This window comes from Pseudomonas profundi, assembly GCF_008638305.1.
Lineage (GTDB): Bacteria > Pseudomonadota > Gammaproteobacteria > Pseudomonadales > Pseudomonadaceae > Halopseudomonas > Halopseudomonas profundi.
In genome coordinates, this window is record NZ_VTPZ01000010.1 from 1 (window position 1) to 57,193 (window position 57,193).

54 protein-coding genes, 2 tRNA genes and 1 pseudogene (1 of these 57 cut by a window edge) are annotated in these 57,193 nt (G+C 58.9%); 19 read left to right on the top strand and 38 right to left on the bottom strand.

Annotated elements, in window-relative coordinates:
* Positions 1 to 67: 67 nt before the first annotated feature.
* The 4 genes from pssA to FZE95_RS13530 all read right to left on the bottom strand — a co-directional run bounded on the left by pssA (position 68) and on the right by FZE95_RS13530 (position 4,331).
* Positions 68 to 916, bottom strand: coding sequence for a CDP-diacylglycerol--serine O-phosphatidyltransferase (pssA, locus tag FZE95_RS13515; RefSeq protein WP_150301399.1), 849 nt, complete (start codon positions 914 to 916; stop codon positions 68 to 70).
* Between the two features lie 122 nt (positions 917 to 1,038).
* A complete protein-coding gene (ilvC, locus tag FZE95_RS13520; RefSeq protein ID WP_150301400.1) occupies positions 1,039 to 2,055 on the bottom strand; it encodes a ketol-acid reductoisomerase in 1,017 nt (338 codons plus the stop codon).
* 58 nt (positions 2,056 to 2,113) lie between these two features.
* Complete coding sequence (gene ilvN, locus FZE95_RS13525) at positions 2,114 to 2,605, bottom strand: acetolactate synthase small subunit (RefSeq protein WP_150301401.1); 492 nt, start codon at positions 2,603 to 2,605, stop codon at positions 2,114 to 2,116.
* Position 2,606: 1 nt separating this feature from the next.
* Positions 2,607 to 4,331 (bottom strand): acetolactate synthase 3 large subunit, encoded by a 1,725-nt coding sequence (locus FZE95_RS13530; RefSeq protein WP_150301402.1) that lies wholly within the window; start codon positions 4,329 to 4,331, stop codon positions 2,607 to 2,609.
* Between the two features lie 411 nt (positions 4,332 to 4,742).
* On the opposite strand from FZE95_RS13530, the gene FZE95_RS13535 reads away from it, so the two are divergent.
* Positions 4,743 to 5,171, top strand: coding sequence for a DUF4124 domain-containing protein (locus FZE95_RS13535; protein WP_150301403.1), 429 nt, complete (start codon positions 4,743 to 4,745; stop codon positions 5,169 to 5,171).
* Here the strand turns inward: FZE95_RS13535 and FZE95_RS13540 are convergent, their stop codons facing one another.
* Genes FZE95_RS13540 through mrcB form a run of 3 tightly spaced genes read right to left on the bottom strand, consistent with a single transcriptional unit; the run spans position 5,172 to position 8,540 of the window.
* Positions 5,172 to 5,501, bottom strand: coding sequence for a YqcC family protein (locus FZE95_RS13540; RefSeq protein WP_150301538.1), 330 nt, complete (start codon positions 5,499 to 5,501; stop codon positions 5,172 to 5,174).
* Entirely contained in the window at positions 5,501 to 6,196 is a 696-nt protein-coding gene (locus tag FZE95_RS13545; RefSeq protein ID WP_150301404.1) for a tetratricopeptide repeat protein, read from the bottom strand. The genes FZE95_RS13540 and FZE95_RS13545 overlap by 1 nt, the downstream gene beginning before the upstream one ends.
* A 16-nt stretch (positions 6,197 to 6,212) precedes the next feature.
* Positions 6,213 to 8,540, bottom strand: a complete 2,328-nt coding sequence (gene mrcB / locus FZE95_RS13550) for a penicillin-binding protein 1B (protein ID WP_150301405.1) — start codon at positions 8,538 to 8,540, stop codon at positions 6,213 to 6,215.
* Positions 8,541 to 8,663: 123 nt separating this feature from the next.
* Between mrcB and FZE95_RS13555 the strand changes: the two genes are divergently transcribed.
* From FZE95_RS13555 to FZE95_RS13565, 3 genes are all read left to right on the top strand, one after another.
* Positions 8,664 to 10,211 (top strand): bifunctional aminoglycoside phosphotransferase/ATP-binding protein, encoded by a 1,548-nt coding sequence (locus tag FZE95_RS13555; RefSeq protein ID WP_150301406.1) that lies wholly within the window; start codon positions 8,664 to 8,666, stop codon positions 10,209 to 10,211.
* A gap of 194 nt (positions 10,212 to 10,405) precedes the next feature.
* A complete protein-coding gene (locus tag FZE95_RS13560) occupies positions 10,406 to 10,672 on the top strand; it encodes a TfoX/Sxy family protein (protein ID WP_150301407.1) in 267 nt (88 codons plus the stop codon).
* Positions 10,673 to 10,830: 158 nt separating this feature from the next.
* On the top strand, positions 10,831 to 11,622 hold the full coding sequence (locus tag FZE95_RS13565) for a cyclic nucleotide-binding domain-containing protein (protein WP_150301408.1): 792 nt from the start codon (positions 10,831 to 10,833) through the stop codon (positions 11,620 to 11,622).
* A gap of 166 nt (positions 11,623 to 11,788) precedes the next feature.
* On the opposite strand, the gene FZE95_RS13570 is transcribed toward FZE95_RS13565, so the two are convergent.
* From FZE95_RS13570 to FZE95_RS13580, 3 genes are read right to left on the bottom strand one after another with little or no spacing between them, the layout of a single operon-like run.
* Positions 11,789 to 12,619: a ChaN family lipoprotein gene (locus tag FZE95_RS13570; RefSeq protein WP_223825068.1), complete on the bottom strand. Its 831-nt coding sequence runs from the start codon at positions 12,617 to 12,619 to the stop codon at positions 11,789 to 11,791.
* 37 nt (positions 12,620 to 12,656) lie between these two features.
* Positions 12,657 to 13,418 (bottom strand): heme ABC transporter ATP-binding protein, encoded by a 762-nt coding sequence (locus FZE95_RS13575; RefSeq protein WP_150301410.1) that lies wholly within the window; start codon positions 13,416 to 13,418, stop codon positions 12,657 to 12,659.
* Positions 13,418 to 14,479: a FecCD family ABC transporter permease gene (locus FZE95_RS13580; protein WP_397387134.1), complete on the bottom strand. Its 1,062-nt coding sequence runs from the start codon at positions 14,477 to 14,479 to the stop codon at positions 13,418 to 13,420. The genes FZE95_RS13575 and FZE95_RS13580 overlap by 1 nt, the downstream gene beginning before the upstream one ends.
* 103 nt (positions 14,480 to 14,582) lie before the next feature.
* On the opposite strand from FZE95_RS13580, the pseudogene FZE95_RS13585 reads away from it, so the two are divergent.
* Positions 14,583 to 14,918, top strand: a pseudogene (locus tag FZE95_RS13585) (Rieske (2Fe-2S) protein); the annotation flags it as partial.
* Between the two features lie 266 nt (positions 14,919 to 15,184).
* Here FZE95_RS13585 and sfsA read toward each other — a convergent pair.
* Positions 15,185 to 15,886, bottom strand: a complete 702-nt coding sequence (gene sfsA / locus FZE95_RS13590) for a DNA/RNA nuclease SfsA (RefSeq protein ID WP_150301541.1) — start codon at positions 15,884 to 15,886, stop codon at positions 15,185 to 15,187.
* Complete coding sequence (locus FZE95_RS13595) at positions 15,886 to 17,067, bottom strand: pyridoxal phosphate-dependent aminotransferase (RefSeq protein WP_150301542.1); 1,182 nt, start codon at positions 17,065 to 17,067, stop codon at positions 15,886 to 15,888. Before FZE95_RS13595 ends, sfsA begins: the two co-directional genes overlap by 1 nt.
* A gap of 217 nt (positions 17,068 to 17,284) precedes the next feature.
* Between FZE95_RS13595 and dksA the strand changes: the two genes are divergently transcribed.
* The 11 genes from dksA (at position 17,285) to FZE95_RS13650 (ending at position 31,284) form a co-directional block, all read left to right on the top strand.
* Positions 17,285 to 17,725 carry an RNA polymerase-binding protein DksA gene (dksA, locus tag FZE95_RS13600; protein ID WP_150301411.1) on the top strand — a complete coding sequence of 147 codons (441 nt, stop codon included), beginning with the start codon at positions 17,285 to 17,287 and terminating at the stop codon, positions 17,723 to 17,725.
* Between the two features lie 78 nt (positions 17,726 to 17,803).
* The gene (gene gluQRS / locus FZE95_RS13605; RefSeq protein ID WP_150301412.1) at positions 17,804 to 18,700 is read left to right on the top strand and encodes a tRNA glutamyl-Q(34) synthetase GluQRS; all 897 of its coding nucleotides are present in this window, start codon (positions 17,804 to 17,806) and stop codon (positions 18,698 to 18,700) included.
* A 55-nt stretch (positions 18,701 to 18,755) separates the two neighbouring features.
* Entirely contained in the window at positions 18,756 to 18,932 is a 177-nt protein-coding gene (locus tag FZE95_RS13610; protein ID WP_150301413.1) for a hypothetical protein, read from the top strand.
* Positions 18,922 to 21,864, top strand: a complete 2,943-nt coding sequence (locus FZE95_RS13615) for a sensor histidine kinase (protein ID WP_150301414.1) — start codon at positions 18,922 to 18,924, stop codon at positions 21,862 to 21,864. Before FZE95_RS13610 ends, FZE95_RS13615 begins: the two co-directional genes overlap by 11 nt.
* Positions 21,865 to 21,895: 31 nt before the next feature.
* A complete protein-coding gene (locus tag FZE95_RS13620; RefSeq protein ID WP_150301415.1) occupies positions 21,896 to 23,311 on the top strand; it encodes a sigma-54-dependent transcriptional regulator in 1,416 nt (471 codons plus the stop codon).
* A gap of 822 nt (positions 23,312 to 24,133) precedes the next feature.
* Positions 24,134 to 25,513 (top strand): polynucleotide adenylyltransferase PcnB, encoded by a 1,380-nt coding sequence (gene pcnB / locus FZE95_RS13625; RefSeq protein ID WP_150301416.1) that lies wholly within the window; start codon positions 24,134 to 24,136, stop codon positions 25,511 to 25,513.
* Positions 25,514 to 25,516: 3 nt separating this feature from the next.
* Positions 25,517 to 26,023, top strand: a complete 507-nt coding sequence (gene folK / locus FZE95_RS13630; RefSeq protein WP_150301417.1) for a 2-amino-4-hydroxy-6-hydroxymethyldihydropteridine diphosphokinase — start codon at positions 25,517 to 25,519, stop codon at positions 26,021 to 26,023.
* Positions 26,024 to 26,182: 159 nt separating this feature from the next.
* Positions 26,183 to 26,977: a 3-methyl-2-oxobutanoate hydroxymethyltransferase gene (gene panB / locus FZE95_RS13635; protein ID WP_150301418.1), complete on the top strand. Its 795-nt coding sequence runs from the start codon at positions 26,183 to 26,185 to the stop codon at positions 26,975 to 26,977.
* Between the two features lie 4 nt (positions 26,978 to 26,981).
* Entirely contained in the window at positions 26,982 to 27,833 is an 852-nt protein-coding gene (panC, locus tag FZE95_RS13640; RefSeq protein WP_150301419.1) for a pantoate--beta-alanine ligase, read from the top strand.
* A gap of 239 nt (positions 27,834 to 28,072) precedes the next feature.
* Positions 28,073 to 30,016 carry an acetate--CoA ligase gene (gene acs, locus FZE95_RS13645; RefSeq protein WP_150301420.1) on the top strand — a complete coding sequence of 648 codons (1,944 nt, stop codon included), beginning with the start codon at positions 28,073 to 28,075 and terminating at the stop codon, positions 30,014 to 30,016.
* Positions 30,017 to 30,102: 86 nt separating this feature from the next.
* Entirely contained in the window at positions 30,103 to 31,284 is a 1,182-nt protein-coding gene (locus tag FZE95_RS13650; RefSeq protein WP_150301421.1) for an acetyl-CoA C-acetyltransferase, read from the top strand.
* A gap of 62 nt (positions 31,285 to 31,346) precedes the next feature.
* Here FZE95_RS13650 and FZE95_RS13655 read toward each other — a convergent pair whose 3' ends face one another.
* The 9 genes from FZE95_RS13655 to FZE95_RS13695 all read right to left on the bottom strand — a co-directional run bounded on the left by FZE95_RS13655 (position 31,347) and on the right by FZE95_RS13695 (position 39,404).
* Positions 31,347 to 31,751 (bottom strand): DUF2784 domain-containing protein, encoded by a 405-nt coding sequence (locus FZE95_RS13655; protein ID WP_150301422.1) that lies wholly within the window; start codon positions 31,749 to 31,751, stop codon positions 31,347 to 31,349.
* A 12-nt stretch (positions 31,752 to 31,763) separates the two neighbouring features.
* Entirely contained in the window at positions 31,764 to 32,174 is a 411-nt protein-coding gene (locus FZE95_RS13660; RefSeq protein WP_150301423.1) for a lysozyme inhibitor LprI family protein, read from the bottom strand.
* A 164-nt stretch (positions 32,175 to 32,338) separates the two neighbouring features.
* Complete coding sequence (locus tag FZE95_RS13665) at positions 32,339 to 32,710, bottom strand: DUF1622 domain-containing protein (RefSeq protein ID WP_150301424.1); 372 nt, start codon at positions 32,708 to 32,710, stop codon at positions 32,339 to 32,341.
* Positions 32,711 to 32,740: 30 nt separating this feature from the next.
* Positions 32,741 to 35,218: an NAD-dependent epimerase/dehydratase family protein gene (locus FZE95_RS13670; RefSeq protein ID WP_150301425.1), complete on the bottom strand. Its 2,478-nt coding sequence runs from the start codon at positions 35,216 to 35,218 to the stop codon at positions 32,741 to 32,743.
* A gap of 126 nt (positions 35,219 to 35,344) precedes the next feature.
* Positions 35,345 to 36,259, bottom strand: coding sequence for a methyltransferase (locus FZE95_RS13675; protein WP_223825074.1), 915 nt, complete (start codon positions 36,257 to 36,259; stop codon positions 35,345 to 35,347).
* Positions 36,260 to 36,351: 92 nt separating this feature from the next.
* Positions 36,352 to 37,782, bottom strand: coding sequence for an iron-containing redox enzyme family protein (locus FZE95_RS13680; RefSeq protein WP_150301427.1), 1,431 nt, complete (start codon positions 37,780 to 37,782; stop codon positions 36,352 to 36,354).
* Between the two features lie 116 nt (positions 37,783 to 37,898).
* A complete protein-coding gene (locus FZE95_RS13685) occupies positions 37,899 to 38,420 on the bottom strand; it encodes a DUF421 domain-containing protein (protein ID WP_150301428.1) in 522 nt (173 codons plus the stop codon).
* A 153-nt stretch (positions 38,421 to 38,573) separates the two neighbouring features.
* Complete coding sequence (thpR, locus tag FZE95_RS13690) at positions 38,574 to 39,110, bottom strand: RNA 2',3'-cyclic phosphodiesterase (protein WP_150301429.1); 537 nt, start codon at positions 39,108 to 39,110, stop codon at positions 38,574 to 38,576.
* A gap of 33 nt (positions 39,111 to 39,143) precedes the next feature.
* The gene (locus tag FZE95_RS13695) at positions 39,144 to 39,404 is read right to left on the bottom strand and encodes a hypothetical protein (protein WP_150301430.1); all 261 of its coding nucleotides are present in this window, start codon (positions 39,402 to 39,404) and stop codon (positions 39,144 to 39,146) included.
* A gap of 172 nt (positions 39,405 to 39,576) precedes the next feature.
* Here FZE95_RS13695 and FZE95_RS13700 point away from each other — a divergent pair, with 172 nt between their 5' ends.
* Together FZE95_RS13700 and FZE95_RS13705 are read left to right on the top strand one after the other, a co-directional pair.
* Entirely contained in the window at positions 39,577 to 40,167 is a 591-nt protein-coding gene (locus FZE95_RS13700) for a hypothetical protein (protein WP_150301431.1), read from the top strand.
* Positions 40,168 to 40,211: 44 nt separating this feature from the next.
* Complete coding sequence (locus FZE95_RS13705; RefSeq protein WP_150301432.1) at positions 40,212 to 40,907, top strand: pseudouridine synthase; 696 nt, start codon at positions 40,212 to 40,214, stop codon at positions 40,905 to 40,907.
* Here FZE95_RS13705 and FZE95_RS13710 read toward each other — a convergent pair.
* From FZE95_RS13710 to rlmE, 17 genes are all read right to left on the bottom strand, one after another.
* Entirely contained in the window at positions 40,893 to 41,255 is a 363-nt protein-coding gene (locus FZE95_RS13710) for a hypothetical protein (protein WP_150301433.1), read from the bottom strand. The two genes, FZE95_RS13705 and FZE95_RS13710, sit on opposite strands and share 15 nt — an antisense overlap.
* Positions 41,252 to 41,581, bottom strand: coding sequence for a hypothetical protein (locus FZE95_RS13715; RefSeq protein WP_150301434.1), 330 nt, complete (start codon positions 41,579 to 41,581; stop codon positions 41,252 to 41,254). The genes FZE95_RS13710 and FZE95_RS13715 overlap by 4 nt, the downstream gene beginning before the upstream one ends.
* 145 nt (positions 41,582 to 41,726) lie before the next feature.
* On the bottom strand, positions 41,727 to 43,835 hold the full coding sequence (gene pnp, locus FZE95_RS13720; protein ID WP_150301435.1) for a polyribonucleotide nucleotidyltransferase: 2,109 nt from the start codon (positions 43,833 to 43,835) through the stop codon (positions 41,727 to 41,729).
* A gap of 88 nt (positions 43,836 to 43,923) precedes the next feature.
* Positions 43,924 to 44,193 (bottom strand): 30S ribosomal protein S15, encoded by a 270-nt coding sequence (rpsO, locus tag FZE95_RS13725; RefSeq protein ID WP_150301436.1) that lies wholly within the window; start codon positions 44,191 to 44,193, stop codon positions 43,924 to 43,926.
* A gap of 148 nt (positions 44,194 to 44,341) precedes the next feature.
* Positions 44,342 to 45,262 (bottom strand): tRNA pseudouridine(55) synthase TruB, encoded by a 921-nt coding sequence (gene truB / locus FZE95_RS13730; RefSeq protein WP_150301437.1) that lies wholly within the window; start codon positions 45,260 to 45,262, stop codon positions 44,342 to 44,344.
* A 3-nt stretch (positions 45,263 to 45,265) separates the two neighbouring features.
* The gene (rbfA, locus tag FZE95_RS13735) at positions 45,266 to 45,652 is read right to left on the bottom strand and encodes a 30S ribosome-binding factor RbfA (RefSeq protein WP_150301438.1); all 387 of its coding nucleotides are present in this window, start codon (positions 45,650 to 45,652) and stop codon (positions 45,266 to 45,268) included.
* A gap of 181 nt (positions 45,653 to 45,833) precedes the next feature.
* Positions 45,834 to 48,347 (bottom strand): translation initiation factor IF-2, encoded by a 2,514-nt coding sequence (gene infB, locus FZE95_RS13740; RefSeq protein WP_150301439.1) that lies wholly within the window; start codon positions 48,345 to 48,347, stop codon positions 45,834 to 45,836.
* Between the two features lie 61 nt (positions 48,348 to 48,408).
* Positions 48,409 to 49,890, bottom strand: coding sequence for a transcription termination factor NusA (gene nusA, locus FZE95_RS13745; RefSeq protein ID WP_150301440.1), 1,482 nt, complete (start codon positions 49,888 to 49,890; stop codon positions 48,409 to 48,411).
* Between the two features lie 52 nt (positions 49,891 to 49,942).
* Positions 49,943 to 50,398, bottom strand: a complete 456-nt coding sequence (gene rimP / locus FZE95_RS13750) for a ribosome maturation factor RimP (protein ID WP_150301441.1) — start codon at positions 50,396 to 50,398, stop codon at positions 49,943 to 49,945.
* A gap of 118 nt (positions 50,399 to 50,516) precedes the next feature.
* Positions 50,517 to 50,593: transfer RNA gene (locus FZE95_RS13755), tRNA-Met, on the bottom strand.
* Positions 50,594 to 50,695: 102 nt separating this feature from the next.
* Positions 50,696 to 50,780, bottom strand: a tRNA-Leu gene (locus FZE95_RS13760).
* 12 nt (positions 50,781 to 50,792) lie between these two features.
* Positions 50,793 to 51,173: a preprotein translocase subunit SecG gene (gene secG, locus FZE95_RS13765; protein ID WP_150301442.1), complete on the bottom strand. Its 381-nt coding sequence runs from the start codon at positions 51,171 to 51,173 to the stop codon at positions 50,793 to 50,795.
* A complete protein-coding gene (gene tpiA, locus FZE95_RS13770; RefSeq protein WP_150301443.1) occupies positions 51,173 to 51,931 on the bottom strand; it encodes a triose-phosphate isomerase in 759 nt (252 codons plus the stop codon). The genes secG and tpiA overlap by 1 nt, the downstream gene beginning before the upstream one ends.
* 69 nt (positions 51,932 to 52,000) lie before the next feature.
* Entirely contained in the window at positions 52,001 to 53,347 is a 1,347-nt protein-coding gene (gene glmM / locus FZE95_RS13775; protein WP_150301444.1) for a phosphoglucosamine mutase, read from the bottom strand.
* A gap of 38 nt (positions 53,348 to 53,385) precedes the next feature.
* Positions 53,386 to 54,234, bottom strand: a complete 849-nt coding sequence (folP, locus tag FZE95_RS13780) for a dihydropteroate synthase (RefSeq protein WP_150301445.1) — start codon at positions 54,232 to 54,234, stop codon at positions 53,386 to 53,388.
* 7 nt (positions 54,235 to 54,241) lie between these two features.
* On the bottom strand, positions 54,242 to 56,191 hold the full coding sequence (gene ftsH, locus FZE95_RS13785; protein WP_150301543.1) for an ATP-dependent zinc metalloprotease FtsH: 1,950 nt from the start codon (positions 56,189 to 56,191) through the stop codon (positions 54,242 to 54,244).
* A gap of 135 nt (positions 56,192 to 56,326) precedes the next feature.
* Positions 56,327 to 56,956, bottom strand: coding sequence for a 23S rRNA (uridine(2552)-2'-O)-methyltransferase RlmE (rlmE, locus tag FZE95_RS13790; protein WP_150301446.1), 630 nt, complete (start codon positions 56,954 to 56,956; stop codon positions 56,327 to 56,329).
* A 227-nt stretch (positions 56,957 to 57,183) separates the two neighbouring features.
* Here rlmE and yhbY point away from each other — a divergent pair, with 227 nt between their 5' ends.
* Positions 57,184 to 57,193, top strand: the 5' end (the start) of a protein-coding gene (yhbY, locus tag FZE95_RS13795) for a ribosome assembly RNA-binding protein YhbY (protein WP_150301544.1). The gene runs 305 nt beyond the window's last position; 10 of the gene's 315 nt are visible here — the first part of the coding sequence; its start codon is at positions 57,184 to 57,186; the stop codon falls past the right edge of the window.

Below are 57,193 nucleotides of genomic sequence, written 5' to 3' on the forward strand. Positions count from 1 at the left end.
GTAGCGCCATGACTTGAGAGAGGCGCATTATAGGCGCTTGAGATTGAGCGTCAACAATTTTCTCAGACTATGATTCGCCCGACTCCGACTTTGCACCTGAACCGCCCTGTTTACGCAGCCTCCACAACATGAAAATCGGACCGGATATGGTATAAGCGATGAAGATCAGCCATAGGATGCGTGACGGATCAGTCGATACCACTGCAAAGCCGAGCACGACCAGCAGAATAACGAAAAATGGCACTCGCCCCTTCAGATCCAGATCCTTGAAACTGTGATATTTGATATTGCTGACCATCAACACACCAGCCAGCGCGGTAATCAACCCCACCAACAAGGCGATATCACCACCATCGACGCCGAAGTCACTCAGCGCCCACACCATACCCGCAACGAGACCCGCCGCGGATGGGCTCGCCAGCCCGGTAAAGTAGCGCTTGTCTTCATCGCCAATATGGGTGTTGAAACGCGCCAAACGCAGCGCCGCTCCAGCAACGTAGATGAATGCGAAAACCCAACCCGCCTTGCCCAGATCAGCCAACGCCCAGGTGAATGCAACGAGCCCGGGCGCTACGCCGAACGCGACCATGTCGGACAGCGAATCAAACTCGGCGCCAAATGCGCTCTGGGTGTTAGTCATACGCGCCACGCGGCCATCCAGTCCGTCCAGCACCATCGCTACAAAGATAGCAATCGAGGCGTTGGCAAAGTTGCCATCCATTGCACTGATGATGGCGTAAAAGCCGGAAAACAGAGCTGCCGTAGTAAACAGGTTCGGCAGAAGATAGATCCCACGATGGCGGATTTTCTTACCATCAGGCCCGTGCTCTTCTTCGACATGCTCATCGATAGGTAAAAGCAGGCTCGGTATCTCTTCATCGCCGTGCTTCTTGTCGTGTTCTAGATTGTCGCTCATGTGGTTACCTTACAACGGTGCCGGAAATGACAGTGTGGCAACTCACCCTGTAAATGGCTACAGGACAGGCATAAAAAAACGCGGCCATGGCCGCGTTTCTCTTGTGCAATAAAACAGAACGATTAGTTCTTGTCTTTATCGACAATCTTGTTGGCAGAGATCCACGGCATCATGCCGCGCAGTTTTTCGCCCACTTGCTCGATCGGGTGTGCCGCGTTGTTACGACGGGCAGCAGTCATCGAAGGATAGTTGTGAGCGCCCTCAGCGATGAACATCTTCGCGTACTCACCGCTCTGAATGCGCTTGAGTGCATTGCGCATCGCTTCACGGGATTCGGCGTTGATCACCTCAGGGCCGGTCACATACTCACCGTACTCGGCGTTATTGGAGATCGAGTAGTTCATGTTGGCGATGCCGCCTTCGTACATCAGGTCGACGATCAGCTTCAGCTCGTGCAGACACTCGAAATAAGCCATTTCTGGCTCGTAACCGGCTTCGACCAGCGTCTCGAAGCCAGCCTTGACCAGCTCGACCGCGCCACCACAAAGGACAGCCTGCTCGCCGAACAGATCGGTTTCAGTCTCGTCCTTGAAAGTCGTCTCGATGATACCGGTACGGCCACCACCAATCCCGCTTGCATAGGACAGGGCCAGGTTCTTGGCGTTGCCGGAAGCGTCCTGGAAGATCGCGATCAGGTCGGGAATACCGCCGCCCTTGGTGAATTCAGTGCGCACTGTGTGGCCCGGAGCCTTGGGTGCAACCATGATCACGTCGAGATCCTTGCGCGGAACGATCTGGTTGTAATGGATCGCGAAACCGTGGGCGAAGGCCAGAGTAGCGCCCTGCTGCAGGTTCGGCTCGATTACTTCCTTGTACAGCTGCGATTGGAACTCGTCAGGCGTCAGGATCATTACCACATCGGCAGCAGCAACTGCGGCCGGCACGTCAGTGACCTTAAGACCATGCGCTTCGGCCTTGGCTACGCTGGAAGACCCGGCGCGCAGACCGACAGTGACGTCTACGCCAGAATCTTTCAGGTTGCACGCGTGGGCGTGTCCCTGTGAACCGTAGCCGATAACGGCAACTTTCTTGCCCTGGATTAGGCTCAGATCACAATCTTTATCATAAAAAACGTGCATGTAATTCCCCTGTTACTGTGCGGACCCAGCCGGGTCCTGCTGACAAATTTCAGAAACCCTAGATACTCAGGACCTTCTCACCACGGGCAATACCAGATACCCCGGTACGCACTACCTCGATAACCGCCGTCGGACCGACCGCTTCGATAAAGCTGTCCAGCTTATCGGAGGTGCCTGCCAGCTGCACGGTATAAACGCTGCTGGTGACGTCAACAATCTGGCCGCGGAAGATATCGGTTGTGCGCTTGACCTCGGCGCGCTGTGCGCCGGTAGCCTTGATCTTGACGAGCATCAGCTCACGCTCGATGTGCGCGCCCTCGGACAAATTGACCAGTTTCACCACCTCGATCAGCTTGTTCAGATTCTTGGTGATCTGCTCGATGACCTCATCATGGCCGACGGTAGTCAGGGTCAGACGAGACAATGTCGGATCTTCAGTTGGCGCAACGGTGAGCGTTTCGATGTTGTAGTTGCGCTGCGAAAACAGGCCAACCACACGAGACAGCGCACCAGGTTCGTTTTCCAGAAGTACGGAAATGATGTGTCTCATGTCAGGTGCGCTCCGTCTTGCTCAACCACATATCACGCATCGATCCATCCTTGATGTGCATTGGATAGACGTGCTCGCTGTCGTCTACGCGAATATCCATGAAGACCAGACGCTTGCGGTTGGCGAACGCTTCCTCCATGGCCGGCTTCAACTCTTCCGGTTTATCCACGCGCATGCCGACGTGCCCATAGGATTCAGCCAGCTTGATGAAATCTGGCAGCGACTCCATATAGGAATGCGAGTAGCGGCTGTTGTACTGCATGTCCTGCCACTGCCGAACCATACCCAGGGCGCGGTTGTTCAGGGTAATGATCTTGACCGGCAGATCATATTGCAAACAGGTCGACAGCTCCTGGATGTTCATCTGGATGCTGCCCTCACCGGTCACACAGGCAACCTGCGCGTCAGGATAATGCAGTTGAACGCCCATGGCCGCCGGCAACCCGAAGCCCATGGTTCCGAGCCCGCCGGAGTTTATCCAGCGATTAGGCTTGTTGAACGGGTAGTACTGCGCAGCAAACATCTGATGCTGACCAACATCGGAGGAAACGTAGGCATCACCCTCGGTGACTTCCCAAAGCGTTTCGACAACCGACTGCGGCTTGATAATAGAGCCGTCACCCTTGTCATACGGGAACAGGCCACGGCTGCCACGCCATTCATCAACCTGCTTCCACCAGCTGGCCATTGCTTCCCTGGTTGGACGCAGATTGAACTCGCGCGTGGTTGCCAGCATTTCATTCAGAACGCCATCAACCGGCCCGACAATCGGAATATCCGCATGAATCGTCTTGGAGATGGATGCCGGATCGATATCCACGTGAATGATCTTGGCGTTCGGGCAGAACTTGTTGGCGCCGTTGATAACCCGGTCATCAAAGCGGGCGCCGACACACATCACCACGTCGGCATGATGCATCGCGACGTTGGCAACGTAGCTGCCGTGCATACCCAACATACCCAAGAACTGCCGATCGCTGCCGGGGTAGGCGCCTAGCCCCATCAAGGTATTGGTAACCGGAACATTCAGCTCGCGGGCCAGCTCGGTCAGTTGCGCCGAGGCACCGCCTAGGATCACGCCACCACCAGAGTAAATGATGGGACGCTTGGCTTCGGCAAGCATATCGAGCGCCTTGCGGATCTGGCCGGAGTGACCGCGGACCGCAGGGTTGTAAGACCGCAGTTTGACCTTCTTCGGATAGCTGTATTCGAACTTCTCCGCCGGATTGGTCATATCCTTGGGAATATCCACGACAACCGGACCCGGACGGCCAGACTGGGCGATATAGAACGCCTTCTTGATAACTTCGGGAATCTCGCGCGGATCCTTGATCATGAAGCTGTGCTTCACGATAGGCCGGGAAACACCCATCATGTCAGTTTCCTGAAACGCGTCGGTACCGACCATGTTGCTCGCAACCTGACCGGAGATAACCACCATCGGAATGGAGTCCATGAAGGCTGTCGCGATACCGGTGATGGTATTGGTCGCGCCCGGGCCGGAGGTTACCAGCACCACGCCGGCCTTACCGGAAGCACGCGCGTAACCGTCGGCCATATGGGCCGCCGCCTGTTCATGACGCACCAGAACGTGCACGACATCGTCCTGACGGAAGATCGCATCATAGATATGCAGCAGCGCACCACCGGGATACCCGTAAATATATTTAACCCCTTCGTCACGCAATGAGCGGACGACCATCTCAGCGCCGGATAAAAGCTCCACTTAGAATCACCTCTAGCTTGCCACCCATCGGGAGAGGGCAGCAGGGTACCTGTTTACTGCTCGGCAGAGCATTAGCAACGGTGGTTGCCATGCGTCAGCTTGACTACGTGCATCGGAGACAGCCCTTGGTTACCGAACCGTCTCACCCAGCGCGAGGTAGCGCGTGCGGGTGCCAGGCCAGGAGTTGGCGGGGTCTCGCCTCCTGGATTGAGCAACAAAACGCTACGCCCGGATACCGAGTAGGTCCCGATAGCGACGCGCTTATGAGAACCACGAATTGTTTACACTCGAGCAGGAAAAGTCAATCAGGTTGAGACAAAAGCATGCGGTTATCGCCCGGCATATACCTGCCCGGCCGCGATTGGCTATAGTAGGCGTTCGCTGACGCTCATACCAAGGAAGGAGACTTGCATGTACAAGATGTTGACTGCTTTGAGCCTTGCCCTGCTCTGCTCAAATGCCATCGCAGTATCGATGTACCAGTGGACCGATGACCGGGGAGGTCTACAGTTCGGTCAACAACCTCCTGCCGATCGACCTTACCGCATCGTCGACATCAGTACTCCACCCCCGCCAGGCGGCACTCTGCGTGAGCGCCAACCGCTACCGCCTATCGAGGCCAAGGCTACGCAAGCGCCTGCAGAGAGGGCAGCCGCGCGCGCAGAGAATGCCGAACTGCAGCGTCATTGCGAGCAGCTGAACAAGAACCTCGAGACCCTGGTGAATAACCCGCGGCTGACCCGGACCGGCGCATCGGGCGACGTAGAACGGATCGGAGAGGACGAGAGACAGAAAATGATCGTCGATACGCGCAGCGAGATCGACGATCGTTGCAACTGACTAGCTGAGTTTAGCGGCCAGACCGTCGATGCGGGTCAGAATAGCTACCAGCGTGTAACGGCGGCGGCCCAACCAGGCCAGCGCCTGCTCACCCATAGGCGCGATATGGAACGCCCCGGGCAGATCGCGACCTTGCCGGATGATTACAGCCATGCGCGGCACGAAGATCCACTGCAACCATTGCTCGAAACCGAGTGTATCGACGCAGAACGGTTGCTGACTGGCAAGCAGCTCAGCATCCGGCGGGCTTTGCGCCCACAGCCCAAGCCCGCGTAGCTCTCTTTCCAGATCGATAAGGGCGTCTGCCAGATCTTGCCAGAGCGGGTCCATCACAACTGAACCCTGGCCCGCTCCCGCGCTTCGGCCGCGCCTGCACGATTGCCCTGCTTGTCCCGCGCTTCGGCAATCAGGTTCCACAACCCGGCCTGAAGCGTCGGACGATCCGCCGCGTATGCCAGCCCACGCTGTGCCAGTTGTTCGGCCTGTGCCGCATCTCCCTGTGCCAAGCGCACCTGGGCCAACCGATAAAGTACCTGCGGTTCACGCGGAGCAATACGCATCGCTCGCTCCAGGCTCGCTGACGCGCTACCCAGGTCGCCGCGGCCTTCCTGGTCCCGCGCCACAGTCAGCAACGCCAGCACCGGCCCGTCGAGCTGCTCGTCGCCCTGAAGCGCGCCGCCGGGCTGGGCCGGCGCCTGCTGCGTTTGCTGCTGGCCAGATTGCTGTTGTTGCTGTTGCTGTTGCTGCGGTTCACCCTGCTGCCACGAAGGCTGAACGTCCAGGGGATAGGATTCGATTGCACGCGAGCCACCGGCTTCGTCAGGCACCATCACCACCACACTGCTTTGCTCCGGCTCAGGGGCCGGTTGTTGCTGTACCGGTTGACGTCCGGCCCCAACCCGCATCTCTTCGCTGGACACCGAACGCCCCGAATCGACTACCGGAACCGTGCCCCCCGTACCAGCGCAACCGGCGAGCACCAACACACACCCGGCAAGCAGGCCGAACCGTTCATATCGCATCATTCAATCCTCTCTTGATTCATGGCAACCAGCCACGAATAACATCCAGTACTCGATTCGCGCCGTCTTTCACCGCTTCAGTATCGAGCAGCGGCCGACAGCCCGGTCCTGGCAATGGCGCAAACCCTTTTCGGAACGGCTCCTCGATACTGCCTGGACAGCTCGGATCACTGCCCTGCCCGGTTACCGGGTCGATCCAGGCCATATCCACGCCTGCGGGTGGGCTGGTTGAAAGCCCTTGCGGGTGTGCGTCACGCATAAATGCGCTCCAAACCTGCAGGGCACCGGTGGCACCGGTCAAGCGCGTCGCGCCGTTATCATCCCGACCCAGCCAGGTCACCGCGAGCAGATCCTGAGAATACCCAGCAAACCAGCTATCGCGCAGATCATTGGTCGTACCCGTTTTACCCGCAAGGCGTACCGTAGACGGGATCTGATTATACGCCGATCGGCCCGTACCTTCGGTCATCACCCGAACCATCGCTTCCTGCATCAGATAGATGGTCGCTGAATCGAAGCGTTGCTGCACCGCGAACGGATAACGTCCCAGCGGCTCGCCATCCGGCGCCAACACACTGCGGATAGACCGCAGCGGCGTATTAAAGCCGCCATTGGCCAACGTCTGGTACATATCCGTGACCTGCAATGGCGTCATGGCACCCGAGCCGAGCAGCATCGAAGGATAAGGCCGCCAACCGTGTCGAACGCCCATCCGTTCAATGGTCTTGAGCACCTCCGGTACGCCGAGCTCCATACCCAGCCGCACCGTGGCCTGGTTATAGGAACGGCTCAATGCCACGTGCAGCGGCACCAGGCCATGGCTTTCCCGACCATAATTCTGCGGCGTCCAGGTCTTGCCAGGCTCAGCCTCGAGCGTGACCGGAGAATCATCAATCGGCGTGATCAGAGAGTAGCGCTGCGGCTGTTCAAGCGCCGTCAGGAAGACTGCAGGCTTGACCAGCGAACCGATGGGCCGCGACGCGTCGAGTGCACGATTGAACCCCGAGAACCTGGGGTTACGTCCACCGACCAGCGCCAGCACCTCGCCGGTTTGAGCACTGGTCACGACCATCGCGCTTTCCATCTCCACATCGCCCGGCGCGGGCCCTAACCGCTTCAACGTGGTCTCCACTGCCCGCTCGGCCTTGTTCTGCATAACCGGGTCGAGACTGGTAAAGATTCTCAGACCCTCGCTGGTCAGATCCTCGTCACGATATTCTTCTCGCAACTGACGCTTGATCAGGTCCATGAACGCTGGATAGCTGGTGTCGGTCAGACGCCCCCGCGCCGCTACATCCAGAGGCTTGGCGATGGCCGTCTGTGCATGCTGCTCACTGATCACGCCCTGTTCAGCCAGCATTCCGATCACCAGATCCCGACGTTGCTTGGCGCGTTCCGGTCGCCGACGCGGATTATAGAAGGAGGGGCCTTTGACCATACCCACCAGCAACGCCACCTGGTGCAGCTCAAGCTCACGCAGCGGCTGCGCAAAATAATACTGGCTCGCAAGTCCGAAGCCATGCACCGCACGGCGACCATCCTGCCCCAGGAACACTTCGTTCAGATAGGCCTCGAGGATGTCTTCCTTGGAATAATGCAGTTCCAGCAGGACCGCCATGATGGCTTCGTTGGCCTTGCGCAACATGCTCCGCTCGCTGGTGAGATAGAAGTTCTTCACCAGCTGCTGAGTCAGCGTACTGCCGCCCTGCACTACCCCGCCGGCCTTCATGTTGACGTACGCCGCGCGCAGAATCCCCTTGGGCGAGACGCCGAAATGCTGAAAGAATTCGCGATCCTCGACGGCTACCAGAGACTCGACAAGATAGGGAGGCGCCTCCTGCAGCTGAATCAGAACGCGATCTTCATTGTGGGCCGGGTAAATACCACCAATCATCAGCGGCTCGAGCCGCGCCATAACCAGATTCCCGTGCCCTGCCAGCCCGGCCACCTGATTGCCGTCAAAGCGTACGCTCACGTGCTGGGCAGGCTCGTCGCCCTCGGAAAATGCAAAGCCGCGCGTATGCACATCGACCCGGCTACCGGCGACCGACACCTGCCCAGGCGAACGCGCCGCCTGGGCGGTGCGATACCCCAACGCCTCCAGCTCGGCCAGAAAGTCATCCTTGTTCAGCCGCTGCCCCGCAAACAGCTCCAACGGTCTGGCGTACACCTTGGCCGGAACCGCCCAGCGTTTGCCGGAAAACTTTTCCTGTACGACAGCGTCCAGGTAGATCACCAGACCGCCAAACAATACCAGCGCGACCAGCCCCAGCTTGAAAATCCAGCCCGACCAGCGCTTCCAGAAGCCGGCCTTCTTGGCCGCCCGTCCCCCGCGTTTTCTTCCCATAACCTTCCCAACCACCCCGTAACCGATGCAACCGCCTGATTCGTCGGCGGATATAGCGAAGGTTGGCCTGCAGCCTACCAGCCTTCATAATGCTGCTGTTGTCAGTCCAAGCAAGGATACACCGTGAGCCAGACACTGCTGAACGCACTGCAAGATCCTGCCCTGTACGATCATCCGGTTTCCGGATTTACGCTGATGGAGACCCATATTTCATGGGTGTTGCTGACCGGCGACTATGTCTACAAGATCAAGAAGCCGGTCAATTTCGGTTTCCTTGACTATTCGAGCCTTGAGCAGCGCGCTCATTACTGCAAAGAAGAGCTGCGCCTCAACCGTCGTCTCGCACCCGAGCTGTATCTTGATGTCATCCCGGTCCGCGGCAGCGAAAGCTCACCGACGCTGCGCGGGGAAGGTCAGATCATCGAGTATATGGTCAAAACGCGCCAGTTCAGACAAGAGGACCTGCTCGGCAATATGCAGCAAGCCGGTACGCTTACCGCCGAGCATATCGATTCGCTGGCCCGTACGCTGGCTGACTTCCACGGTCGCATCGACTGTGCAACGCTCGACTCTACCTGGGGCGAACCCGAGCAGGTGCATGCGCCAGTCGCCCAGAACTTCGAGCACATCCGCTCCATGCTGAGCGACGCCAAACAACTAGCGCAGATCGAGCAGCTGGAGCTGTGGGCGCATAGTACATTCCAGCGGCTGATTCCCCAACTGGCCCAGCGCAAAGCAGAAGGATTTATCCGCGAATGTCACGGCGACATCTACCTGGATAACGTCACCATGGTCGACGGCAAGGTCACGCTGTTCGACTGTATTGAATTCAATGAAGCCTTTCGCTGGATTGACGTCATGAGTGACGTCGCGTTCATGGCCATGGACATCGAAGACCGCGGTTTGCCCACGCTGGCCCAGCGCTTCGTCAATGCCTATCTGGAACATACCGGCGATTACGCTGGCCTGCTGGTGCTGAATTATTACAAGGCCTACCGCGCCATGGTCAGAGCCAAGGTCGCCCTGCTGCGCCTCGGCCAGCCCGGCATCACCGATTCCGAGCACGATGAGGTCATGGCGCGCTTCCAGGGTTACGTCAATCTCGCCGAAAGCTATACGCATATACCACAGCGCTTCGGTTCGCTCATGCATGGCGTGTCGGGCTCTGGTAAAAGCACGCTTACCGGCCAATTGGTCGAGCATCTGGGCGTCATCCGGATACGCTCTGATACCGAACGCAAGCGGCTGTTTGGCATCGATGGTGCAGGCAAACTGGACGCCGAACTCTACGCACCAGAGCGCACCCAGCAAACCTACGCCCGCCTGGGCGTACTGGCCGCACAGGTGCTTGCCGCTGGCTACCCGGTAGTGGTTGATGCGACGCATTTGAAGCGCGACCAGCGTGCGCTGGTTCGTCAGCATATCGAGGAGCAAGGCGCGCCCTGCCTGATCATCGCCTGCAAGGCGCCGCTGGAAACCATCGAAGCCTGGATTACCAAGCGAGCCGAAGCAGGTAACGACCCATCGGACGCAACCATCGATATCGTGCGCCACCAGCTCGAGACCATGGACGCGCTCGACGAAGAGGAATCACAGCACAGCCTGACGGTTCAGACGGACAAGAGTCAAAGCATGCAAGAGCTCGTCGCCACCCTGCGCAAGCGACTCTGATCGCGATGCAAGCCAACCACCCCCTGGCTGTACGGAACTGACAGGGGGCACTACACTGGATTCGGGAACCAATAAAAAGAAGCCCCGAATCATGCAATCATTTCAAAGACCGGACCCTTTGTCGGGCCAGCTGCTGTCGCGCCGTTTCAACATCACCCTGCCGCATTCCATCCACTTGGTCATGTGGGGTAAACATGCAGGATGATGAGCTTCTGGGTCTGCGCAACCTGGGCAAAACCTCCACCCAATGGCTACATGCCACCGGCATCCACAGTCTCGAGGAGTTGCGTCGGCGCGGGCCGGTGGGTTGTTATTGTGCAGTACGCGCCCGTGGATTTCGCGCCTCCAAGGCGCTACTGTTTGCCATTGCCGGAGCACTACAGGACGTACACTGGAACCAGCTTGATCCGGCCTATAAAGCGCAATTGCTCGATCAATTGCGCAGGGAAGAAAAGCCCTGAAGGCAGCAAAAAAGAGAACCAGCTCACATTTCCGGGTTTTGCGTGACCGCAGCCTGATTGCAGCCAATTTATATTAGAAAGCGCGCTGTAGCGTCTGGACCGTCGCAGAGCGTCTACTGCCGGGAGCGGCCTTGGAATTTATCAAAAGGAATTTCTGAATGTATCTTATTGGTGACCAGCCTTCCTACGCCGAAAAACTCATTAGTGACCTGCAGCTCATACCCGAGCAACTGCTGGTTGGCCTGGAGCCCTGCGACGCGACACTGCATCTTGATTCGACCGATGACCTGTATCGCACTATCGGCAACAACCGGCTCTACCTGCTCAAAAGCGGTTTGCTGCACGCCATGATCGACGGCAAGCCGCTGTTTTACATGCAGGAAGGAGACCTCATCGGACTACGTCAGGGGCTGAGCACCGCGCCCTGCATCTATACCAGTGACGAACCTCTGGAGCTGGTCCCCTTTGACCGCGAGGCGCTGTTCAAGCACATCCATGCCAGTAGCAGACGTCAGGAGCAATTCACTCAATACATACTCGGGCAGGCGGCGCTTATGTCAGACGCGTTGGCACATAACAAGCCGGCGGAAATCAGACCGGTCACCGGCTTTCAGCACTTCGAGGCGGGTGCTGAACTGATACGCCAGGGCGACGATGCAGACCACGTATTCATCATTACCGAAGGTCATGCTGAAGCCTTTGTGGAAGGTATCAAGGTAGGCGATGTGCAAAAGGATGAGATTTTCGGAGCCATGGCCTTGTTCACCCGGGAGAAACGCTCGGCGACTGTCATTGCCAGCGCACCGACTACCGTGATGATGATTCCGAAGGAGCAGTTCCTGGCACTGATGCAAAGCAATCCGCGCATCGCGCACAGCCTGATTGAAAGCATGGCGCGTCGCATCGATCTGATGAACAAGGAACTCAGCCACTACAAGCGCATGAAATAAATCAGGCCGATCGCTTGACATGATAATGAGAACGATTATTATTAACACAAGCCATCGCGAGGTGGCCCGATAACGGGATGTCGCGAGACAGCTGGTTATCTCCTCATCAGGCTAATCACGGATATTTGACCCGCTCTTTGAGCGGGTCTTTTTTTGTCCGCCCGCTTCACCAATCAGCGCAGTAATCCTTCGGCTCCATCGCTGCGGTCAACCAGACGAAATCAGCTTGCGTTGCGCCGGGGACAGATTGTCCCGCCTCAATCAGCATGACTACCGTCGGTGCGTCGTGGCCCGGCCAATGTAGCGGTGCGCCCAGATCCTTGCGTACATGGAAATTGCCAGCCAGCAGCAATGCGGGTGGCTCGGCGGCGTACAGCGTCTCGGCCATGCGCTGGTCGCGAGCCTGCTGAATACTCAGCATTGCCGGAAAATGCGTTTCGGAGAGCTTCCCGCAGTGCGAGTCCTCAATCGTTTCACGCAGCTGCCGCCCCGCGTCCTTGCTGTACACGTCACTTAATGGGGTCGGATCGCGATAACGCTGCTTCATCTCGTCGTCTGCGATATTGGCTGCGAGCAACCGGTCGGGCTCACCCAACCCCCAGCGGACCAGGTCGCCATACAGCGTCCACTCCCAACCGGGTGCCCAGTTCAGGCGTGCCTGCAACGTTTCACTATCCGGCAGTTTCTCGTTACGAAGCAGGTCATCCACCGCCTCCTGTTGCTCGGGCGCGAGCATTTCCATCAACAGACTCGCCTGCGGCCGGCGCTCCGCCAGCGCGCGCAGCAACCACAGCTGTAGCTGATGATGATCGGGATTATCGTGTTTCTTTCCGACCATTACATACGGCGCGTCTGCCAGCGCCTCGACCAGTTCAACGGGACTGATCCACTCATCGGTCGCCGTGTTTTTGACCTGCCCCACCTGTGGGTGCTCTTTGTGCAAGGGGCTGATCCATTCCGGTAGCGGTTTTGCCAGGGCACCCAATGAAAACAACATTGCAACTGATCCAACCAGAAATGCATTCATCCTCACCTCAGATGATTATCAAAGGGCTGTCCTGGGCAGGATGCCGTGTTACCTGAACTGCCACAGCAAAAACCTCACCGATGCGCTCCGCCTGTAACACATCCCATGGCGTGCCCAAGGCGACAACCTCACCGCGATCAAGCAACAGGATACGGTGAGCGTAGCGGGCGGCAAGATTCAGGTCATGCAACACCACCAACACCGCGCCACCCCCTGCAGCAATGCGTTGTGCCTGCTCGAGGATCAGCTGCTGATGGGCCAGGTCCAGCGATGCGGTTGGCTCGTCCATGATCAGACAGGCCCCGGGTGTTTCCCAGATCTGCGCCATGACGCGTGCCAGATGAACACGCTGCCGCTCGCCGCCAGACAGTTTGAGATAGCTGCGCCCAGCGAGATGCGTCACATCCGCTGCCCGCATCGCCTCGCTGACGACACGCCGATCGGTTAGCAAGCCGGTGTCGTGCGGCATCCGGCTCATCGCCACGACTTCTTCGGCGGTGAAGCCGAATGCCAGCGACGAGGCTTGCGGCAATACCGCCAGGCGGGTCGCGAGTTCGCCGACAGGCCATTGCGCCAAGGGTCGCCCGGCCAGACGAACCTGCCCGGCCGAAGCTGAAAGCTCCCCCGCCAGCGTACCCAACAGCGTGCTCTTACCTGCCCCGTTGGTACCCAGCACGGCCAGTACTTCGCCCGAGCGCAATTCGAAATTGACCTGGCTCAGAATGGTCTTGCCGCTCCGGGCACAACTGAGATCGACCGCCTCCAGCATCAGACGCCTCCGTTGCGCTGGGCGCGCAGAAGCAAGGCAAGGAAGAACGGCGCGCCGAGCAAAGCCGTCAATATCCCCAAGGGCAACTCCGCGGGCGCCACCACCAAACGGGCCGCAACGTCCGCGACCAATAGCAGGCCTGCACCCAGCAACATTGAGGCAGGCAGGACGTAACGATGATTCGCGCCGACCATTAGCCTGACCAGATGCGGGACCACCAGTCCGACGAATCCGATCAGACCGGCTGCCGCTACGCAGGCACCGACACCGAGAGCTGTCAGCAGCACCAGTTCACGCTTGACTCGCTCTACTTCAATGCCCAGATGCCGGGCTTCGGATTCGCCCAGCAACAAGGCATTGAGCGCCTTGGCCTGACGCGGCAGACGCCACCAAACCAGCGCACAACATAGCGCCAGCATGCCCACTCGCTCAAAACTGGCACCACCGAGGCTGCCCATATTCCAGAACACCAGCGTCCGCAGCATGGCATCGTCAGCAAGATAGCTGAGCAGTCCGATAAAGGCGCCGCTAACGGCCGCGATGGCAATACCCGCCAATAGCATGTTGGCAACCGAGGTGCCCTGAACTGACTGTCCGAGCCGGTAGACCAGCCAGGTCGTCAGGGCACCGCCAATGAACGCCCCCAGCACCGTGGCGTAGGGCAATAGCGCATCGGGCATCATCGCCAGCCAGGGTCCACCCAGCACCAGAATCAAGGCGACGCCCAGCGCCGCGCCGCTGGATACACCAATCAGCCCGGGATCAGCCAGCGGGTTCCGGAACAGCCCCTGCATCGCCGCGCCGGTCAATGCCAGCGTCGCTCCCACCAACATGCCCATCAAGGTGCGCGGAAGGCGTATCTGCTCGACGATCAGCTGCGCCTCGACTGCATGTTCCATCGGCAGAATCAGGCTGACCAACACCAGGACCGTATCGCCCAGAGGAATCGTTACCGCACCCAGCGCCAGCGATAGCAGCACCGCCAGCACCAGCAGAGCGGCAAGCAGCACCATGACCATCAGCCTCAGCCGACGCGCAGCATCCATCTGTTGTCCTTTCATAATCAACTGATCCGGCAGCGCCTTGAACCGGGCCGCCCCAAGGTGGCACAAGGTACCAGTATTGCTGCTGGCCGTCAGGCCGGCCAATAAGGATAATCGGCCGATGACCAAGCAAAGCAAACACCGAGAACCCCGCGCATTGTGCCGGATGGATGAGCTGCCCGACCCCGGAAGCAAGGGTTTTGCCAACGGCGCAACCGGCATTCTGGTTGTGCGCCAGGGCACTGAGGTCTTCGCCTACGAAAACCGGTGCCCGCACCGTGGCATTCCGCTGGAATGGACGCCCGACCAGTTCCTCGATAGCTCCGGCCGATTGATTCAGTGCGCGACGCACGGCGCGCTGTTTCTACCGAAAAGCGGTGAGTGTATTGCAGGCCCCTGCAGTGGCGACTCGCTGCGCAAACTGGACAGCTATTTACAGGACGGCGTTGTGTGGCTTGGAAAAGCCAATCCCCCTAGTCCCCCTTTTACCAAGGGGGGAATCGGTCCGTCGTGTTTGATGGCTTTATTTTCAGCAATACCTTGAACATTTAGCGAGCCAGGGAAGGTTCAATCTCCGGACCGCACCGATGATCGAACAAGCACGCCGGTTGGCAGGGTTCCCGGCGTCTTGCGTAACGCGGGCGGACGGTGGGCGATTGGCTCAGATCATATCCGCGCTCGTACCCAGCAGGTTCATCAACGCTCAGCCCACACGCTTTGCCACTAGAGAACCACCGGCAGCTGCCCCACCACGTTCAACCCTTCTGGCTGAGGTAACACCGACCAGGCGATGATCTCCACGCCCTTCTGCGCCGCCTCACGCAGCAATCTCCCATAGACCGGATCTATCTCGTCGGCCGGGCGTACCGAGCGGATGCCGCTGTGCATCACACAGAACAACAGGCACGCGCGGCGACCTGTTTCCACGACATCAATCAGCTCCCTCAGATGCTTCTGTCCGCGCAGGCTGATCGCATCCGGAAACGCGCCTTCGCCCTGTTCCAGCGCCAGCGTAACGCTCTTGACCTCCACCACGCATTCGCCCGGGTCGCTCAGCAGAAAATCGAAACGGCTCGCACCGGGAATCAGCGTAACCTCCGCACGGAGGTGCCCGAAGCCGGTCAGCGGACCTATTGCGCCCACCGCCAGCGCCGCGCCTATGATCTTGTTTGCGCGTGCGCTGTGAATGCAGGCCAGCTCACCCGGCGCTGTCTCGACCAATTCCCAGGTGCCGGGGAGTCTGCGCCCTGGTTTGTCGACCATCCGCACCCAGACCCGGCTGCCGGGCTCCCCGCAATTCTTCATCGAACCCGTGTTCGGGCAATGGACAGTCAGTTCGCGCCCATCAGCCAGCAGAACATCGGCAAGAAAGCGCTTGTAGCGCTTCACCAATACGCCTTCGGTGAGCGGCGATTCGAACGGTATCAGCATGCGCGCCAGCTTTGTAATCCACGGGCGAGGCGTTCAACAGCCTGCTCCAGGCGTGGCAGAGACGTGGTATAGGCGAAACGCACATGCTGATCGGCCAGATAGTCGCCGAAATCCAGCCCGGGGGTCACCGCCACATGCTCGGTCTCGATCAGATGCTGACACAGCGCCGCGCTGTCCCCGCCGAACCCCTGGGTGCCTGCGTATAGATAGAAGGCGCCGTCCGGCGTGACCGGCACGTCGAAGCCCAACTCGCGAACCGCCGGCAGCAGAAAGTCCCGGCGCTGGTGGAATGCCTCACGCCGTGACTCGCAGATGTCCAGGCTCTCTTCACTGAAGGCAGCCAGCGCGGCCACCTGCGCCATGTGTGGCGCGCATATATAAAGGTTCTGCGCCAGCTTCTCCAGCTCCGGTACCGCAGCCTCTGGCGCGACCAGCCAGCCCAGGCGCCAGCCAGTCATGCCGAAGTATTTCGAGAAGCTGTTCAGCACAAAGGCGTCGGGCGCGACTTCAAGCGCAGACACCGCATCACAGCCGTAGGTCAGACCATGATAGATCTCATCGACAATCAACGAACCGCCCAGGCGCTGGGTCATCTCGGCGAGACCGGCAAGCTGGGCACGGCTCAGCAGCGTACCGGTTGGATTCGATGGCGACGCGGCCAGCACCGCCGCCGTGTGCGGTTCCCAGAACTGCTTAATCATGGCTGGCGTCAATTGATAATGGGTATCGGCCCCGGTTGGAATCAAACGGGTCTGGCCTTCCACCAGGCGAAGAAAATGTCTGTTACAGGGATACGCCGGGTCGGCCATCAGTACGTTGCAGCCGGGCTCCACCAGCAGTGCACTGATCAGTAACAGGGCGGCTGAGCCACCTGGCGTGATGACCACGCGCCGCGGGTCCAGATCGATACCGTAGCGGCTGGCATACAGTCCGGCGACCGCTTCACGCAGGGCCGGTATCCCCAGCGCGGAAGTATAGCCGGTGCGACCATCAGCCAGGGCAGCCTGCCCGGCCCGCACTATGGGTTCAGGCGTGACAAAGTCGGGCTCGCCAATCTCCATATGAATCACATCGTGCCCCAACGCTGCCAGAACCTGGGCCCGGGCGAGCACGGCCATAACGTGAAAAGGCTGGATATCATGCGCCCGTTGGGCCCAGCGATACTGCTGCATCATCATCTCCTGGTTCAAGGGCAACATCGAAACGCGGATGATACCGCCGATAGCCCCTCGCTACAGCCCGCCTGACACTGGCCCGCCTTCTGGCGCCAAACAGTAGCTTACGGTACAAGGTTCTGGTAGCTTTGCCCGCTGCAAGCCACCGGCCGCCTCCACAAGGACAGTTACGGTGGGTACCCGGTCAGATTGATTGAGCAAAAGTGAGGCGCTTCCCATGCCCAGCAATGTCAAAGAAAAAACACAATTGTTACGCGGCTTTGTTCCTTATAAGGAAGAACAGGGCGAGGAATACATGAACGAGCGCCAGCTCGCCCATTTCACCAATATCCTCGATACCTGGAAGAAACAGCTGATGGAGGAAGTGGACCGTACTGTTATGCATATGCAGGACGAAGCCGCAAACTTCCCGGACCCGGCCGACCGTGCCAGCCAGGAAGAAGAGTTCAGCCTGGAGTTGCGCGCACGTGACCGCGAGCGCAAGTTGATCAAGAAAATCGACCAGACTCTGCTGCGCATCGAAGATGACGATTACGGTTTCTGTGATTCCTGCGGCGTCGAGATCGGCATCCGTCGTCTGGAAGCACGCCCCACCGCCACGCTTTGCATCGACTGCAAAACACTGGCGGAGATCAAGGAAAAGCAGATCGGCGGCTGATAGCCGGCCTCCCCTCCCGCTGGCGACGCTTAAGGATTGGTGTCGCCAGCCGGTTTCCCCTGACACAGGCCCCGCAGCATGCATGCCAAGCCTTACGTCGGACGCTTCGCCCCAACGCCCAGTGGTCATCTGCATTTTGGTTCGCTGCTTGCTGCGCTCGCCAGTTATCTCGACGCACGTCACCATACCGGCCGCTGGCTGGTGCGGATCGAAGATCTCGACCAGCCTCGCAATATGCCCGGCGCAACCGATCACATCCTCAGCACGCTTGAAAATTATGGCCTGGGATGGGAGGGCAATGTGTTGCAGCAAAGCCAGAACCTCGATCGCTACAGCCACATACTGCACAGTTTGATCAAGCGCGGCGAAGCCTACTATTGCGATTGCTCGCGCAAGCTGATTATGGAACACGGAGGGGTCTACCCCGGTTTTTGCCGTACCCGGGATTTACCGGCCGGGAGCAACCATGCCATCCGCGTCCAGGTTCCGGATCAACAGATCAGGCTGAGCGACCGTCTGCAGGGCATATTCAGCCAGAACCTGGCCAGCGAAGTCGGTGATTTCGTGGTGCGACGTCGCGATGGCATCGTCGCATATCAATTCGCAGTAGTGGTGGATGATATCGATCAGGGCATCACCGACATCGTCCGCGGGGCCGATCTGCTTGACTCCACGCCGCGCCAGTTGTGGCTTTATCACCTGCTGGAGGCTACGCCACCGCGCTATCTGCATATTCCGCTGATCATGCGCAGGCAGGGCGAAAAGCTCAGCAAACGACTCGCTTCAGAGCCGATCGAAACAGGCCATGCACCTGCCACGTTGTTTCGGGCGCTTACCGCGCTGGGCCAACAGCCGCCGCACGCCTTACGCAACGCGCCGGTCAGCGAACAGTTGGCATGGGCCGCCCCCAACTGGCAACCACAGCGGCTGCCGGCAATACAGCAAATGCTTGAGGACAGTCTCCCGCCCACGTAACTTGGCAAGCCCACCCGGCCTGATTACCATCAGACAACTTCGATACGGAAGCGTCATGTATATTTACCGATTGGTATTGTTGCTGGTAATCGGCATCTACCTGTTTTCCCCTGCAATCATGGACTGGTGGATCGAACCCCAGGGCGCCTGGTATCGCCCCTATGTTCTGTGGTTGATTCTGATCATTGCCGGCATGCTTCTGCAAAGCCCAAAGGACACTGATGAGCTTTGATCTGGGACTGCTGCTGCTTATCAGCGTCGTTTACCTGCTCGCCCTGTTTGGCGTCGCCTGGATTACTGAAAAGGGCATGCTGCCCCGCGGCGTGCTGCATCATCCTGCGGTGTATACGCTCTCGCTTGGCGTATACGCCAGCGCCTGGGCCTTCTACGGCACTGTTGGCCTGGCCTATCAGTATGGTTACGGCTTTCTTACCTATTATCTCGGGCTGTGCGGCGCGTTCCTGCTCGCACCGGTGCTGCTGAACCCGATTCTGCGCCTGACCCGCACCTACCAGTTATCGTCGCTGGCCGACCTGTTCGCGTTTCGCTTCCGCAGCACCTGGGCCGGCACACTGACCACCATCCTCATGTTGATCGGGGTGCTGCCGCTGCTGGCCTTGCAGATCCAGGCGGTGGCCGATTCCGTACAGATACTCACCCGGGACCCGACCCAGCACTCGATTGCCCTCGGGTTCTGCTTGCTGATTACCCTTTTTGCCATCCTTTTCGGTGCGCGCCATATTTCCAACAGGGAGAAGCACGAAGGCCTGGTCATGGCGATTGCTTTCGAGTCGCTGGTCAAGCTGATCGCCATCGGAGCCGTGGGTCTGTATGCCCTGTTCGTGGTATTTGATGGCCCATCCGGGCTGGAAGACTGGCTGGCAAATAACCAGCAGGCTTTGAAGACCCTGCACACGCCGCTTCAGGAAGGCCCGTGGCGGACCCTGCTACTGGTGTTCTTTGCTGCCGCGATCGTCATGCCGCACATGTACCACATGGCGTTTTCCGAGAACATCAATCCCCGGGCACTGGCGACCGCGAGCTGGGGGCTCCCGCTGTTCCTGTTGCTGATGAGCCTGGCGGTACCGCCGATTCTGTGGGCCGGGCTGCATCTGAACGTCTCGACCAATCCGGAATACTTCACGCTGGGTCTGGGGGTCGCAGCCGGCGCCGACTGGCTGACGCTGCTGGCCTACGTTGGCGGGTTGTCCGCCGCAAGCGGACTGATCATTGTTGTGACCCTGGCACTCTCCGGCATGGTGCTTAACCATATCGTGCTGCCGGTTTATCAACCGAGCGCCGATAACAATATCTATCGCTGGCTACGCTGGACCCGTCGCACGCTGATCGCCGCCATCATCATGGCCAGCTACGGTTTCTACCGCATGCTGGGTGCGGAACAGGACCTGGCCAATCTGGGTATCGCCTCGTTCGTCGCCACGCTGCAGTTTCTGCCAGGCGCGCTGTCGATACTCTATTGGCCACAGGCAAACCGGCGTGGATTCATCGGCGGCCTGCTTGCCGGCATGCTGGTCTGGGTCATCACCTTGCTGCTGCCGCTGGTTACCGAGCTACGCAGCCTGGAGCTGTTTGGTCTGGTGCTGGATTTCCACGAAGACACCTGGCATTTCGCGACTATCGCCTCGCTGGCCGTGAATATTGTGGTGTTTACCCTGATCTCGCTGTTTACCCAGCGCTCGAATGAGGAGCGCAGCGCGGCCGAAGCCTGTTCGGTGGACAACGTCAGCCGACCGCAGCGCATGGAGCTGGTCGCCAATTCGCCACAGGAATTCGCCCAACAGCTGGCCAAACCCCTGGGCAACAAGACCGCGCAGAAAGAAGTGGAGCAGGCCTTGAATGACCTGCAGCTGCCCTTCGATGAACGCCGCCCCTACGCCCTGCGCCGCCTGCGCGACCGCCTCGAGGCCAACCTGTCAGGGTTGATGGGCCCGGCAGTTGCACAGGAAATGGTAGAAACCTTTCTGCCATTCAAGCTGGCTCGCGACGGGTATGTTACCCAGGACATTCACTTCATCGAGAATCGCCTGGAAGACTATCACTCGCGGCTTACTGGCCTGGCCGCAGAACTCGACGCGCTGCGCCGGTATCACCGCCAGACATTGCAGGACTTGCCGATGGGTGTGTGTTCGCTGGCAAAAGACAGCGAAGTACTGATGTGGAACCGCGCCATGCACGCGCTCACTGGGATCGAAGCAGACAGCGTTATCGGCTCACGCCTGGCGAATTTACCCGCGCCCTGGAACAGCCTGCTTGAGCGCCTGGTGGCGGACCAGTCAGCGCACCTGCATAAACAGAAACTGGTCATCAACGGCCATACCCAGTGGCTCAACCTGCACAAGGCAGCGATCGACGAGCCGGGCAACCTTGGCAGTGGCCTGGTGTTGCTGATCGAAGACCAGACCGAAACGCAGATGCTCGAAGACGAACTGATCCATTCCGAGCGGCTGGCGTCTATCGGCCGTCTCGCCGCAGGCGTAGCACACGAGATCGGCAATCCGATCACCGGCATCGCCTGTCTCGCCCAGGAAATGCGCGAGGAATCGGCTGAACCGGATACCCGTGAAATGGCCGAGCAGATACTGGAGCAGACCCGCCGCGTCTCACGCATCGTACAGTCCATGGTCAACTTCGCCCATGTCGGCAGCCGTCACAACAACGCCAACGAACCGGTCGATCTGGACGCCTGCACCCGTGAAGCGATACATCTTCTGTCACTCAGCCGTAAGGGCCCGGATGTCAGATATGTTAGCCTGTGTAATCCGGACCATCTGGCAGCCGGCGACAGTCAGAGACTGGTGCAGGTATTGATCAATCTTCTGGGCAATGCCCGGGATGCCAGTAATGACGGAGACACCATCACAATAAAAACTGTGCAGGACGAGCATCAGGTCCTGCTCACGGTTGAAGATCAAGGTAGCGGAATCGACAAGGCGATCATGGCGCGCCTGTTCGAACCGTTTTTCACGACCAAGGAGCCCGGCACGGGCACCGGCCTCGGACTGGCACTGGTCTATTCCATCATTGAAGAACATTACGGGCAGATCACCATTGATAGCCCGATGGATGCAGCAACCATGCGTGGCACGCGGTTCACTATTACCCTGCCCCGCTATAGCGTATTGGGTAACGGCACTGGTGCCTGAACGGGCCACGCCGTGATCACAAGAGGTAGATATGTCACATATTCTGGTTGTTGAAGACGAAACCATCATCCGCTCTGCATTGCGACGGTTGCTGGAACGCCACCAATACCAGGTCAGCGAAGCGGGCGCGGTTCACGAGGCTGTCGAACGCTACAACCTTGATGATTTCGACCTGATCATCAGTGACCTGCGCCTGCCCGGCGAACCCGGTACCGAGTTGATTGCCAGGGCATCCGCGACGCCGGTGCTTATCATGACCAGCTATGCCAGCCTGCGCTCGGCGGTCGATTCGATGAAGCTGGGCGCTGTGGATTACATCGCCAAGCCCTTCGACCATGAGGAAATGCTGGCGGCGGTTGCGCGGATTATCGAAGATCACAGCAAGCGGTTGACGCAGCCCGAACCAGACGCTACGACAGCTGACGTCGACGGCGAAGCGGCTACGGTAGGCGATATGGGCATCATTGGCAGCAGCCCGTCCATGCAAACGCTGTTCAAGCGGATCGGCAAGGTCGCCCCCACTGACTCAACCGTCCTCATCCAGGGTGAGTCCGGCACCGGCAAGGAGCTGGTCGCCCGCGCCCTGCATGAACACTCCCGGCGCATAAAAGCCCCGATGATTTCTGTGAACTGCGCGGCCATTCCGGAAACCTTGATTGAATCCGAGTTGTTCGGCCACGAGAAAGGCTCCTTTACTGGCGCCACAGCCGGACGCACCGGCCTGGTTGAAGCCGCCGATGGCGGCACGCTGTTCCTCGACGAAATCGGTGAGCTGCCACTGGAAGCCCAGGCGCGACTGTTGCGCGTGCTGCAGGAAGGTGAAATTCGCCGCGTCGGCTCGGTACAGTCGCACAAGGTTGACGTCCGACTGGTCGCCGCCACTCACCGTGACCTGAAGACATTGGCCCGCCAGGGTCTGTTCCGCGAGGATCTCTACTACCGGCTCAACGTGATTGAGCTGCGCCTGCCGCCGCTGCGCGAGCGCGGAGATGATGTCATGCTGATTGCCGAGGCGCTATTACGCCGCGCGGCCAGGAAGATGGGGCTGAGTGGCCTGCACTTCAGTCGCGAGGCGTCTGAAAGCATTCGCTTGTATAACTGGCCGGGCAACGTTCGCGAACTGGAGAACGCCATCGAGCGTGCCGCGATCCTGTGCGACGAGGATGAAATATCCACCGACCTGCTGGGGATCGAACTGGACCCCGAATACCAACGCGCGTCGGAAGCGACCAGTGCGCTCGAGACCATGCGCCAGTCCACTCCAAAGCCGCAGCAGGATCCCACCGAGGATCTGTCGCTTGAGGACTATTTCCAGCATTTCGTGCTCGAGCATCAGGAACACATGACCGAAACGGAGCTGGCCAACAAGCTCGGCATCAGCCGCAAATGCTTGTGGGAGCGCCGTCAGCGTCTCGGCATTCCGCGCAAAAAAACCGCCAGCAGCTAAGAAAATCATTCACGGGCCCGCTTCGTAGCGGGTCTGTTACCTGTTACCCACCCCACACATGCAAACTGTTACCCCCGATCCGAGCTTACGTAACACCCGTACGGGTTGATTGGTAACAACCCCCTCCCAGACCCTCCCCACCGCAAAGCCAGAAATAAGTAACTCTTTGATTTAAAACGTATTTCAAAACCTGGCACGGCTAATGCTTTATATCCAGTACAACAACAATAAAAACCAAGACACATAACAAAAACAACATTTGCTCTCACCACAACAAAAACAAAACGTGCGGGCGTAGCAAACTGATTTTTTTGGAGAGTGGGAACTCTTTTAGCGAACAGGACGTTCGATTGGATTCGAGAATAATAAAAGTTGCCCAAGCAACCTACCGTTCCAATGCCGAAGAGGCCTGAGTCGCACACCTAAGCTTCCAAAGCAATCCGTTTGTTTTTGGACAACCCGGGATGGGTAAACCATAAGGCGACCTTGTCGCCTGTGCCTAAAAACAACAACAGCTCGAATCGAACAATAATAAAAAAACCACCATTAGGGGGAGTACCTACTCCCCTTGAGCTTTATTTCCCTTCCTTACAATTCCCCCTGCTTCACGCTAGAATACCCCTCTATTAAAAACAGGCAACACTACCGCCTTTGCCCGGATCGCTTTGCTGGTGCAGTTATGCCGGCTCCATCGCAACGGCCCAGGTTTGCCAATGTAACCCACATTCTTTTCCCTGGATCTGCTGACGTTGCGGTACGTCGCGACGGAACGCCACAAGATCTGAACCTGAACGGAAATATGCCGGTGGAATACCTGCCCCTATGATTCGAAAGCTGTTGCAAAAGATCCCCTACCCCTTCGGCCGTCCCGCTCGACGACGCACAACGCCTGCCATTATCCCTGCCAGCCAGCACAATCTGAGTCGGGAGCGGATGAACAGGAATGCCGTGACAGTGGTGGATCGCTTGCAGCAGGCAGGCTACGAGGCATTTGCGGTGGGCGGTTGCGTACGCGACCTGCTGATAGGCATGGAGCCCAAGGATTTCGATGTGGCGACCAGCGCCACCCCGGAGCAGGTGCGCGCCACCTTTCGCAATTCACGTCTGATTGGCCGTCGATTCAAGCTGGCCCATGTGCATTTTGGTCGTGAGATCATCGAAGTCGCCACCTTCCGCTCCAATCATGGAGAAGAATCCATCGACGGCGAAGTACAGAGCGACGAGCATTCGCGCCAGAGTGAAACCGGACGACTGCTGCGCGACAATGTTTACGGCACGCTTGAACAGGATGCACAACGTCGCGATTTCACCATCAACTCGCTGTACTACGATGTGCGCACCGGCAATATCCATGATTTCGCCAATGGCCTGCGCGACATCCGCAACGGTGAGATCCGCCTGATCGGCGATCCGGTTCAGCGCTACCACGAAGATCCGGTACGCATGCTGCGGGCGGTACGTTTTGCTGCCAAGCTGAACTTTGAAATCGAGCCTCACAGCGCCGCCCCTCTGGTCGAAATGTCCGAACTGTTGCACGACATTCCCGCGGCGCGCCTGTTCGATGAGAGTCTCAAGCTGTTGATGAGCGGACAGGGCGAGCAGACCTTCGAGCTGCTGCACCATCACGACCTGTTCGCCCCGCTGTTTCCGGACACCGACGAGGCGATCGAAGACAATCCCGAATACACCCTGAAACTGATTCGCCATGCGTTGCGCAACACCGACGAGCGCATCCGTGAAGGCCGTCCGGTAACACCTGCTTTCCTGTTTGCCGCCCTGCTCTGGCCTGCGCTACCCAACCGCATCAGGGAACTGGAAGAACGCGGCATACCCAGCATCCCAGCCCATCAGCAAGCGGCCCACGAGCTATTGTTCGAGCAATGCCGGCACACCGCGATACCCAAACGCTTCAGCGTTCCCATGCGCGAAATATGGGACCTGCAGCCACGCCTGGAGCGCCGTAACGGGCGCCGCGCTGATCAGATGCTGGAGCATCCTCGCTTTCGTGCAGCCTACGATTTCCTGTTATTGAGAGAAGCCGCTGGCGAGGAGACCGACGGTCTCGGCGAGTGGTGGACGCGCTATCAGAGCGCAACCGAAGACCAGCGACGCAGCATGATTCGTGGCCTCGGTGAAAAGACCTCAGGGCCGAAGCGTCCGCGCGGTCGCCGTAAACGCAAACCCCGCGCCCAGGCTGATTGATCAATGTCTGAACGGTGTTTCGTTGGGCTTGGCAGCAACCAGGCCGATCCTGCTGCGCAGATCGAACGCGCCTGCGAGGCGATCAGCCGCTTACCTCAGGTCATGCTGCGCGCGCGGTCATCGTTGTATTCAAGCGCTCCTCTGGGACCACAGGATCAACCGTCCTACATCAACGCCGTGGCGATGATCGATACCCGGCTGCAACCAGAGGCTCTGCTTGACGCGCTACAAGCCATCGAGCAGCAGCAGGGACGAGTACGCAAAGCCGAACGCTGGGGACCGAGAACGCTTGACCTTGATATATTGCTGTTCGGCAACCGGGTCATTGATACGCCACGCCTGCAGGTTCCGCATTACCATATGCATGCCAGACCCTTCGTGCTCTACCCTCTTGCCGAGCTGAATGCACAATTGGTGATGCCCGATGGCACACCATTGAGTGACTTGCTTCTGGCCTGCCCGGCGGAGGGTATCGAGCCCATCGCTGACAGTGCCCAGACCTATTGCTGATGAACCAGGACTGTTGCTGCAGCGTCACGGCTATAATTGGCCGGGAACAGACTCAAGACAAGGATCCCACCCGTGAAGAACACAGGGTTGTCGGGAAAAACAACATGGACAGTAACTGCGGATATAATCGCCCACCAATCCTAATCACTGGGACCAACCATGCCTGACGTAACTCTGACGACGCTCAACAAGCTCAAGCGGAATGGCGAAAAGATTGTCTGTCTGACTGCATATGATGCGACTTTCGCTCATATGGAATGCCAGGCCGGCGTAGAGGTCATACTGATTGGCGATTCATTGGGAATGGTCCTGCAGGGGCACGACAGCACCCTGCCGGTGACCATCGACGACATGGCCTACCACACCCAGTGCGTCAAACGCGGCAACCAGGGCGCGCTGATCATGGCTGACCTGTCTTTCATGACCTACGCCACGCTGGAACAGGCGTTGGCCAACAGTGCCCGGCTGATGCAGGCAGGCGCACATATGGTCAAGATCGAAGGTGGCAGCTGGCTCGCCGAGTCGGTGACTACTTTGGTACGCAACGGCATCCCCGTCTGCGTTCATCTGGGCCTGACACCGCAGACGGTCAACGTGCTGGGTGGCTATAAGGTGCAGGGCCGCGAAGAGGCGCAAGCCAAGGCACTGCTGGCCGATTGCAAAGCGCTCGAAGCGGCGGGCGCCAGCATGCTGGTGCTCGAATGCGTCCCCAGCAGCCTGGCGGCCGAAATCACGCGGTCAGTGGGTATTCCGGTCATCGGCATCGGCGCAGGCAGCGAGACCGACGGCCAGGTGCTGGTGGTTCACGATATGCTTGGACTGTCACTCAGCGGGCGTATGCCGCGCTTTGTGAAGAATTTCATGACCGGGCAGCCGGATATCCAGTCAGCCGTTCGCGCCTATGTCGAAGCGGTCAAGGCTGTCGAGTTTCCCGCGGCCGAACACGAGTTCTGAACAGATGAACACCGTACATACCATTACCCAGCTACGTGCTGCGGTTGCCCGGGCGCGCCAGGAAGGCAAGCGGATCGGCCTGGTGCCCACCATGGGTAACTTGCACGATGGTCATCTCGCGCTGGTGCAGAAAGCGTTGCAAAGTACCGATTACGTGGTGGTCAGCATCTTCGTTAACCCGCTGCAGTTCGGCCCCAGTGAAGACCTCGACAGCTACCCGCGCACCCTGGCGGCGGACCAGAGCAAGCTGCTTGATGTCGGGGCCAACCTGGTGTTCGCTCCCACGCCCAAGGAGATGTACCCGGACGGCATGGACGGGCACACCCGCATCAGCGTCCCGCTGGTATCCGAAGGCCTGTGTGGGGCCAGCCGTCCCGGACACTTCGAGGGCGTCGCCACCGTGGTCAGCAAGTTGCTCAACATGACCCAGCCGGACCTGGCCGTGTTCGGCAAGAAGGACTATCAGCAGCTCGCTGTCATCCGCAAGATGGCCCAGGATCTGTGCATGCCGGTGCAAATCATGGGTGAAGCCATCGTCCGCGACGCCGACGGTCTGGCGCTCTCCTCACGCAATGGCTTTCTCACCGCCGACCAAAGGCAAATTGCTCCCAGGCTGTATCAGGTATTGGTACAGATCGCCGAACAGATTCAGGGCGGACGCCGTGACTATCCGGCGGTGCTTGACGGCGCGCGCCAACACCTTATCGACGCAGGCATGCGGCCCGACTATCTGGAGCTGCGCGACTCGGTAACGCTGAACCCGGTGGGCGCCGACAGCAAACAGCTGATCGTGCTGGCAGCGGCATTCCTCGGTACAACCCGGCTGATTGATAATCTCGGTTTCGAATTGAACTGAGCTCCCCCAGCTGCCGGTGCGCATCGGCAGCTACACCTCTGCTGAACTACACTCAAGCAGGCTCCAACTCCGCTCCTCGACGGCCTGCGCTCGCATCTCTTTTGTCGAGGTCATATCAGACCAAAGAAGGGTTGAAGCAGCCGCTTTTATCGGCAAGTCTTGAGCCATAGGGTTCTGTTACGCGACAGGCTGTTGAAGGCCTGACAGAACGCGCCGCCAATAACAATAGAGGACTGTCCATGTACAAGATCGAGAATCACAAGATATCCGATGCTGCCCGCGTTAACAGCCATGCTGACGAAGCCACCTATAACCGGCTCTACAAGCAGTCCATCGAGCAGCCTGAAGAATTTTGGGCCGAGCAGGCCAAGCGCTTTCTCGATTGGGACCAGCCCTGGTCCAAGATACATGAAAGCGACATGAGCAAAGGCGAAGCGGCCTGGTTCATTGGTGGCAAGCTCAACGTCAGCAGTAACTGCATAGATCGACACCTGGCCACCCGCGCTGACCAGGTCGCCATTATTTGGGAAGGCGATGACCCTGCCGACTCGAAAAACATCACCTATCGCGAGCTGCACGAGCAGGTCTGCCGACTGAGCAATGTGCTCAAGGCGCGTGGCGTGAAAAAGGGCGACCGGGTGTGCCTGTACATGCCGATGATTCCGGAAGCTGCCTTTGCCATGCTGGCTTGCGCCCGTATTGGCGCCGTGCATTCGGTGGTGTTCGGTGGTTTTTCCCCTGACGCGGTGCGCGACCGCATCCTCAATGCCGATTGTCGTGCGGTGATCACCGCGGACGAAAGTGTGCGTGCAGCCAAACGGGTGCCCCTGAAGCAGAACGTCGACAAGGCCCTGTCGGAATGTCCCAACGTGCACACCGTCATTACCGTGCAGCGCACCGGCGGCGATATTGAATGGAACGAGTCGCGCGACGTCTGGTATCACGAGGCGTGTGCCGGCGTCAGCGCCGAGTGCGCGCCGGAGCCGATGGACAGTGAAGACCCGCTATTCATTCTCTATACTTCAGGCTCCACCGGGCAGCCCAAGGGCGTGTTGCACACCACTGGCGGTTACCTGCTCGGCTCTGCCATGACTCACCACTATGTATTCGACTACCACCAGGGCGAAGTTTACTGGTGCACGGCCGACGTCGGCTGGGTCACCGGGCATTCCTATATTGTCTATGGACCGCTGTGCAATGGCGCCACCACGCTGATGTACGAAGGCGTGCCGACCTATCCTGATGCGTCCCGCTGCTGGGAAATCATCGACAAGCACCAGGTCAATATCTTCTATACCGCGCCTACCGCTATCCGCGCATTGATGTCCAAGGGCGATGAATATGTCACCAAGACGTCCCGCGCCAGCCTGCGCCTGCTCGGGAGTGTGGGCGAGCCGATCAATCCGGAAGCCTGGGAATGGTATTACCACGTGGTCGGCGATATGCGTTGCCCAATTGTGGATACCTGGTGGCAGACAGAAACCGGTGCCATCATGATTGCCCCGCTGCCTGGCGCTACCGACCTCAAGCCAGGCTCGGCGACCCGCCCGTTCTTTGGCGTCGAACCTGCACTGATGGATCCTGAAGGTAACGAGTTGACCGGTCCGGCGAGCGGCAATCTGGTTATCAAGCGCTCCTGGCCGAGTCAGATCCGCACCGTATATGGCGACCACCAGCGCCTGGTGGATACCTACTTCAGCACCTACAAAGGCGTATATTTCACCGGCGATGGTGCCCGCCGTGACGAAGACGGCTACTACTGGATTACCGGCCGGGTCGACGACGTACTCAACGTATCCGGACATCGAATCGGCACCGCCGAAGTCGAAAGTGCTCTGGTGCTGCATGATGCCGTCGCCGAAGCCGCTGTGATCGGTTGCCCGCATGACATCAAGGGCCAGTGCATTTACGCCTACATCACGCCGATGCACGGGGTGACGCCCAGTGATGAGCTGGTTCAGGAAGTACGCGCATTTGTCGCCGAACAGGTGGGCGCATTCGCCAAACCGGATTTCGTACAGTGGGCACCCGGACTTCCGAAAACCCGCTCCGGCAAGATCATGCGCCGCGTTCTGCGCAAAATCGCGTGCGACGAGCTCGACACCCTGGGTGACACCTCAACGCTCGCCGATCCGTCAGTCGTCGAAGAACTGATTCAGAACCGGCAAAACAAGCCATCTTGAGACCTCTCAGCGATGACCAGCAGTTGCCCTGAATGACTGCGAACGCTACTCTGGTCCCTTTCAGAACGGGACCAGAGGAGTCGTTCATGCAAGACGTCGTAATTGTTGCCGCCACCCGTACCGCCATAGGTAGCTTCGGTGGCCAATTTGCCAATGTTCCGGCTCACGAACTGGGCGCTACCGTCATCCGGGCGCTACTGGAGCAATCCGGAATTGACCCGGCAAGCGTGGACGAAGTGATCCTCGGTCAGGTGCTGACAGCCGGCTGCGGCCAGAACCCTTCCAGGCAGGCAGCCATCCTTGCCGGCCTGCCCCACGCCGTACCGGCAATGAATCTGAACAAGGTATGCGGATCCGGGCTCAAGGCGCTGCATCTGGGCGCGCAGGCCATTCGCTGCGGTGACGCCGAGGTGATTATTGCCGGCGGCCAGGAATCCATGAGCCTGTCACCCCACATACTGCCCAATTCCCGCACCGGCCAACGCATGGGTCACGGCAAGCTGATTGATACCATGATCAACGACGGTCTGTGGGATGCCTTCAACAACTATCACATGGGCATTACCGCCGAGAATCTGGTCGATAAATATCAGATCAGCAGAGAGGATCAGGACGCTTTCGCTGCGGCCTCCCAGCAAAAAGCGGTCGCCGCTCAACAGTCCGGTCGTTTCGACAGGGAAATTACGCCTGTCAGCGTACCGCAGCGCAAGGGCGAGCCCCTGCAGATCATCAAGGACGAGCAACCGCGCCCCGGCACCACCGCTGAATCACTTGGCTCACTACGCCCTGCCTTCAAGCCCGACGGCTCGGTTACCGCCGGCAATGCGTCCGGTCTCAACGACGGTGCTGCCGCTGTACTGATGATGAGCGCTGCTAAGGCCGAAGCGCTGGGGCTTCCGGTGCTGGCGAGGATAGCGGCGTATGCCAATGCTGGCGTTGACCCAGCGATCATGGGTATCGCGCCGGTCTCGGCTACCCAGCGCTGTCTGAGCAAGGCCGGCTGGACGATTGAGGACCTTGATCTGATCGAAGCCAACGAAGCCTTCGCAGCCCAGGCGCTGGCGGTCAGCCGTGAACTGCAATGGGACATGGACAAGGTAAACGTCAACGGCGGCGCTATCGCGCTGGGCCACCCTATCGGGGCATCCGGGTGCCGGGTACTGGTAACGCTGTTACACGAAATGCTGACCCGGGACGCCAAGAAAGGCCTCGCGACACTCTGTATCGGTGGCGGTCAGGGCGTAGCACTGGCCCTTGAGCGGGACTGAAATACAATGACGTGAAGATGGTGCGCCAGCGCAATGCTGGCGCATCCACCTTGCCCTCCGCGTCAGTGCCGCTTGAAGCGCGGGGGAAACCACCAGAACGTTGCCACCACCAGCAGCCCGAACAGCGTGTACAGGGTCACGAACATCCACTCCGGCGCGTTGTAATACAGAACGCTCTGCAGCCAGTGCTCGATAAATCCGCCTTGATAACCCCCAGTGCCTGCTTGTTGGCGCAACCAGGATTCAAGGAGGGTCAGCGGGCAGACGACGCCCAGCCAGGCCTCAGCAACCACCACCCCGATAGTGCTTACATGGGCCAACCGAAACCACAGATTGTTGACCCAGGCCCAGTGGCGCAGGTTACCGAGAATAATAACCACCAGACCCAGGACGACGAAGGCGACCAGCATGACATGCGTGATCAGCACCATGTCGGCCAGGGTCTGATACAGGTTCCAGCCATCCATCGCGCCTCCCGGCTACATGTCCAGTGAGGGTTCCGGCAATACCGGCTCGTCATCCGAACTGGCGAGATAGACTTCCCAGATGTCATGCGTACGGCGCCGGGTGTGGTCGAGCAGGCAGGTCCCGAGCATTGCTCCGCGCACCGTGCCCTCATGCCAGAGATCATAGACCGCCAGGCAGTGGCTGTCGCGATACCGTACCCAGGCCCCCTGGGCAGCTTCCATGGTGACCACCGCATCGGCCCGCTTGGCATGTAGGGTACGGCTCGCCTCCAGATAGCGGTTGAGTTCGCCCTCGGCCTTTTCGACCTCCGCATGGATACACTTGTTCAAGGCGGCGGTGTCTTCGGCATCCTCGCAAAGTTCCTCCGCCAGGGCGAAACCCGGCAGGAGCAGGAAAAAACCTGCCAGCCATTGTTTGTTCATCGAGGCTCCTCAGAATTTATTATGGTCTGGCACCCTCCTGCCACCGGGTGCCGGCAACAGAACGAGGACAACAGACACTCAGGCGGGTATTACACCGTACCCGGTCCGCAGGAGCAACGCGGACTGGCGGGTTGCTTGTCTAAGCCAGCACAGTTTCACACCGATCAGGACGATTCCGTCTCTTCCTTGGGGTTCATCTGCCAGGGCCACTTGCCGGTCAATTCGACTTCGAGCGTGAAACTCAGGAACGCGCGCACCAGCACGATGACAATCAAGACCCCGACATTCTCGAATGACAGGTCCACTGCGACAGTCAACATGATGTCCGCAGCGATCAGAAACTCGAGCCCCAGCAATATCCCCCGACCGAGCCGCTGCCGTACCTCGCGGAAAATGGTCTCGGTTTCATGTCGGTGATAGACCATATGCACCATGGCTATGATCACCGAATAAAAGGCGGCGCCTGCGATGATCGCAATCCCGATCCCCCCTACAGCAATCGCAGTGAAGTCAGCGACGGGTCTGAGCACTTCCATTGAACGGTTCTCCAGTAAAAGGACGGGACGCTAGACCAACAGTCGGTTCCAGCTGCCATAGCGACAAAACACCGGGCCCCGGCGCCAACTCAGCAGAATAACCGCGGCGCCACAGGCAACACTCGCCAGCAGCGAAGGCAGCGGCGCGTCATACAAGAAAGGGGTAATGAATAGCCCGGCACCCAGCGGTATCAGCAGATAGCGCACTGGGCGCGCCGACTCGGCTATGGCGATCCCCGCTACAGTGATGATCAGCGCGCCGAGCACGTGGTCCCAATCAGCCAGCCCCCCGGCATTGCCCAAGGTAATGCGAGTCAGCATCAACATCAGGCCGATCACCAGACACAGCGCCAGGTTCCACGGCAGGCTGACACCGGTGCCGGCAATCTCTTTCAGAACAGCGCCGGGGCGGCGAGCAAAGTTGTCTACCAGCGGTTCGTCCGGGCCATCGTCCGTATCCCCGGTGAAGAAAATCTTCAGCAGCGGGGCACCAGCCTGCTGGCGACGCCGGAGGAACTGCCCTGTCGCCACCAACTCGTTGAAGGCATAGGCGATCTGCAGCAGCATGGCCGCGGCACCTGCCAGACACAGCGTGCACCAGGTGCCAATCATGATCGGCTGGATAATGACGAAGGTAATCGACACCACACCCAGCGGCACGATCAACAGGCCGAAGCTGGCGACAACCCAGGGCATGGTGCGCCAGCGTTGCGTCGACCCCACCAGCCCAAGGAGAATCTCCAGCGCATAAACGATACCGCCCAGCCCGGCATCGGGCACCGGCCAGGCTTCGGAAACCTCCGAGGTAATGATTTCCTCCGTACCGTTCAGCTGAGTTCCGGTGCCAGTAAAAATAGGCTCCCAGACCGTGTCGATATGCCCGAGTTGATAGGCCGCCAGGTAGCGGGACATGAGCAAGCCAAACAGCGCCAGCCCAATAACCGGCAGGCGCTGGAACCAGCTTGAGGGATTGTTATCCCAACCGGGCGGAGTGGTCGGCCCGCTGATGGCGGCAACCGGGGACACCCCTGGCATGGGACGCGCACTGGCGGCCAGAGCGATTACCAGAATGCCCACCAGACTACTGTTGAGATAAGCCGCTGCGCTGTCAGTCCAGAACAGCAGCGGTGCCAGCAGCAACCATACCCCCGTACCGGCGCAGACAAATCGCGCCCAGCTGCGCCGCAGCGACAGCGACATCCCGCCGAATACCAGCAACACCAGCCCAACGCCAATATCGCTGTAGCCCAGCGCGCTACCGAAGTAACCCAGGGTTGCAGGCGAACTGATCAGCCATGCCCCGAACCCCATATTGACGAAGTGCGTCCAGAGGAACTGATAGTGCTGACGCTGCTGCTGATCCTGGTAGCCTCTCAGCACCTGATCTGGATCGCGGCCTTTTTCAGCCGCCTCCACCAGCCAGTCCGGTGGTGTGAGCCCGTTGGATTGATACCAGCCTAAAGGGTCTTTCCTCAGGCCGCCCACCAGATCCTCAAGGCCGTCGTAGAGATTGTGCCTGGGTTCCCAGCCCAGCAGCTGTCGGGCAAGTCGGGTATCCAGCTGGTAATGGTCTGATGACATGTCGATCATGAAGGGCCGGATGAAGGGTTTCTCGCCCTTGTCGAAATCATCCGGCACCAGCGGTTCGGCCTGTTCCTGTGCCCACGCCCCTATCTTGGCCACAGGCTTGGGCAAGGTCAGCGTCTGCCATTTTTCTGCGCCGTGAATCAGCTCGCCCAGGCGACTCTGCAAGGTTTCGTAGCTATCACTGCGTTCTTCGCCGATCAGTATCACGTTCTCCGGCGGCAACTCGTTGCGCCGATCAATAGTGCGGCGGAAAGCATCAATCATATCCTCCTGGTGAACGAAGGCCTGACCGGCCTGAGGATCACCGGAGTACAGATGGCTCTGGAAGGTTTCTTCGTAAATGCGCGCGATCTGGTGCGCCAGGGTCGGCACACAATTCGTCTCGTTGTATAACCCGGCCAGGCGCAGCAAGGTATACGGCATATCACCGGCCTGCTCGCGAATCACTGCTTCAGTCTCCGCCTTCGACTGCGGATACGCCCAGCCAGGCCCATCGGGAGATTGCTCGCTGATCTTTTCCCCCGGTGCGCCCGGCGCGTAGACCAGCATAGTGCTGGAATAGACGAACCGCTCGACCCGATAATCCCGCAGCGCAGCCAGCAGGTTGCGAGTGCCCTCAACATTCACTTTGCGGTACAGCGGCGAGTCATCCCCGGTAAAATCGAAATAGGCCGCCAGGTGGACCACCGCGGCAATGTCGCTCCCCTGCTCTGCCGCCATGTTGCGCAGCGCCTGCTTTACCGAGTCGATGGAGGTGAGGTCGAATTCATAACTGAAGTCTGCCGTTTCGGAAACACGGCGATCCAGCGAGACGATACGATAGCGGCGCTTCAGCGCCCGGACCAGCGCGGTACCAATGTTGCCGGAACCACCGGTGATGACGACAAGGGGCTTGCGCCCAGGTGCCTGGATCTCCGTCATGCTGTCGAAATCCTTCCAGAGAAGAAATTTCAGCCTGCGCTCCGACGGTTACGCCGCAGGACAGACAACCCTATCCTCGTGACTCGCACGCCAGAATAAAGTTGCACCCTGTTGACTGATCGCAGCTTATCGATCCCGGGTAAGCACCAGCCCTACCGCCGCAATACGCTCGACCTCCGCATACGCCGGCTTGAGCAGCTCTTCGCCGAACACATCGGGATCAATCTCCTGGTAGCGCCAGCTGCATGGCTGCGTCGTCAGCCGCTGGTGCAGACCCTCACGAAAAACGTCGCGCCCCGCCACTATCGCAACGCCGGTATACAGCACCAGGCTTCCGCCGGGGGCCAGGCGCTCCAGCGCTGCGCTGACGATACGTTCAGACAGGCCCGCGCCCAGCGTACCGCCGCCGTGCCGGTAGGCTCGCTCCTGCGAATCCATCATGTACGGCGGGTTGGCGACAATCAGATCGAAGTCACCCTCGACATCATTCAGCAGATTGCTCTGCGCTGTGCGGATGTTGCTCAGCCCCGCCAGTTCAGTGTTGATGGCTGCCATACGCAAGGCCTGGGGGTTGATATCGACCGCCAGCACATCCGCATCCGGGCACGCCCCGGCAACCAGCATCGCTCCCGCGCCCGAGCCACAGCCAATATCCACCGCGCGGCGTACCGAGCCGGCGTTGTCCGCCAGGTACGACTGGATAAGCCGGGCGAAACGGTAGGTGTCCGGGCCGAAAAATACCGCATCCGCCGAGTCGGTTGGGTAGGCCGAATGCGCGCAAAGCCAATTGCCCAGACTGGACCAGCGTATCCTGCTTCGCCACACCTCCCCTTTGTGGCCCAATACGCCGGCCTGCTGCATCAATTCAAACTCGTCTGTACTGACCTGATCCTGCCTGAACGGTCTACTCCAGCCAAAAACATCTCTCAGATCACGGACCGGGCGGTCTGTCATCCGTCGCAGATAATGTTGATGGGTGTCGGGCGTCACGGCGACGAACCGGTAATCCACTGATTGCAGATAACGTCCGAGCGCCAGCATGCCTTGCGTTGTATCCGGCGTCTCAGCAGGCGGGGCGTGATCAACCGGTGTGGCAGGTGACAGTTGCAAAGTCATTGATGAATCCTTGATGGTCAGCCCAGGGCGACGGTGAAAAGCCGAGTGGCCAGCAGCCCCGCTGCGGTATGGTGCGACGCCGGTGCCATCAGCTCTATCAGACGCCGCATGCGCGCTTCGGTCGGCAGATCGCGCAATGAGCGCTGCAGTCCGACCAGTTCCTGATCAACATCCCCGTCCTTGTGGACCTGAACTGAGGGCTGCTCGTCGCTCACGGCACGCCGTCGCGCGCGCGGCCGGAATGCCTTGTTCCGGCCTCCTGCGGCTGCAGACGAACCGGCGTCGCCAAACCAGTCGCCGGCAATCCAGTCACGCAGCAACTGTTTTTCAAAGCAGCTGAATACCCCGAACATTTGCGCATCCGGACCATCGACCAGTTGCCAGAACCGACTGTGGGCAGGATCCTCGTGGCGTTTGATCCAGCCACGTTCTTCCAGCGCTGCCAGAAAGCCGGGAATCTCCCCGGGACGCGACAGCCATTCATTCACGGTACGTCCGCCGATCCGGCAAAAGTCAGAGTGCATTTGCTGGCCAAAGGCGCGTTTACGCTCGAACATATCGATCAGCTCGGATTCCAGATCGAAGGCTTCAATCACGTCCACGGTACCGAGCCCGAGATCATTCAGGCGGTAACCGTCAGCTACCCGCTTGAGGAACGCCTGTCTGTCGCCAACCGCCGGCATGGTATCGAGTACCGCCTGTACAGCCTTGCGCGCATGCCCGGTCGCTGCGTTATCAATGGTCACGTGCAAGGTGAAGTAATAGGGATCGATATCCAGCTCGTTCAATTCAAAGGCGCTGATCAGCAGATGCAAAGGCAACTGTTCATAGCCCAGGTTGTAGCCGATCAATTCCGGCAGGAACGCGTCGGCGTGATAGCCCAGCGCAAGCTGCAACGCGCCTTGCAGATAATGGTCATCACTGAATTCGGGCAGCGTCTCGCAACCCTGCTCAGCGAGTAGACGTTGATAAAGCACTACGTGATTCTGTGCTGGAACGCCATCGCCGAGCTCTTCCAGATAGGTGCGGATCAGACCGTAGAAGCGATTATCGTTCCACTTGTCCAGAACGCCATAAAGCCAGGCACCGTCGACCAGCTTGGTCGGCGCGACACCCTGCAAGAATGCCAGTGCGTGCGATTTACAGCTGAAATACCGTCTCGGCTGGCCAGCCTTGCGGCTTTCAAGATAGGCCGCGTACCGATCACCGGTGGTCAGTACCTGTTGTTCCATCCACTCGACCATCGCTTCGGGCTGCGAGGGCAACTCACAGGGCAATCGGGCGGCCTTCTGCAACTGGTCTTCAAGGTACTGCCGCGACACGCTCAGGCTGTCAGCAGACAAGGGCTCATCCAGCAAGGCCTGGTAAACCAGCCTTGCGCGGTCGCTACCGACCGTCTCGGTACGGCTCGACGGGGTGATTCTTTGAAGCGTATCGGGCGTCAACATCTGCACTCCTGACTCAGGCAATGCCTGCAGCAGTGTCCGCTGGAGGCTGTCATGTCTATATAAGAGCTTGGCCGGCGATGAAAATTCCATCGCACCTGCAACGCTGCGCTGAGCGGTTAGCCAATCTTCTCCGGGCCCTGTACATCCTTGAGCGTCGGCCTGGCGGGCGCCTCGGCTTGGCCAATGACATCGAAGCTACCATCGGTTTCCAGAATCACCGCGCCGACCTTGGCCAGGTCTGCATAGCCGCTGGCACGCGCGACGGCCAGAATTTCGTTCTCGGTCACCCTTTCCTTGCGTAATGCGTCGTCCAGCATGCGTCCGTTGTGATACAGCAATCTCGGCTCGGATTTGACGAAACGCCGAACCGCCGCGGAGCGGACTGACAACGCGGTAATGATGTACTGAGCAAAAATCAACAGGCCGAAGGCAAGGATACCCTCCAGTAGCGGCACGTCCTTGGACAGCAACACCGTCGCCAGCGTTGAGCCCAGCGCCACGGTTACGACCAGATCGAAGGCGTTGAGTTTGGACAGCGTGCGTTTGCCGGATATACGTAGCAGAACCACCAGCGCGATATAGGCCAGTGCGCCGACAACCAGGACCCGACCCATGCCTCCCCAGCTTTCAAAAAACATCAGACCTCCTCACTTTTCAGGCAGACGCACCGAGATGTGTTCGAAATCCGGGCGCTGTGGCAATTCGTTACAGATACGCCGTCCGCCTTGAAGAGGCGTCTCCTGTATTCGGACCGGAGCCGTACAGACGGGTTCCTCCGATGCCTGCTTGAGTCAGGACAGAGAGAATCTGTGCAACACCGAATATACCGACCCTTCCGCTGCCTGTGTGCTGGAAAACAGGCCCAAGGCGTTGAACATGAACCACTCGGACGTCAGTCCAGCGTTGCTCTGGGCGAATCGGACTGCTGACTGATCGCCACCACGGATTCGGGCAAGCGTGATATGCGGCTTGAACCCGGCGTGTCGATCCTGCGGCAAGGCCAGCGGCGCCAACCGCTTATCGATTTCTTCACGAAGCTGAGCCAGGGGTTGTTCGGGCGACACGCCCGCCCACAGTGCAAAGGGCCGATGCGGGCCGCCAAAACATCCGGCTCCTTGCAGCCGTACGGTTACCGGCGCGGCACCCAGGGTGGACAGCGAGTCGATGATCTGCGGAACGACAGCATCACTCACCTCGCCAAGAAAGCGCATGGTCAGGTGAAGTTGGTCAGCACGCTGCCAGCGCGCAGCCGGCAATGACTCGTGGATGCCCAACAGCTGCTGCTTGACCGACGTCGGCAGTTCAAAGCCGAGAAACAAGCGGGACATGGCGAGGCTCTCCCGATCCTGACGCAGCCGTTTTTACGCGCCGCAGGCATCGCAGATGGAGAGGATGTCGATGCGGTAGTCGATGCTGCCACTGCGCGCCAGCTCGGCTTTTTGATCATCGTCGAGAGTAAGGTCGCTGGCTGCAGCCTGCTCGGCGCTGAGGTTGAAGGAGCGACCTTGTTCGATTGCCTCGATTTGATCATCGGTCAAGCCAACGATGTCGAGCTTTACCCGGACCTCCTCCTCACACTCGTGATTGGTCTGATCGGCGCAATTGAGATGGTAGACCGGCATGTCGCTCTCCTCGTTGAGATGAAATATACCTATGAAAGTCTGGCATGTGTTCCGAGCTGCAGTTCCGCCTTTCAACACAAGATTCAACTGGCGCGTCGCCTTTCGGTTTGCGTCTCGGGCCAAGCGTTACTAACCTGTCTGCATACATGCGTCTCCCTACTGGAGGACCACTATGAGCACGATCATTGCCGCCAGGTTCGAGGATCAGGACCACGGAGAGAAAGTCGTCGCCGCTTTGCGGGATGCAGGATTCTCCCCGGAAGGCATCTCGTTGTTTTACGTCAATCCGCACGGTCAGCACGACATATACCCCATTGGCGGGGACGAAAATACCTCCCCGGGTGCACGCGAGTCGGGCAAGGGCGCCCTTGCCGGCGGCGGTGTCGGCGCCGTGGTTGGCGCCGCAGCCGGGCTGGCTGCCACCCCTGTTGCCGGCCCTCTGGGCGTCGCGATTGGTGCCGGTATCGGGGCCTATACCGGCTCACTGGCAGGTGCCATGGGCAAGACAGACCAGGACTCAGGTGTAGACGAAGCCGAATCCAGGGGCGAGCTGGACGAAAAGGAGGTCGAACAGCACAAAGCCATCGAGCGCCAGGCCGGCACCTATGTCGCGGTGCGTACAGGCGACACCGAGAGCCGCACCCAGCGAGCCGTGGAGTTATTCCGCGTGCATGGCGGCGTCGACATCGAGCATGCCGAAGGTGAATTACGCGACGGCCACTGGACCACATTCGACCCGCGCTCGGTGGTCAACCTGGTCTGACAGGCATTCCTGCGGCGAACCGCCGGCGGCTATAATGCGCCGCCATGAGACTCGACCGCTTCATCAGCAAACATACCCCGCACAGTCATCAGGCCTCGCGCCTGATGATTGCGCGCGGGCTGGTGCGGGTGAACGGTAAAGTGGAGCAGGATCCCCGCGCCGACATTGACCGGTTCATGGCGGTCACTCTGGGCGAGGTTTTATTACAGCAGCAGACTGCGCATTATCTGATGTTACATAAGCCAGCCGGTTATCTCAGCGCGACCAGCGACCCCGTACACCCGACAGTCATGGAGCTTGTGCCAGCGTCGCTGCGCCCGTTACTGCATATCGGCGGTCGCCTTGACCGTAGCAGCTCCGGCCTGCTGATTCTGACCAATGACGGCCTCTGGTCCCGGCGCCTGACCGAACCAGGCAAAAAAATCGCCAAGACGTATCGAGTAACCACAGCCAGACCGATCACACCGGAAACCCGGCACCGTTTCGTCGAAGGTATCTACTTTACGCCTGAACATATCACCACCTCCCCTGCCCAGCTTGAACAACTGGATGACTACTCGGCGCGCCTGACTATCTATGAAGGGCGCTACCACCAGGTGAAGCGCATGTTTCACGCCGTTGGCAATCATGTGACCGCTCTACATCGCGAAAGCATGGGCGAGATTCGTCTGGACGACACGCTGGAGCTGGCCGCCAGCCGGCCACTGACCAAGGCAGAGGTCGCCTCAGTTGATGGGTGAGGACGCGTTGGCCAGCGACCCCTGACTCAATAACCGCTGCGCCGCCTGTTTCGATCCGGCGACGTATGACAGGTCATGAACCCTGGGTACGCCGCAAGGCCTGGCACCAAACGAGCGCGCAGTCTCATCCAGTCCGGGGCTGAAATACAATTTGAGCTCACAATGCAGTCGACCTTCTGATTCGAGTCGTTGAAAGAGCGCCAGGTCCCTGACCTCTTCCTTCAAGCAGGCTGCACTCACGGCGTTCAGCACCAGCCCCAGCCGCTCGTCTGCCAGCAACGGATCCCCAACATTGAGCACATGCCAGACGCCATCGCGTGGTGACTTATCCTCTGTGCTGGAGCTCATCTGATCAGTGCAATAACGGCCACCACCACGGCAACCAGCGACACACCCGAGGAGAACATGACGAGTTTCTGCAGTTTGTCGACTTCCTGCTGTAGCCTTGCCGCCGCATCATCAATCCCCAGCACCGTTCGCTCGAAATTCTCGGCGAGGGTATGGATGGATTCCGCGTTCTTGGTCGCGGCTGTCTGCAGCTCCTCGATCTGCCTGGCGACTACCGGATCGGTCTTGCTGGCGTCCGGCTTGGAGGTAAAGGCCGGAATAGCAGTCGCCACAATCTGCGTGACATAAGGAAGCGTGGTTTTCAACAGCGGTAACCAGGCTGGCATGAGGAGCGCCTCTAATGAAGTGAAGATGCTCACAGCATACCTGAGGCGGCTCGCCCCAAGAAGCGGGCTACAGATTACCAGCCGCCAAACGCAAGAAGCCCCGGAGGTCCGGGGCTTCTTGCTTTGCTACGGGATAAAGCTGTTATCAGACGCCGCTGGTTTCAGCCGCTTCGACGTCCTTCATGGACAGCTTTATGCGACCACGGTTGTCGACATCGAGGACCAGGACTTTCACTTCCTGACCTTCCTGCAGCACGTCGGTCACTTTCTCGATACGCTGGTTGGCGATTTGCGAGATGTGTACCAGACCGTCCTTGCCGGGCAGGATGCTGACGAATGCGCCGAAATCGACGATACGCTCAACCTTGCCGGTGTATACCTTGCCGATTTCCGCTTCGGCAGTAATGCCATCAACACGTGCCTTGGCAGCGTTAGCGGCATCCTTGCTGGCAGCAAAGATTTTCACGGTGCCGTCATCGGTGATGTCGATGGAAGCACCGGTCTCTTCGCAGATGCTGCGAATGGTGGCGCCGCCCTTGCCGATCACGTCACGAATCTTGTCGGAATCGATCTTCATGCTGATCATGGTCGGCGCATTGGAGGACAGCTCCTTGCGCGACTCAGGCAGCACTTCGTTCATCTGGCGCAGAATCGTCAGACGCGCTTCGTGGGCCTGATGCAGAGCGGTTTCCATGATCTCTTCGGTAATACCGTTGATCTTGATATCCATCTGCAGGGCGGTAACACCCTTCTCGGTACCCGCTACCTTGAAATCCATGTCGCCGAGGTGATCTTCGTCGCCGAGGATGTCGGTCAGTACAGCAAACTTCTCGCCTTCCTTGACCAAACCCATCGCAATACCCGCGACCGGCGCCTTGAGCGGAACACCGGCATCCATCAGCGCCAGGGAGGCGCCACACACGGAAGCCATGGAGCTGGAGCCGTTGGATTCGGTGATCTCGGAGACAATCCGGATGCTATAGGGGAACTGGTCCATGTCAGGCATGACAGCCTGGATACCACGACGCGCCAGACGGCCGTGGCCGATTTCGCGGCGACCGGTGCCACCCATGCGACCTGCTTCACCTACCGAATAGGGAGGGAAGTTGTAGTGGAACATGAAGGGGTCTTTCTTCTCGCCTTCCAGCGTATCCAGCAGCTGCGCATCACGAGCAGTGCCCAGCGTGGTGACAACCAGCGCCTGGGTTTCGCCACGAGTGAACAATGCGGAACCATGGGTGCGGTTCAGGACGCCGACTTCGATATGCAGCGGACGAACAGTCTTGGTGTCACGGCCATCGATACGCGGGTTGCCGTTGACGATGCTCTGGCGCACGGTGCGGTATTCAATCTCGCCAAACGCATCCTTGACCTCGGCACTTGATGGCTTGCCTTCTTCTTCGCCGGACAGGGCTTCGATAGCCTGGTTGCGCAACTCGCCCAGACGGGTATAACGCGCCTGCTTGTCAGTGACGGTATAGCCTTCAGCGATGCCGGCACCAAACTGACCCTTGATAGCGTCAAGCAGCGCAGTGTTTTCCGGCGCAGCGGTCCAGTCCCAGCGTGGTTTGCCGGCTTCTGCTGCCAGCTCCTTGATAGCCTGAACGGCAGGCTGGAATTCCATGTGAGCGAAAAGCACCGCGCCCAGCATCTGGTCTTCGGTGAGCTCTTGCGCTTCGGATTCAACCATCAGGACGGCGTCTTCGGTACCCGCTACGATCATGTCCAGACGCGACGTCTTGAGCTGCTCGTAGGTTGGGTTGAGGACGTAACCATTGTTCTCGTCAAAGCCTACACGGGCGCCACCAATGGGGCCGTTGAAGGGGATGCCGGAGATAGCCAGTGCGGCAGACGTGCCGATCAGGGCAGCGATATCCGGATCGGTGGTCTTGTCAGTTGAAACAACAGTACACACGACCTGGACTTCATTCATGAAGCCGTCGGCGAACAGCGGACGAATCGGCCGATCAATCAGGCGCGAGGTCAGCGTCTCTTTTTCAGTAGGACGGCCTTCGCGCTTGAAGAAACCGCCGGGGATCTTGCCGGCGGCGTAGGTTTTTTCAATGTAATGCACAGACAGAGGGAAAAAGTCGCGGCCTGCGTCGGCTTTCTTCGCGCCGACCACGGTACACAGAACGCTGACGGCATCATCAATGCTGACCAGAACGGCACCGGTTGCCTGGCGGGCGATACGGCCCGTCTCCAGGGTAATGGTGTTATTACCTAATTTGAATTGCTTGATAACCGGTTTCACGGTGTCTTCTCTCTTTGTTTTTGCCTTGGGGGAAACTCTGGGCATGGCCGGGTTTCGGACCCGACCACGTCCAAAAGGGCATGGTCGCTTAGCGACGCAGACCCAGACTGCTGATCAAGCTGCTGTAACGCGGAATGTCTTTCGACTTCAGGTAATCCAGCAACTTACGACGCTGGTTTACCATCCGGATCAGACCGCGACGGGAATGGTGATCCTTCTTGTTGTCCTTGAAGTGACCCTGCAGCTTGTTGATGTTTGCGGTCAACAGAGCTACCTGGACTTCCGGAGAACCGGTGTCACCTTCGCCACGGGCATATTCAGTTACGATTGCAGCTTTCTCTTCGACGCTCAGTGCCATGACAGCTTTCCTCTGAGTGAACAGGCCAGGACGTTTCGTCCTGTGTTTTAAATCGAGGAATGACCGTGCCTGTTAACAGCCACCCTCGTTGTGATCCATATGGATCGACTTCATCAGAACGCATCCACCCGAAGGGTGCAACGCGCCTTTAACCATTGAATCGCATCAGTCTCCTGGGAGCGACACGTGCGTCATCGGTCATTTCACCGATGCCGATAAATTTGCCGGTCTGGTCGCGCAAGCGTACCTTGCCGAATGCCGGACTGCCGGGCACCCGTACCGCCTGCCCGTGATTAAGATAATAGGCCGTCTGCTCGGTAAGCTGCACTTCGGGCCAGTCTTCCAAGCCACTGTCACTGGGTAACAGCAAATGATCCAGCGCGAGGTGTCCGTCTTCGGCATGCAGCGCTTCGAGCGTTTCCAGGGTGACCGCCTTACTCAGATCGAAGGGGCCGGCCTGAATACGCCTGAGCTCGGAGACGTGCGCGCCGCAACCCAGTGCAGCGCCAATATCTTCAACCAGGGTGCGTATGTATGTGCCTTTGGTGCAGTGCACTTCCAGACGCAACCGATCGCCTTCCAGGCCCAGCACAGTCAAGCGTTGTATGGTAACAGATCGCGCTTTGCGCTCCACTGTTTCACCCGCACGGGCAAGCTTGTAGAGCGGCTGGCCTTCATGCTTGAGCGCAGAATACATCGGCGGTATCTGTTCGATATCGCCGGTGAACCGGGGCAACACCGCTTCCACGTCGGCCAGGCTCACCTGAACCGGCTTCATCTCCAGTACATCGCCTTCAGCGTCCCCGGTAGTGGTGGTCATACCCAGGCGCGCTTCGGTGACATACCCCTTGTCGGCATCCAGCAAGTACTGCGAGAACTTGGTCGCCTCGCCCAGACACAACGGCAACACGCCGCTGGCCAGCGGATCCAGGCTGCCGGTGTGCCCACCCTTGCTCGCATTGAACAACCAGCGCACTTTTTGCAAAGCGGCATTGGAGGTCATTCCGAGAGGCTTGTCGAATATCAGTACGCCGTCGATATCCCGGCGTTTGCTACGCGGTGCTGACACCCGTTACTCCTCGTTATCTCGGGGGTGCTGGCGATCTTCCTCTACCGCACGTTCAATCAAGGAAGACAGATGCACACCGCGACGAACGCTCTCGTCGTAATGGAAGTGCAGTTGCGGAACACTCCGCAACTTCATTGATCGTCCCAGCTGAACCCTGAGAAACCCTGCCGCGTCTTTGAGTGCAGACAGGTTTTGCGCGATGTCTTCTTCGGTCGCTTCGCCCATCAGTGTCAGATAGACCTTGGCGTGCGCCAGATCACGGCTGACCTCAACCGCAGTAAGAGTAACCATGCCGATGCGCGGGTCGCGTACGTCCCGATGAATCAGCTGGGCCAGTTCACGCTGCATCTGATCAGCAACGCGCTGGGTACGACTGTATTCTTTAGCCATAAAATTCACCTCTGGCTGCCAGGCTGTCGTTCTCTCGTCAGCGACGAGCAACCTGCCTGGCTACCTCAATCTGCGTTACGCCAGGAGTCGGCATAACCCTCAAACAACAAACGGCAAGCCCAGCCCCCGGCGTCTCATTGGACTGCCAAAAGGCCCTGGCTTGCCGCTTGTCGCAGACGCCTTAGAGCGTCCGCGCTACCTGGATCCGCTCGAATACTTCAATACGGTCGCCGGGACGCACATCGTTGTAGTTCTTCACGCCGATGCCACATTCCATGCCGTTGCGTACTTCAGCGACGTCATCCTTGAAGCGACGGAGAGATTCCAGCTCGCCTTCGTAGATAACCACGTCTTCGCGCAAAACGCGGATCGGGCGATTACGATGGACAGTGCCTTCGATGACCATACAGCCAGCGATATCACCGAACTTGGGCGAACGGAACACGTCGCGCACTTCAGCGACACCCAGGATCTGCTCGCGCACATCACTGCCCAGCATACCCGTCAGGGCTTTCTTGACGTCTTCGATAATCTCGTAGATCACACCGTAGTAACGCAGGTCGAGGCCTTCGCTCTCGATGATCTTGCGCGCCGAGGCATCCGCCCGCACGTTGAAGCCGAAGATCACCGCATTCGAAGCCAGTGCCAGGTTGGCGTCGGTTTCGGTTATACCACCCACCCCGCCGGACACGATCTTGACCTGAACTTCCTCATTGCCCAGCTCAACCAGGGAGCTTTGCAGCGCCTCCAGCGAACCACGCACGTCGGCCTTGAGCACCACATTGAGGGACTTCTTCTCGCCCTGGCCCATGTTCTCGAACATGTTCTCGAGCTTGGCCGACTGCTGACGCGCCATCTTGATCTCGCGGAACTTGCCCTGACGGAACATAGCAACTTCGCGCGCTTTTTTCTCGTCGCTGAGCACAGTCAGTTCATCACCCGCGCCGGGGGTACCGTCCAGACCAAGGATAGCCACCGGAATAGACGGCCCTGCTTCCTTAATGCTATTGCCGTTCTCGTCGAACATCGCCCGGACTTTGCCGTAGTTGACGCCCGCAAGTACAACATCACCCTGGCGTAGCGTACCGTTCTGAACCAATACAGTGGCTACCGGACCACGACCCTTGTCGAGACGCGATTCAACCACAACGCCGCGACCTGGAGCAGAAGGCTGAGCCTTGAGCTCAAGTAATTCAGCTTGCAGCAGGACAGCTTCCAGCAGCTCTTCGATACCGGTACCAACCTTTGCCGATACGTGTACGAACTGGGTATCACCGCCCCACTCTTCAGGAATGACTTCACGTGCAGCCAGATCATTCTTGATGCGATCCGGATCCGCGCCTTCCTTGTCGATCTTGTTGACGGCTACCACCAGCGGCACGCCGGCAGCTTTGGCATGCGCGACCGCTTCTTCAGTCTGAGGCATCACGCCATCATCGGCTGCAACCACCAGAATCACGATATCGGTCGCCTCGGCACCGCGAGCACGCATGGCGGTAAACGCCGCGTGACCGGGGGTATCGAGGAAAGTCACCATGCCACGATCGGTTTCGACGTGATAGGCACCGATGTGCTGGGTGATGCCGCCCGCTTCGCCGGAAGCCACTTTGGTGCGACGGATATAGTCGAGGAGGGAGGTCTTGCCATGGTCAACGTGGCCCATCACGGTCACGACCGGAGCACGACTCACGTCTTCGCCTTCGAAATGCAAGGCCTCTACCAGACGGTCTTCAATGTCGCTTTCCTTGGTGTGCTTGACCTGGTGGCCCATGTCTTCAGCGACGATGGTCGCGGTGTCCTGATCAAGCACCTGATTGATGGTCACCATGTTGCCGTTCTTGAACATGTACTTGATGACTTCAGCGGCTTTTACTGACATTTTTTGCGCCAGTTCAGCCACGGTCACGGTCTCGCCAATTACTACTTCTCGCACTACTGGTCCTGTCGGCTTCTCGAAGCCGTGCTGGTTGCGTTTCTTGTGCGCCTTGAGCTTGCCACCGCCGCCGCGACGTCGCGCGAGCGCTTCATCATCGTCAGATACGCGTGGTGCGTTGCGGCCTTTGGCCCCACCGGCGCGCTTGTTGCGGTTACGCTCATTATCGTCGTCACGCGTAGGCGCCGCCTTGCGCCGATGTTGCTCTTCTTTCTTCTTCGGCTGTTCGACCGGAGTCGGCTCAGCCGGCACTGCCGGAGGTGCAACCGGCGCAGCGGTTGGAGCTGCGGCCGGCTCAGGTGCGGCGCTGGCTGCGGCCGCCGCTTCCTGCTCAGCTGCCTTGCGCGCTTCTTCCGCTTGCCGTGCAGCTTCTTCTGCCTGCCGCTTGGCTTCCGCTTCGGCTGCCAGACGCGCCTCTTCAGCTATGCGCTGCTCTTCAGCTTCGCGCTGACGCTCAGCTTCCTGCGCATCAGGCTCGCGCTTGACGTAGGTTTTCTTCTTGCGCACTTCGACATTGACGGTTTTGCTACCCGCCACTTTCAGCGTACTCATGGTCTTGCGCTTGAGTGTAATCTTCCGCGGCTCGGAACCTGAGTCGCCATGGGCGCTTTTCAGGAACGTCAGCAGCTTCTGCTTCTCATCGTCTGTTACAGGCTGCTCGGCACTTGAATGTGCCAGACCGGCTTCCTGCATTTGTTGTAGCAGGCGCTCAACCGGAGTACCTACTACTTGAGCCAATTCTTTGACCGTCACTTCCGCCATTCACTTCTCTCCTCAGTCGGGTCCGTGCGTCTCCGCAGGGGGGTACCGCTATACCGACCGGTTATTCAAACCAGGGCGCCCGGGCAGCCATAATCAGCGTGCCGGCACGGGCTTCGTCAATACCATCAATATCCAGCAGATCGTCGACCGATTGCTCAGCGAGGTCTTCCATGCTGATGATGCCTTTTGCTGCAAGCTGGAACGCCAGGGCCCGATCAACACCTTCCATATTCAGAAGGTCATCAGCGGGCTGGGCTTCTTCCAGCTTCTCTTCGCTGGCAATCGCCCTGGTCAGCAGCCGATCCTTGGCTCGTGCGCGCAGTTCATTGACGATATCCTCGTCAAAACCGTCGATTTCCAGCATTTCTTCCATCGGGACGTAGGCAATCTCTTCAAGCGAAGTGAAGCCTTCTTCCACCAACATCTGAGCCAGCTCTTCGTCTACGTCCAGCTCTTCTATAAACCCGCGCAAAATATCGCCGGTCTCGGCTTCGCGCTTGGCGACGATGGCTTCTTCGGTCATCACATTCAGCGTCCAGCCGGTCAACTGACTGGCCAGGCGAACGTTCTGCCCGCTGCGACCGATGGCCTGCGCCAAATTGTCCTCGGCGACCGCAATATCGATGGTGTGGGTATCTTCGTCGAGGATGATCGACGCCACTTCTGCAGGTGCCATCGCATTGATGACGAACTGCGCCAGATTGTCGTCCCACAGAACGATGTCAACCCGCTCACCACCGAGTTCGCCGGACACTGCCTGCACGCGCGAGCCGCGCATGCCGATACAGGCACCCTGCGGATCAATACGCTTGTCTTTCGAACGCACCGCAATCTTGGCGCGGGAGCCGGGATCACGGGCGGCGCCCATCACCTCGATCAGCTCCTCGGAGATTTCAGGCACCTCAATACGGAACAGCTCGATAATCATCTCTGGCGCGCTACGTGACAGCACCAGTTGAGGGCCACGGTTCTCCGCACGGATCTCCTTGAGCAGGGCACGAATGCGGCTGCCGGTACGGAAGGTCTCACGCGGGATCATCTCTTCACGTGGCAGAACGGCCTCGGCATTGTTGCCCAGATCCACGATCACGCTGTCACGGGTAACCTTCTTGACTGTGCCGCTGATAATTTCGCCCAGGCGATCACGATAGGCATCGACCACCTGCGCACGCTCGGCTTCGCGCACTTTCTGCACGATAACCTGCTTGGCGATCTGGGCCGCGATACGGCCAAATTCGACGGACTCGATCTTTTCTTCGATCATGTCGCCGATTTTCAGATCCGGATCACGCGCTTCGGCCTGATCAAGCGTCAGTTGCATGTCGGGTTCTTCGAAATCCTCATCAGCCACCACAGTCCAGCGACGATAAGTGTCATAGCTGCCCGTTTGCCGATCAATCTGCACCCGTACATCTACTTCATCTTCGTAACGCTTCTTGGTTGCTGTGGCTAATGCCAGTTCCAATGCTTCGAAAATCACATCGGGCGGTACGCCCTTTTCATTGGAAACGGATTCCACAACCAGCAGCACTTCTTTGCTCATCGTATGCCTCGCCTAACGCCGTCCATTGGGGCCACTGGAGCCCGAAAAATGCTCAAAACCGCGGAATTATATTGCTCTTGTCGATAGAGTCGATGGGCAGCAGGTATTCGTGTTCCCCGACCTGAAGAATCACCTCATCGCCTTCAACACCGCGGATGACACCTTGAAAATTCCGCCGCCCTTCATACGGGACGCGCAATCTGAGTTTGGCCTGTTCACCAGTGTAAGCGGCAAACTGCTCCAGGGTGAACAGCGGCCGATCCATGCCAGGGGAGGACACCTCCAAGGTATAGTCCCCGGTGATGGGATCTTCAACGTCCAGTACGGCGCTTGCCTGCCGACTAACCTCTGCGCACGCTTCGACAGTAATCCCGTCCGGATGATCAATGTAAACGCGCAGGAGGGTGTGACGGCCCTGAGACAAATACTCAATGCCCCAACAACGATAGCCTAACGCTTCGATAATCGGGACCAGAAGTATTTCCAACTCAGATACTTTGCCGGACAAATTCACCACCTTTGCTTTGCATGAATAAAAAATGGGCCTTTAAGCCCATCCTGGTCGCTGGCCACTTCCGGGGAAGTCCAGACATCTAACAAAAAGCCCCTGAAAAGGGGCCTTTGACTGGTTGCGGGGGCAGGATTTGAACCTACGACCTTCGGGTTATGAGCCCGACGAGCTACCAGACTGCTCCACCCCGCGTCGAATCTAGGGCATGAATTATACGCCCGGCCGCCCAACAAGACAACCGGCACGCACAGCCCGAAAACAAAGCAGGGCCTGCCAAAGCAGACCCTGAGTGATTGGTGCGGAAGATGGGACTCGAACCCATACACCCTAAGGCACTACCCCCTCAAGATAGCGTGTCTACCAATTCCACCACTTCCGCAAAACGTTAGGCTTACTCGACGGCAGGTACATCATCCGTCGCAGCAGGAGCCTGAGGGGCCTGCTCTTCAAGAACAGGTATATCCTCGCTCAGAACCGGTGCAGCCGGCTCGGAGCGCAACACCGGATCAGGCAAACCACTGTCGAGCGATCGTGCTGCATAATCGCTGGCATAGTAGGCCAGACCCAGAGAAGTCAGAAAGAATACAGCGGCCAGCGCGCCTGTCAAGCGACTTAGAAAGGTAGCTGAACCCTGGCTGCCAAACACAGTGCCGGAAGCGCCGGACCCGAAGGACGCGCCTGCATCAGCACCCTTGCCCTGCTGGATCAGTACCAGACCGACCAGAGCAATTGCAGCCACCAGGTGAATAACTATAACTACCGTCTCAATCATTATGCTCGTCCCGCGGCACGCGCTATCGCACCAAATTCATCAGCATTGAGAGAGGCTCCACCAACCAGCCCCCCATCGATATCCGGCATCGCAAACAGCGCTTCGGCGTTATCCGCCTTGACACTACCGCCGTAGACAATCTGGACACAGCGGGCCTGCTCATCATCGAGCATTGCCAGCCGGCCGCGGATCATCGAATGTACATCCTGAGCCTCTTCCGGCGAGGCCGTCAAACCCGTGCCTATGGCCCAGACCGGCTCGTAAGCCACTACACCCTGGGCGAGACCGCCAACCCCGAACGATTCAAGTACCACCTGCAACTGGCGTCCGACGACCTCTGCGGTTTCGCCAGCATCGCGCTGTTCACGCGTCTCGCCGACACAGAGAATTGGCCTCAGACCACACGCCAGCGCGGCTGCAAACTTCTTGCACACTACTTCGTCCGTCTCGCCGAACAGACTACGCCGCTCGGAGTGACCAACGATCACATATTCACATCCCGCATCACGTAACTGGGCCGGCGACACTTCGCCGGTGAAAGCGCCAGGCTCGGCCTGGGTTGCAGATGTCTGTCCCGCAAGGCTAACGGACGAACCTTCAAGCGCTGCCCGACACTGCTGAAGATAAAGCGCGGGCGGAGCAATAACGAGATCAACCTCTTCAGGCCAATCCTGCTGATTCAACCCACCAAGCAAGGTCTCAACGGATTGCCGAGTACCGTGCATTTTCCAGTTTCCGGCGACCAGCGAACGACGCATGCCTAACCTCTCAGCTCAAGCGGGCGCCAATCTTACCCAAGATGCCCGGGCGAAACAACCGCATTCTGCTTACTTACCACTGAACAGTCTGCTGACCTGTTCAGCCAGAATACCGGCCTCGGCTTCCACCTGCTCAGCGTCCTGCCCCTCGACCATTACGCGGATTACCGGCTCGGTGCCAGAGAGCCGCAGAAGTACCCTGCCCGCCTCCCCCATACGCTGCTCCGCCTGGGTTATCCCGGCCTGCAGCTCAGGATGCTCAAGCGGCGAGACCGCCCCGCGCTGATAACGCACATTGATCAGTTTCTGCGGACACTTGTGCATGCCTTTGCGCGCCTCACTGAGCGTCGCGCCGGCGATCTGCAGAGCGCGCAACACCTGCAACGCGGCGATAATACCGTCGCCGGTTGAGGTGTGATGCAGGCATACCAGATGGCCTGAGGACTCACCACCGAGCGTCCAGTCGCGCTCGCGCAGCTCGGCCATCACGTAACGGTCACCCACCCTGGCCCGCACGAACGGCACATCCGCCTCTTTCAACGCCAACTCAAGCCCAAGATTGGTCATGAGTGTGCCGACCACTCCGCCGCGTAATATGCCGCGCTGCTGCATGTCACGTGCGATGATGAACAGCAGCTCATCTCCGTCCACCTCTTCGCCCAGCTCGTCGACCATCAACACCCGGTCACCATCACCATCGAAGGCAATACCCAGATGCGCGCCCGACTCGAGCACCGCCTCACGCAGCGCCGCCAGATCAGTTGAACCTACGCCTGCATTGATATTCAGCCCGTCCGGCTGGGCACCGATAACCTTCACTTCCGCTCCCAGCTCACGGAATACGTTCGGAGCAACCTTGTAGGTGGCGCCGTGGGCGCAATCGATTACTAGCTTGAAATTCTTGAAACTGGTGCTGGTCGGAACACTGCTTTTGCAATACTCGATGTAACGGCCCGACGCGTCTTCGACCCGAGCCACCTTACCCAGGCTAGCCGAGTCCACGACCTCCATCGGCGAATCAACCAGGCGCTCGATTTCGAGCTCCAGCTCGTCTGGCAACTTGCTGCCGGTAACCGAGAAGAACTTGATGCCATTGTCGAAGAAGGGATTGTGCGATGCGCTGATAACGATACCGGCATCAGCCTGGAAGGTTCGCGTCAGATAAGCGATTGCCGGTGTCGGCATCGGCCCCAGTAGTTGAACCTGCGCACCGGCGGCTGACAAGCCCGCTTCGAGAGCCGATTCGAACATGTAACCTGAGATGCGCGTGTCCTTCCCAATCAGGACCCGGCACTGGCCCTGGCGTTTGAATGCCATACCCACCGCCCAGCCCAGCTTGAGCATGAATTCGGGTGTAATAGGATGACTGCCAACCCGACCGCGGATGCCATCGGTTCCAAAATAGCGTTTTTCCATGTTGCGCAATCCTTCAAATCTGTCTTGTTCTGTTTGGGTCAGGCGGAGAGCACCGCTTCGATCATGCGAACCGCGTCCACGGTTTCAGGTACATCGTGTACCCGGATGATGCGCGCGCCCTTGGTAACAGCGAGGACTGTCAGGGCGATACCACCGAATAAACGCTGATCTACCGGCCGGTCAAGTGTCTGACCGATCATGCTTTTGCGCGACACGCCCACCAGCACAGGCAAGCCGGACGGCTGCAACGCATCGAGTCGATTGAAAAGCTGAAGATTGTGCTCAAGCGATTTGCCGAAACCGAAACCCGGATCCAGCACCAAGCGCTGGCGCGGAATACCCGCCGCTTCACAGGCGGCGACTCGCTCGAGTAAAAACTGATTCACCTCGTCGAGGACCGACGCGTAGACCGGAGCCTGCTGCATGGAGACCGGCTCGCCCTGCATGTGCATGATGCATACAGGCAACCCGGTCGCGCCGGCAGCTTCGAGCGCGCCAGGCCGGCACAGAGCGCGTATATCATTGATAAACCCCGCTCCCGCCCTGGCGGACTCGGTGAAAACCTCGGGCGTGCTGCTATCGACCGACACCACCGTATCGAAGCGTGCCTTGATCGCCTCGACCATTGGCACAACGCGCTCGACCTCCTGCGCAACGGACACCGGGGCCGCGCCGGGTCGGGTCGATTCACCACCCACATCGATCATTGTCGCGCCAGCGGCGAGCATTTTGTCTACGTGCGCCAACGCCGCGTCCATCCGCGTGAAACGGCCACCATCGGAGAACGAGTCGGGAGTGACATTGAGAATACCCATGATATGGGTACGGGAAAGATCAAGCTCCCGATCACCACAAGGCAACCGGGAGCTGTTAGACAGGTTAGTCATCGACGTTTCAGTGTTCGCCAGCAGGGCCGCCGATTATACCGCCATCTTTGGGCTTGTCGTCGCCTGTTGTCACATCCGTAGCGGGATCATCACCGACACTCGCCGAAGCACCTGGGCCCTGGCTATCATCGCCTTGCCAACCTTTGGGCTCGCGAGGAGGGTTGCCACCCATGATGTCATTGATCTGCTCGGCATCGATGGTTTCGTATTTCATCAACGCCTCGGCCATCATGTCCAGCTTATGGCGATTATCCTCAAGCAACTGGCGCGCAGTGCCGTAGCATTCATCAATAATCCGGCGCACTTCTTCATCGATCAGCTTGGCTGTCTCACCGGATACGCCGGCAGACTGACCACCACCCATACGGCCGAGATAACCTTCGTTCTCGTCTTCGCCGTACATCAGCGGCCCCAGCTTCTCCGACAGACCCCACTTTGTCACCATGTTCTTGGCTAATTGCGTAGCGCGCATGATGTCGTTGGACGCACCCGTCGTTACGCCCTCGAATCCGAGGGTCATTTCCTCGGCAATACGGCCACCAAACAACGAACAGATCTGACTGATCAGAGCGCGCTTGGACAGGCTGTAACGATCCTCTTCCGGCAGAAACATGGTCACACCGAGCGCTCGGCCACGCGGAATGATCGAGACCTTGTAGACAGGATCATGCTCGGGGACCAGTCGCCCGACGATGGCATGTCCGGACTCATGATAGGCGGTGTTGAGCTTTTCCTTGTCAGACATGACCATGGATTTGCGCTCTGCGCCCATCATGATCTTGTCTTTGGCCATCTCGAACTCTTTCATTTCCACCAGGCGCTTACCGGCCCGCGCAGCAAACAGCGAAGCCTCGTTCACCAGGTTGGCAAGGTCAGCACCGGAGAAGCCTGGCGTGCCACGCGCGATATTGGTCGGCGCCACATCGTCACCCAGCGGCACTTTGCGCATGTGGACCTTGAGGATTTGCTCGCGGCCGCGGATGTCTGGCAAGCCAACGACAACCTGGCGATCGAAGCGGCCCGGACGCAGCAGTGCGGGGTCAAGGACGTCCGGACGGTTAGTGGCCGCCACAACGATAATACCGTCGTTTGGCTCGAAACCGTCCATTTCCACCAATAGCTGGTTCAGGGTTTGCTCACGCTCATCGTGACCACCACCCATACCGCCGCCACGGTGACGGCCGACAGCGTCGATCTCGTCGATAAAGATGATGCAGGGGGCGTGCTTCTTCGCCTGCTCGAACATATCGCGCACGCGGCTTGCACCGACGCCGACAAACATCTCGACAAAATCCGAACCGGAGATAGTAAAGAACGGCACCTTTGCTTCGCCTGCAACTGCCTTGGCCAGCAATGTCTTACCGGTACCCGGCTGCCCTACCATCAACACGCCGCGGGGAATATGCCCGCCCAGACGCTGGAACTTGCCCGGATCACGGAGAAACTCGACCAGCTCGCTGACTTCTTCCTTGGCTTCGTCGCAGCCCGCAACATCCGCAAAGGTGGTCTTTACCTGATCTTCGGTCAGCATTCGCGCCTTGCTCTTGCCGAAGCTCATCGGACCGCCACGCCCCCCTGCCCCGCCCTGCATCTGGCGCATGAAAAACATGAAGATGGCGATGATGATCAGAATCGGGAAGCTGGCTATCAACAACTGGGTCCAGATGCTCTGCTGCTCCGGCTGCTTGCCCTCGATGATGACGTCATTCTCGAGCAGATCACCAATCAGCCCGCTGTCCTGTATCGCCGGGCGAATCGTGGTGAAGGTAGTGCCGTCGCGGCGACGCCCTTCAATCTCGTAGCCGTCAACAGTCACGCGTTCAACCTGACGATCTTCGACCATCTCGAGGAACTGGGTGTAATTGAGGGTATTGGTTTCGGTGGGAGTACTGAAATTGTTCATCACCGTCACCAGGACCGCGGCAATGATCAACCATAAGATGAGGTTTTTCGCCATATCGTTCAAATCGCTACCCTCTTGCCCCGCCGCGACAGCGACCAGGCCTGACTGAAATCTTTATATATGTACTACCTTACACCAGTTTCTGGCGTGACGGCAGACGCGGCAATGTTACGCGCTATGTCGCCGCACTCACGCTTGCGGACCTTTGTATCCCTTGGCCAGCAGGTAGGTTTCGCGGGACCGGTCTCTGGATGCCCCTGGCTTACGGGTGACCAGCTTGTCAAACTGACCTCTCATTTGCCGGAAGTACTCATCAAAACCTTCCCCATGGAACACTTTAACCAGAAAATTGCCACCGGGACGCAGAACCTGCGCCGCCATATCCAGCGCAAGCTCGCACAGATACATGGCCCTTGGCTGATCCACTTCAGGCGTACCACTCATATTGGGGGCCATGTCGGAAATAACAAGATCTACCTGCTGATCGCCGATCGCCTGCAGGATCGCCTCGAATACCGCATCCTCGGTGAAATCGCCTTCAATGAAGGTTACATCCGCAATGCTGTCCATGGGCAGGATATCCGAGGCGATGATCCGCCCCTTGTCGCCAATCAGACGACTGGCAACCTGACACCAGCCCCCCGGCGCCGCACCCAGATCCAGAACGGTGATACCAGGCTTGAGCAGCCGGTCCTTTTCCTGGATTTCCAGCAATTTATAGCTGGCACGTGAACGATAGCCGTCCTTTTGCGCCTTCTTGACATAGGGGTCGTCGAAATGTTCTTTCAGCCAGCCTTTGCTGGTTTTGGATCGAGCCACGGAATACCTCGTGCAGCGAATGTCGCCGCCAGTTAAACTAACCTGTCTATCGAGGAGCCTCTGAAGAACGTAGCGAGCGAAGGTCAGGCAAGGCGAAATCCGACGAAAGAGCGCAGTTTACGTGTTGTAAATGAGCATCTTGAGCAGGACTTCAACGCCGCATGGCCGAGCGCAGTAGTTATTCAGAGGCTCCTACATTCAATGAACCTGGAACGCATACAGATATTATGGCGCTTA

What these genes read in the sequence shown, in the direction of transcription:
- pssA (WP_150301399.1), bottom strand. Translation starts at nt 916, where the DNA reads ATGAGCGACAATCTAGAACACGACAAGAAGCACGGCGATGAAGAGATA.
- ilvC (WP_150301400.1), bottom strand. Translation starts at nt 2,055, where the DNA reads ATGCACGTTTTTTATGATAAAGATTGTGATCTGAGCCTAATCCAGGGC.
- ilvN (WP_150301401.1), bottom strand. Translation starts at nt 2,605, where the DNA reads ATGAGACACATCATTTCCGTACTTCTGGAAAACGAACCTGGTGCGCTG.
- FZE95_RS13535 (WP_150301403.1), top strand. Translation starts at nt 4,743, where the DNA reads ATGTACAAGATGTTGACTGCTTTGAGCCTTGCCCTGCTCTGCTCAAAT.
- FZE95_RS13540 (WP_150301538.1), bottom strand. Translation starts at nt 5,501, where the DNA reads ATGGACCCGCTCTGGCAAGATCTGGCAGACGCCCTTATCGATCTGGAA.
- FZE95_RS13545 (WP_150301404.1), bottom strand. Translation starts at nt 6,196, where the DNA reads ATGATGCGATATGAACGGTTCGGCCTGCTTGCCGGGTGTGTGTTGGTG.
- mrcB (WP_150301405.1), bottom strand. Translation starts at nt 8,540, where the DNA reads ATGGGAAGAAAACGCGGGGGACGGGCGGCCAAGAAGGCCGGCTTCTGG.
- FZE95_RS13560 (WP_150301407.1), top strand. Translation starts at nt 10,406, where the DNA reads ATGCAGGATGATGAGCTTCTGGGTCTGCGCAACCTGGGCAAAACCTCC.
- FZE95_RS13565 (WP_150301408.1), top strand. Translation starts at nt 10,831, where the DNA reads ATGTATCTTATTGGTGACCAGCCTTCCTACGCCGAAAAACTCATTAGT.
- FZE95_RS13570 (WP_223825068.1), bottom strand. Translation starts at nt 12,619, where the DNA reads ATGTTGTTTTCATTGGGTGCCCTGGCAAAACCGCTACCGGAATGGATC.
- FZE95_RS13575 (WP_150301410.1), bottom strand. Translation starts at nt 13,418, where the DNA reads ATGCTGGAGGCGGTCGATCTCAGTTGTGCCCGGAGCGGCAAGACCATT.
- FZE95_RS13580 (WP_397387134.1), bottom strand. Translation starts at nt 14,479, where the DNA reads ATGAAAGGACAACAGATGGATGCTGCGCGTCGGCTGAGGCTGATGGTC.
- FZE95_RS13595 (WP_150301542.1), bottom strand. Translation starts at nt 17,067, where the DNA reads ATGATGCAGCAGTATCGCTGGGCCCAACGGGCGCATGATATCCAGCCT.
- dksA (WP_150301411.1), top strand. Translation starts at nt 17,285, where the DNA reads ATGCCCAGCAATGTCAAAGAAAAAACACAATTGTTACGCGGCTTTGTT.
- gluQRS (WP_150301412.1), top strand. Translation starts at nt 17,804, where the DNA reads ATGCATGCCAAGCCTTACGTCGGACGCTTCGCCCCAACGCCCAGTGGT.
- FZE95_RS13610 (WP_150301413.1), top strand. Translation starts at nt 18,756, where the DNA reads ATGTATATTTACCGATTGGTATTGTTGCTGGTAATCGGCATCTACCTG.
- FZE95_RS13615 (WP_150301414.1), top strand. Translation starts at nt 18,922, where the DNA reads ATGAGCTTTGATCTGGGACTGCTGCTGCTTATCAGCGTCGTTTACCTG.
- FZE95_RS13620 (WP_150301415.1), top strand. Translation starts at nt 21,896, where the DNA reads ATGTCACATATTCTGGTTGTTGAAGACGAAACCATCATCCGCTCTGCA.
- pcnB (WP_150301416.1), top strand. Translation starts at nt 24,134, where the DNA reads ATGATTCGAAAGCTGTTGCAAAAGATCCCCTACCCCTTCGGCCGTCCC.
- folK (WP_150301417.1), top strand. Translation starts at nt 25,517, where the DNA reads ATGTCTGAACGGTGTTTCGTTGGGCTTGGCAGCAACCAGGCCGATCCT.
- panB (WP_150301418.1), top strand. Translation starts at nt 26,183, where the DNA reads ATGCCTGACGTAACTCTGACGACGCTCAACAAGCTCAAGCGGAATGGC.
- panC (WP_150301419.1), top strand. Translation starts at nt 26,982, where the DNA reads ATGAACACCGTACATACCATTACCCAGCTACGTGCTGCGGTTGCCCGG.
- acs (WP_150301420.1), top strand. Translation starts at nt 28,073, where the DNA reads ATGTACAAGATCGAGAATCACAAGATATCCGATGCTGCCCGCGTTAAC.
- FZE95_RS13650 (WP_150301421.1), top strand. Translation starts at nt 30,103, where the DNA reads ATGCAAGACGTCGTAATTGTTGCCGCCACCCGTACCGCCATAGGTAGC.
- FZE95_RS13655 (WP_150301422.1), bottom strand. Translation starts at nt 31,751, where the DNA reads ATGGATGGCTGGAACCTGTATCAGACCCTGGCCGACATGGTGCTGATC.
- FZE95_RS13660 (WP_150301423.1), bottom strand. Translation starts at nt 32,174, where the DNA reads ATGAACAAACAATGGCTGGCAGGTTTTTTCCTGCTCCTGCCGGGTTTC.
- FZE95_RS13665 (WP_150301424.1), bottom strand. Translation starts at nt 32,710, where the DNA reads ATGGAAGTGCTCAGACCCGTCGCTGACTTCACTGCGATTGCTGTAGGG.
- FZE95_RS13670 (WP_150301425.1), bottom strand. Translation starts at nt 35,218, where the DNA reads ATGACGGAGATCCAGGCACCTGGGCGCAAGCCCCTTGTCGTCATCACC.
- FZE95_RS13675 (WP_223825074.1), bottom strand. Translation starts at nt 36,259, where the DNA reads ATGCTGGCGCTCGGACGTTATCTGCAATCAGTGGATTACCGGTTCGTC.
- FZE95_RS13680 (WP_150301427.1), bottom strand. Translation starts at nt 37,782, where the DNA reads ATGTTGACGCCCGATACGCTTCAAAGAATCACCCCGTCGAGCCGTACC.
- FZE95_RS13685 (WP_150301428.1), bottom strand. Translation starts at nt 38,420, where the DNA reads ATGTTTTTTGAAAGCTGGGGAGGCATGGGTCGGGTCCTGGTTGTCGGC.
- thpR (WP_150301429.1), bottom strand. Translation starts at nt 39,110, where the DNA reads ATGTCCCGCTTGTTTCTCGGCTTTGAACTGCCGACGTCGGTCAAGCAG.
- FZE95_RS13695 (WP_150301430.1), bottom strand. Translation starts at nt 39,404, where the DNA reads ATGCCGGTCTACCATCTCAATTGCGCCGATCAGACCAATCACGAGTGT.
- FZE95_RS13700 (WP_150301431.1), top strand. Translation starts at nt 39,577, where the DNA reads ATGAGCACGATCATTGCCGCCAGGTTCGAGGATCAGGACCACGGAGAG.
- FZE95_RS13705 (WP_150301432.1), top strand. Translation starts at nt 40,212, where the DNA reads ATGAGACTCGACCGCTTCATCAGCAAACATACCCCGCACAGTCATCAG.
- FZE95_RS13710 (WP_150301433.1), bottom strand. Translation starts at nt 41,255, where the DNA reads ATGAGCTCCAGCACAGAGGATAAGTCACCACGCGATGGCGTCTGGCAT.
- FZE95_RS13715 (WP_150301434.1), bottom strand. Translation starts at nt 41,581, where the DNA reads ATGCCAGCCTGGTTACCGCTGTTGAAAACCACGCTTCCTTATGTCACG.
- rpsO (WP_150301436.1), bottom strand. Translation starts at nt 44,193, where the DNA reads ATGGCACTGAGCGTCGAAGAGAAAGCTGCAATCGTAACTGAATATGCC.
- rbfA (WP_150301438.1), bottom strand. Translation starts at nt 45,652, where the DNA reads ATGGCTAAAGAATACAGTCGTACCCAGCGCGTTGCTGATCAGATGCAG.
- infB (WP_150301439.1), bottom strand. Translation starts at nt 48,347, where the DNA reads ATGGCGGAAGTGACGGTCAAAGAATTGGCTCAAGTAGTAGGTACTCCG.
- nusA (WP_150301440.1), bottom strand. Translation starts at nt 49,890, where the DNA reads ATGAGCAAAGAAGTGCTGCTGGTTGTGGAATCCGTTTCCAATGAAAAG.
- secG (WP_150301442.1), bottom strand. Translation starts at nt 51,173, where the DNA reads ATGATTGAGACGGTAGTTATAGTTATTCACCTGGTGGCTGCAATTGCT.
- tpiA (WP_150301443.1), bottom strand. Translation starts at nt 51,931, where the DNA reads ATGCGTCGTTCGCTGGTCGCCGGAAACTGGAAAATGCACGGTACTCGG.
- glmM (WP_150301444.1), bottom strand. Translation starts at nt 53,347, where the DNA reads ATGGAAAAACGCTATTTTGGAACCGATGGCATCCGCGGTCGGGTTGGC.
- folP (WP_150301445.1), bottom strand. Translation starts at nt 54,234, where the DNA reads ATGACTAACCTGTCTAACAGCTCCCGGTTGCCTTGTGGTGATCGGGAG.
- ftsH (WP_150301543.1), bottom strand. Translation starts at nt 56,191, where the DNA reads ATGGCGAAAAACCTCATCTTATGGTTGATCATTGCCGCGGTCCTGGTG.